This window comes from Pseudoalteromonas sp. G5_S1_14_S5 (assembly GCF_054968605.1).
The window spans coordinates 57,672-101,633 of the sequence record NZ_JBQKUM010000006.1; the positions used below are offsets into that span (position 1 = coordinate 57,672).

A 43,962-nucleotide genomic window follows, 5' to 3' on the forward strand; every position below is an offset into this window, starting at 1 on the left:
TTCAATGTTACCTATGGTAACGGCACCAAAATCGTCGTTGAGGGTACAAGAGCCTTCACACAAGCGGTCTTGAGGGCAAACACGGCCACATACTTCTGGCAGGCTGTTGGTCTGGTGAGACAATTCAGCGGCTTCGATAATGCGCCCCTCATTGGCAAGCTTTAGCCACTGAGGGATGTAGTTGTGAACCGGACACTTCCACTCACAATAAGGGTTACCACAATCTAAACAGCGGTCTGCTTGGGCTTTGGCTTGCTGTTTAGTGAAAGGTTCGTAGATCTCTACAAACTCAATTTTACGTACCTTGATTGGTTTCTTCGCTGGATCTACGCGATTCACATCAATAAATTGGTATACATTTTGGCTCATTATTGGCTCCTTCCAATTATTGCGCTTGAACACGAAGTTCAGCTGAGCTGCGGCTTTGGTGGCCGAGCAAGGTGTTTAGAGCCGCCGTCTTTGGTTTCACTAGATAGAACTTCGGAATCCATTCATCAAAGTTCGCCAGAATAGCTTCAGCGTGTACTGAGCCAGTCTCCTCTAAGTGCTCAGCAATTAAGCCACGTAGGTGCTCTTGGTGGATATATAAGTCAGACAAAGAAAGCGCCTCAACTGACTCGTTGTTCACTCGGCCTTGGAAGTCTTCGTTCTCATCCATGACATAAGCGAGGCCACCTGTCATACCCGCACCGAAGTTAACGCCAGTTGCGCCAAGAATGGCAACAATGCCGCCGGTCATATACTCACAGGCGTTGTCACCCGCACCTTCAATCACAGCGACGGTACCTGAGTTACGTACGCCAAATCGTTCGCCCGCGGTACCTGCTGCAAATAATTTACCTCCTGTAGCACCATACAGACAGGTGTTACCTATGATGGTCGCTTCGTTACAAGTAAATGTGGTGCCTTGGTGGGGCTTGATGACTACCTTACCGCCAGCCATGCCTTTGCCAACATAGTCATTAGCATCGCCTGTTAGGTACAGCTCAACTCCGCCTGCGTTCCAAACAGCGAAAGATTGGCCTGCGGTACCATCTAGGTACAATTTGATTGGCGAACCTGCCATGCCTTGGTTGCCATATCGCTTAGCAATTTCGCCAGAGATACGAGCGCCTATCGAACGGTCTGTATTAATAACGTTGTAGTAAAGGCTGGTGGATTGTCTTTTCTCAATCGCATCGATTGCATCGCCTAGGATCTGCTGGTTGAGCTGAGCCTTATCAAATGGCGCGTTTGGTTCGGTCCAATACAGAGGGTGACCCTCTAGTGATACTGGAGCTTCCAGTATTGATGAGAGATCCAATTTACTCTGTTTTGCAGTCAGGCCTTCAACAACCTCCAGTAAATCTGTGCGTCCAATGAGGTCAGTGAGTTTTTCTACACCAAGGTCAGCAAGGTGTTGGCGAACTTCATCGGCTAAGCCTGTAAAGTAGTTCACCACCATGTCTGGTAGCCCTTTGAAATATTCGTGGCGCAATGTTTCATCTTGAGTCGCAACACCCGTCGCACAGTTATTGAGGTGGCAGATTCGTAAGAATTTACAACCCATTGCCACCATCGGTGCAGTACCAAAGCCAAAGCTTTCTGCACCGAGAATCGCGCCTTTAATGACATCGAGACCGGTTTTCAGACCACCATCAACTTGCAGACGGATCTTATGACGAAGGCCGTTAGCAACCAGTGCTTGCTGAGTTTCGGCTAAACCAAGTTCCCAAGGGCAACCTGCGTATTTTACCGAGGTCAGTGGGCTCGCTGCGGTACCGCCATCGTAACCAGATATGGTGATCAGATCGGCGTAGGCTTTTGCTACACCAGTCGCGATAGTACCGACACCCGGTTCCGATACTAACTTCACTGAAACCAATGCGTTAGGGTTTACTTGTTTAAGATCGAAAATCAGCTGAGCCAAATCTTCGATCGAGTAAATATCGTGATGTGGAGGAGGGGAAATCAGAGTGACACCCTGAACCGAATATCTCAGTTTAGCGATCTCTGCCGTGACCTTATGACCTGGTAGCTGACCACCTTCGCCTGGCTTCGCACCTTGCGCTACCTTGATTTGTAGAACATCCGCATTGGTTAGGTAATGTGGTGTTACCCCAAAACGACCAGACGCGATCTGTTTGATGCGTGAGTTACGGTCGGTACCAAAACGTCTTGGATCTTCACCGCCTTCACCTGAATTTGAATAACCGCCCAAACGGTTCATCGCCATTGCCAGTGCTTCATGTGCTTCTGGGCTAAGGGCACCAATCGACATCGCCGCGGAGTCAAAGCGCTTAAATAGATCGCTGCTAGGCTCGACTTGCTCAAGGGCTAATGGTTTATCGGCTTTCTTCAGGCTCATTAAGTCACGTAACATAGCTGCAGGGCGAGCGTTTACTTGCTTTGCAAAAGAGAGGTAATCCGATGCTTCGCCAGTTTTTACTGCGGTTTGCAGGGTGCCGACCACGTCTGGGTTATAAGCGTGGTATTCACCACCATGGACGTATTTCAGTAAACCTCCGTGATCGATTGGTTTACGCTTGGTCCATGCTTTACGCGATAAGTTGTAAATATCTTGCTGGAAATCGCTAAAGCTTGCGCCTTGGATTCGAGTGGTAACTCCGTGGAAACAGAGCTCAACAACATCAGAATGTAGGCCAACGGCTTCGAAAAGCTGCGAACAGCGGTAAGAAGCAATGGTTGAAATACCCATCTTCGACATGATTTTATACAGACCTTTGTTGATGCCGTTTTGGTAGTTCTGCATCGCTGCGCGATAGTCTTTGTCTAAAGAGCCATCATCGAGCATCTTGCCTAATGTTTCATAAGCAAGGTACGGATAAACCGCAGTCGCACCAAAGCCAAGTAGCACCGCGAATTGGTGTGGATCGCGAGCGGTTGCTGTTTCTACAACGATGTTGGCATCACAACGTAGGTTGGTATCAGCAAGGCGAGTCTGAACTGCACCAACCGCCATTGCTGCTGGAATTGGCAGTTTACCTTTCTCTAAACCTTTATCTGATAACACAACTAAAACCGCACCGTCACGTACTTCTTGCTCTGCACGATCACATACGGCATTGATGGCTTGTTCGAGATTTTGCTTAGCTGGATCATAGTGCATGCTTAGGATCGCATGGCGATAGTGCTTTTGATTCAGTTGCAGAAGCTGCTGCATGTCTGAGTAAAGCAGAACAGGAGAGTCAAATGTAACACGATAGGCATGACCGTCTGTTTCACAGAACACGTTCATCTCTTGGCCAATACTGGTGGCGAGCGACATTACGTGCTTTTCACGCAGAGGATCAATTGGCGGGTTGGTGACTTGGGCAAACTTTTGACGGAAGTAATCAGTGACTAGACGCTCTTTCGAAGAGAGTACTGCCATTGGCGTGTCGTCGCCCATTGAGCCGACCGCTTCCTGTCCCATGTCACCAAGCACGCGTAATACTTGATCGGACTCTTCGTTGCTCATCGCAAACTGTTTTTGATAGGTTTTGAGCGTGTCATCGTCGAAGCTACGCTTACCCACTTGATCATCATCGAGCTCAGAAAATGGTGTTAGCTTGTGAACGTTCTTTTCCATCCACTCTTTATAAGGGTGGCGACCTTTGAGGTCATTATCGATTTCGTTAGATTGCCATAGCTTGCCACGGCGAGTATCGATAACCAGCAGCTCACCCGGCCCAACACGACCTTTTTCTGCTACTTCATCTGGCGCGTAGTTCCAGATACCAACCTCTGATGCCAGCGTGATTAGGTTGTCTTTGGTAATCACATAGCGCGCAGGACGCAGGCCATTTCTATCGAGGTTACATGCAGCGTAACGACCGTCAGACAGAACGATGCCAGCAGGGCCGTCCCATGGTTCCATGTGCTTGGAGTTAAAGTCGTAAAATGCGCGCAGATCTGTATCCATATCTGGGTGGTTCTGCCAAGCGGGCGGAACCAGCATACGCATAGCTCGGAACACATCCATACCACCGGCTAGGAAAAGGTCGAGCATGTTATCTAGGCTTGAGGAGTCAGAGCCCGTTTCATTCACGAAAGGTGCTGCGGTTTGCAAATCTGGCAGCAGTGGTGAAGCAAATTTATAGGCACGAGCCTTAGCCCACTGACGGTTACCCTCGATGGTATTGATCTCACCATTGTGCGCTAAATAACGGAATGGCTGCGCGAGCGGCCAACGTGGTTGTGTGTTAGTCGAGAAACGCTGGTGGAAAAGACATATCGCTGATTCCATACGTAAGTCTGCAAGATCGAGGTAAAATCGCGGAAGATCGGCAGGCATACACAAGCCTTTGTAGACCATCACTTGTGTTGAAAGGCTACAGATATAGAAATCTTTGTCTTCGGTGATCTGTTTTTCAATTCTGCGACGCGCGATGTATAAGCGGCGTTCGATATCACGTTCACGCCAACCGGCTGGCGCAGAGATAAATACTTGCTGAATGTTTGGAACAGAATCTTTTGCGATAGGACCTAATACTTCGGTATTGGTCGGAACTTCACGCCAACCAGCAACGGTGAATGTCTCTTGGGCGAGCTCTTTATTGACGATCTCTTGTGCTGATTGAGCTTTGATTGGATCTTGGCTGAAGAAAATCATGCCAATAGCGTATTGCTTGCCGAGATTAAAATTATTCTCTTCTGCAATAATTCTTAGATAGGAATCTGGCTTCTGTAGTAGTAAGCCACAGCCATCTCCAGTTTTACCATCTGCGGCGATACCACCACGGTGTGTCATGCGATCTAGGGCTGAAATAGCAGTTCTCACCAACTTATGACTAGGTTGGCCTTCCATTTGCGCTATTAAACCAAATCCACAGTTGTCTTTTTCAAGACTAGGATCATATAGAGCCATTGCAATTCTCCCTTTTGCTTCTCTGTCATCCAGACAGTAAATGACTAACTATTCATGTACTTGTTCTTTTTTATAAACTTACCGTTTTTAGCTAGTTCAACGTTATCCTTTGTGTTAGTAAAACCCAATGGCTTTATTTTCACCAGTTTTACAACGTATAGCTAATTGTGTTTAAGGTCAAGTTCATGGTTAATTATCATGCATAAACGCGATTAACCACGTAATAATCTAAAATACTCGATTTATATCAATTAGATATGAACAGGAAGTGTTAGTGATATTTAACATTTATAGTAAGGGCGCATCTGTAGTAACAAAATGCTAGATAGAAAAAAGGCTAGCATCGAGTGCTAGCCAAATATGAAAGTTAGGAAGGGTGTTGCTTTTCCTCTAGGCTAACTTCATTGACGTTAGCCCGAGAAATATTATGCGGAAAGCATGAGTGAATCGGCTTTCGCTTCTAAGTTTGAGTTGCCCATTAGGAAGTCATCAATCGCAATTGCACATTCACGACCTTCGTTAATGCAGCGAACGACTAGAGACTGACCTGTACGCATATCGCCAGCGGCAAAAACGCCTTTCTGGTTTGTTGCATAACCTTCAGAAGCAACGTTACCGCGCTCGTCCAGTTTGATATCAAGTTGAGCAAGTACACCGGTTGGCTCTGGGTGTAGGAAACCCATCGCTAGGAATGCTTGGTCACATGGAATCACACGCTCTGAGTTTGCTACTTCGTCAAAAGTAGGGCGCTCACCTGGCGCTGCGTCTTTCCACACGATATCGGCGATACGTAGACCGGTCACTTCGCCTTGATCGTTACCGATGAACTCTTTAGTCAAGATGTTCCAGTGACGTTCACAGCCTTCTTCGTGAGAAGTCGTGGTCTTCATGATCATTGGGTATTGAGGCCAAGGCATATTTGCAGGGCGCTTCTCTGGTGGGATCGGCATGATCTCAACCTGAGTGATGCTCGCTGCTTTGTGACGGTTTGATGTACCCACACAGTCAGAGCCAGTATCACCGCCACCGATAACCACAACGTGCTTATCTTTAGCGTAAATTTCTTCACCTTTTAGGTCCATGTCGTTTGCACGGCGGTTGTTTTGGCCAAGGAATTCCATCGCAAAATGAACGCCTTTTAATTCACGACCTGGGATTGGTAGGTCACGAGGAACCGTAGAACCACCGGTTAGCAATACCGCATCAAACTCTTGGCGTAGCTGTTGAGCGTTAACATCAATACCAATGTGCTGATTCACTTGAAACTCAACGCCAGCTTCAGCCATTAGGTTGATCTTGCGATCAATCACGTCCATACCCAGTTTGAAATCTGGGATACCGAAACGCAGTAGGCCGCCAACTTTCTCGTCACGTTCAAATACCGTCACCGAGTGGCCAGCGCTGTTTAGCTGCTCAGCTGCGGCTAGACCGGCAGGGCCAGAGCCAACAATCGCTACGGTTTTTCCTGTACGAGAGCGAGGTGTTTTTGGTTTTGCGTACCCTTCACGGTACGCAGTTTCTACAATCGTTTTCTCGATATTACAGATGGTGATTGGGTCTTGGTTAATACCTAGTACACAAGCACTCTCACAAGGAGAAGGGCACACACGACCTGTAAACTCAGGGAAGTTATTGGTCGAGCTTAGGATGTTCCAAGCTTCCTCCCAGCTGTCACGGTAAACCGCGTCATTAAATTCTGGGATGATGTTACCAATTGGACAACCGCTGTGACAGAAAGGTACGCCACAGTCCATACAACGAGATGCTTGAGTATTGATCTTGTCGCCAAACTCTTCGTTAAGTACGAACTCTTTGTTGTCTTCAATACGAACCGATGGATCGAGCTTCTTTGGAAGCTCGCGACCGTGTTCTAAAAATCCAGTAGGCTTACCCATTATACTGCCTCCACTTCTTCCGTTTGTGTCTGTTGTGCTTCAGCTTTACGCTTCTCAAGAACTGCTTTGTAGTCGCGTGGCATTACTTTAATTAGTGATGCAACACTTGCTTCAAAGTTGTCTAGGAAAGACTGAGCAACCTCACTTCCTGTGAATTCAACGTGCTTGGTTAGCATATCTAGTAAAAGATCTTTATCTTCTTGTTCAATTGGATCTAGGTCTACAAGTTCAGGGTTAAGCTTGGTTTCGAAGTCACCGCCTTTATCCCAAACATAAGCGACACCGCCACTCATACCCGCAGCAAAGTTACGACCTGTTGAGCCAAGGATAACGGCTACACCGCCAGTCATGTATTCACAACCGTGGTCACCAACGCCCTCAACAACAACCTTCGCACCTGAGTTACGAACACAGAAACGTTCACCAGCCATACCGCGAATGAAAGATTCACCTGAGGTCGCACCGTAGAAACATACGTTACCAACCACGATGTTATCTTCAGCAACGATAGAAGATTTCGCATCTGGGTACAGTACCAAAGTACCGCCAGACAGACCTTTACCCCAGTAATCGTTCGCGTCGCCTTCTACTTCGAACTTAACGCCTTTCGCAAGGAACGCACCGAAAGATTGGCCGGCACTACCGTGGAACTTAACGTTCATTGGTTGTGGTAAACCTTGGTCTTTGTAAACCTTCGAGATTTCGTTCGACAGCATGGTACCCGCAGAGCGGTCCGTGTTGATGATTGGGAAGGTCGCATTTACAGCTTCACCTTTCTCAAGTGCAGGAATCGCAGCTTGGATCAACTTGCGGTCTAGAACATCTTCTAGGTTGTGGTTTTGTTGTGTCTGGTTGTAGATACCATCTTCTTCACGAGCCTGCTCAATGTGCAGTACAGGTGTTAGATCTAGGTTCTTGTACTTCCAGTGGCCGATATCGTCACGAACTTTAAGTTTGTGCGATTGACCCACCATCTCATCGATAGAGCGGAAGCCAAGTTCAGCCATGACTTCACGCAGACCTTCAGCCATGTATTGGAAGAAAGTCACTACGTCTTCTACGCGGCCGTCAAAACGCTCACGCAGAGTTTTGTTTTGTGTTGCGATACCAACAGGACAGGTGTTCTTGTGACACTTACGCATCATGATACAGCCTTCAACAACCAATGCTGCTGTTGCTACGCCCCATTCTTCAGCACCAAGTAGTGTTGCTACTGCAAGGTCACGTGGTGTTTTCATCTGACCATCAGATTGAACAACGATACGGTTACGTAGGCCGTTTTTCAGTAGTGTTTGGTGCGTTTCTGCTAGACCTAGTTCCCAAGGCAGACCTGTGTGACGGATAGAAGACATCGGAGATGCACCCGTACCACCATCGAAACCTGCGATAAGTACTACGTCAGCTTTCGCTTTTGCTACACCCGAGGCAATCGTACCTACGCCAGCTTCTGATACTAGCTTCACGTTGACACGGCCGTTACGGTTCGCGTTTTTCAGATCGTAGATAAGCTGAGCCAAATCTTCGATTGAGTAGATATCGTGGTGTGGCGGTGGTGAGATTAGACCTACGCCTGGAGTCGAGTGACGCGTCGCGCCGATCCAGTCATCAACCTTATCACCAGGTAGTTGACCACCTTCACCAGGTTTCGCACCTTGAGCCATCTTGATTTGCAGCTCATCAGCGTTCGATAGGTAGTAAGATGTTACACCAAAGCGACCAGAAGCCACTTGTTTGATTGCTGAACGCTCCCAGTCACCGTTTTCTTTACGTTCGAAACGTGCTGGATCTTCACCACCTTCACCTGAGTTTGATTTCGCGCCGATACGGTTCATTGCAACAGCCAGTGTTGAGTGAGCCTCATGCGAGATAGAACCAAAGCTCATTGCGCCGGTAGCGAAACGCTTAAGGATGTTCTCGATTGGTTCTACTTCCGCTAGAGGAATAGAGCCAGCTGGGTTTTTGATGAAATCAAGTTGGCTACGTAGCGTTGCTGCGTTGTCGCCTTGGTCATCAACGGCTTTCGCATACTTCTTGAACTGAGCGTAATTTTTATTACGTGTTGATTCTTGAAGTAGAGAGATGGTTTCTGGATTGAATAGGTGCTTCTCACCACGCTGTTTCCACTGGTAAACACCACCAACATCAAGGATTTGAGCTGGGATTTCACGAGCTGGGTAGCCAACACGGTGACGAACAAGTACTTCACGAGCGATGTCGTCGATCGTTAGACCTTGAATACGCGAAACCGTGCCTGTGAAGTATTTTTCAACCACTGACTTGCTGATACCAAGTGCTTCAAAGATTTGTGCACCGTGGTAAGACTGCAGTGTTGAGATCCCCATCTTTGAGAAGATTTTCAGTAGGCCGCCGTTAACACCTTTACGGTAGTTATCGAAGAACTCACGTGGGTGAACGTTCGGGTCTAGTTTCTTAGTACGTTGTAGTTCAACAATCGTTTCAATCACTAGATATGGATTAACTGCGTTTGCACCATAGCCAAGAAGCGTTGCGAAGTGGTGTGTTTCACGAGCATCACCTGTTTCAACCACTATGTCACATTTAGCACGTAGGCCTTTACGGATTAGGTGGTGGTGTACCGCACCAACAGCCAGCATAGCTGGAATTGCAGCGTGGTTAGAGTTAACCGCACGGTCAGTCAGTAGGATGATAGAGTAACCATCAATCACGGCATCTTCTGCGTATTGGCAAATACGTTTTAGTGCACGCTCTAACTTACCTTGGTCTCCGTTTGCTTGGAATACGATATCCAGCGTCTTCGCTTGAAGGTGCTCGTTATCAATAGCACGCAGCTTTTCTAACTCAGAGTTAGACAGTACTGGAGACTCAAGCTCTACCTTTTGACAGTGTTCAGGTGTTTCTGAAAGTAGGTTCTGATCCTTACCTAGATAAGTGTTCAGAGACATAACCATACGCTCACGGATCGGGTCGATCGGTGGGTTAGTTACTTGAGCAAACAGCTGCTTGAAGTAGTTTGAAAGGTGCTGCGATTGGTGAGAAAGAATCGCTAGCGGCCAGTCAGCTCCCATTGCAGAAAGCGGCTCATAGCCTGTCTTCGCAAGAGGTAGAATGATTTCGTTCACTTCTTCAGAGCTCACACCAAACGATTGTTGTTTGTGGAGAAGTTTCTCTGGAGAAGGTTGACTAAATTCGTTGCTCGCGTCTGGTAGTTTTTTCAGGCTCAGAAGGTTCTCTTCAACCCATTTCTCATAAGGTTGAGATTTCGCGATGCCATCTTTCACTTCTTCATCAGAAATGATGCGGCCTTGCTCAAGGTCAGCAACGAAGATACGACCTGGTTGCAGACGACCACGGTATTCAACGTTTTCTGGTGCGATTTCAACAACGCCAGATTCAGACGCCATCACTAGGAAATCGTCTTTTGTAACTGTGTAGCGAGAAGGACGCAGACCGTTACGGTCAAGGGTTGCACCTACTTGAACACCATCAGTGAAACATACCGAAGCTGGGCCATCCCATGGTTCCATTACGTTCGCGTGGTACTGGTAAAACGCGCGACGAGTTGGGTCCATGTTCTTGTTTTCTTGCCATGCTTCCGGGATCATCATCATCAGTGCGTGTGGCAGAGTACGACCAGACAGAACCAGAAGCTCCAGTGCCATATCGAAGTTTGATGAATCCGAGCTACCTTCCTGACAGATAGGCAGTAGCATGTCGATTTCAGCTTGTGTGAATAGATCCGATTCTAGGATCGCTTCACGCGCTTTCATCCAGTTTAGGTTGCCGCGAACCGTGTTGATTTCGCCATTGTGCGCGATGTAACGGAAAGGCTGAGCTAGACGCCAACGTGGGAATGTATTGGTAGAGAAGCGAGAGTGTACAAGTGCTAGAGCCGTCACCATAGTTGGGTTTTGTAGGTCTAGGAAGTACTGAGGAACTTGTTCTGTTGTTAGCTGGCCTTTGTACACCAATGTCTTGTAAGACATAGAGTTGATGTAGAAGTCATCACCGATATTTGAAACGCTTTCTAGACACACGCGAACGGTGTAGTTACGTAGAACATACAGTTTGCGCTCAAGCTCTTCTGGAGTAATACCTGGGCCGCCAGAGATAAATACGTGTTCAAATTGAGGTTCAGTGCTTAGTGGGTCAGCACCAATCATTGAATTGTCCGTTGGAAGTTCACGGTAGCCGATTACTTCTAACTCTAGGCGTTGTGCGTTGCGCTCTAGAATGTCGCGGCACTGTGCACGTTTGTGTTCATCTTTAGGGAAAAGTACAACACCAACACCATATTTTTCAAAAGACGGCAGTTTAATTCCAAGCTTCACGGCTTCTTCAAGTAAGAATTCGTGCGGCTTCTGTAGCAGGATACCTGCACCATCACCAGAACACGGATCGCAGCCTTGGCCGCCACGGTGCTCCATACGTGCAAGCATATCGAGTGCTTGAGTTACTACATCATGAGATTTGCGATTCTTTAGATGCGCAACAAAACCGATACCACAAGCGTCATGCTCCAGTTCTGGAGTATACAGCCCCTGTGAGTTCTGCTCTTGATCTACCATAGATACATCCTTCCAGTTAAATCTAGGCGCAACTTCTTTGTATAAAGTCAGCCTTGTCCTTTTATATTTATGAGTCTAAACCGGCCTGTGTTGGCGGTTTGAATCCTTTCCGTATCTCGCAGGAAAAGTATTGCGAGAAAAACAATCCTTGGTGATATCCGTTTATTTTTAGCCACAAACTAGTGGTTTATATAGGTGGGAGTTAGATATCACCGACTTATTAGCAAGTTTTCGTTGTAAGAAATTACACAAAAGCAGCTAATATGTGTAAGTATCCTACAATTTTGTGTGGGCGAATTGCAATGAAAGTTGAACCGTGTAGAGCGTTTTTTTTATTTTATCTTGAATTTTATGTCAGACAAATGTGCAATATTAGGTAAATAGAGCGACTTTTTTGCATGTTTATTGATATTTGATAGGTTGCTCGCAAAAAGCCTTGAGTAAACTAATTGGTCGAACCTTGCAGGGATGTAATTTTTTTTCAAAAAAGACTGATATGCATTCTTATTTACTTGAGCGCTTTGAAAATATGCAATTACATGAGTTGGTCAATACTATCGGCCAAGATCTTCAACGTCGTTATGTCGAAAAGGTTCACAAGCTAACGCTGCACGGTGGTTTTAGCTGTCCAAATCGAGATGGAACCATTGGTCGTGGAGGCTGCACTTTTTGCAACGTGGCGTCTTTTGCCGATGAGCAAACTCAGGTTCAAAGTATTGCCGACCAGTTAAAAGATCGTGCGGGTGAAATCGCTCGCGCTAAGAAGTATCTGGCTTATTTCCAGGCGTACACCAGCACTTATGCTGAGGTGCAAGTGCTCAAGAATATGTATGAAGAGGCGCTAAAAGCACCGAGCGCTGATATTGTGGGGCTCTGTGTTGGTACAAGACCTGACTGTGTACCTGATTCTGTTTTGGAATTATTGGCTGGTTATGTTGAGAAAGGGTACGAGATCTGGCTAGAACTCGGCTTACAAACGGCTAATAACGATACTCTCAAGCGCATAAATCGCGGCCATGATTTTGCGGTGTATGAAACGATCACCCAGCGTGCACGCGCTCTCGGAATTAAGGTGTGTACTCATCTTATTGTTGGACTACCAAAAGAGACCAAAGCCGATAACCTTGAAACGTTGGATAAGGTATTAGCAGTCGGTACTGATGGCATCAAGCTTCATGGCCTTCATATAGTAGGGGGGAGCACCATGGCTAAAGCATGGAAAGCCGGCAAGCTAGAAGCACCAAGCCTTGAAGAGTATGTCGACATTGCTGCTGATATCATCCAACGCACCCCTGCGAACGTGGTTTACCATCGTGTTTCATCTGCGGCAAGACGCCCTACATTACTCTCTCCGTTATGGTGTGAGAACCGTTGGCTAGCGATGACAGAGATAGGTCGATCATTGGATAGAACCGGTGCTCAAGGCATTAAAACAGGCTATGCATTCGAGTATACATTACCTGTTTTAAACGCAACTGATTGATAGAAATGAGTGAGAGTAGGCAACAGCAGATAAAACCAACAAATAGTGGTAACATTTCCCTCACAGGTTTTATGGTATAGATTGAGAGTAGATGGAACTGGTAATGACTTGGTTGTGGGATAGAGCTTATGGCTACGGTATTTATATCGTTCTCATATTGCTGCTTGCTCTGATCTGCTGGCATCTTTATGCTCGTTATCAGTCGCACATTGAAAGGTTGCTACTCTCGACGCCATCCCCTCTCTTTTTCATTGATTTACGAACTGGCGAGATCTTGTATGCCAACCGCCAAGCTATGCAATTGCTTGGTATCCGCCAGATTGGTATACACTTTCGTTTTCCTACAGTGGAGAGCGAGAAAAGCTTTCGCCATTACCTGACTAACCACATCAACTCTCGATCGTTGGAGCAGAACTCGTTGTGGGCACTGTCTGAGTTTGAATCTCTCAAGATCAATCTTGTGGGGCGTAAGATCCGCTTTAGAAGCAAAAAGTCGTGGATGATTCACGCATCCCCTTATAAGAACACTAATGAAGAGTTGTCCCAAGAGCTGCGTGAACTGAACGTTGCACGAACGGCTTTGGACTCTTTGTCTGAGCTGATCTACGTAAAAGATCAAAAAGGTGAACTGCTCGCGAGTAATCGCTCGTTTAAAAAGTTTTGGCATGGCCGCCCGGAAGAGGGCACCTTGAGCGTTTCTGGTGGTGCGCTGAAAGGGCGCGTTAGTGAGCGTTCATGGACAACTGACCAAGATGGTAAAAGCTGCCTACTTGAAACGTACCAAAGCGTCTTACTTTCTCAAGATGGGGAAAACATAGGGACACTTTCTATTAGCCATGATGTGACCGATTGGCACGACATGCAGCAACAACTGCGTGGCGAAATGGAGAAGCGGAAAGACACCGAGGTGGCACTTGCGCAAAGAGACACTATCTTACAAAATATCTTGGAAGCCAGCCCAGACTTGATCGGTATCTTTAATGAAAACATGGTTTATCAAGCGTGTAATAAACCCTTTGTTACAGCGCTCGGGATCTCTGAAGTCAGTGATTTGATTGGCAAGCGACTACAAGATGTCGTGTCAAACAGCATGTATGTACGGATCTCTGAAACCGACCATCAGGTTCTTCATCAAGGTAAATCGCTGCGCTATATCGATAAAGTGATGTCTAGTGACGGTGAATACACTTGGTATGACGTGGTGAAGTCGCCATTTAGAGACCCAGTATCCAGCACCTACGGGGTGTTGATCATGGCTCGTGATATCACTGAGCGTTACCTTGCAGAGCAGAAGCTCGAAGAGGCGAACTTAGAGCTTGAAAGTCTCAGCTTTATGGACAGTTTGACTCAGGTTTCTAACCGACGCCGCTTTGATGAACAGTTGTCGACATTGTGGCATTACCATGTGCGAGAGAAGCTGCCACTGACCATCATGCTTTGTGACATCGACTTCTTTAAAGGCTACAACGACTTTTACGGTCACCAGCAAGGTGATGATGCTTTGATTCAGGTTTCTCAAGCCTTTAAGCAGGTACTGAATCGTTCGTCTGATTGTGTGGCTCGTTATGGCGGTGAAGAGTTCGGCTTTATCTTGCCAAACACGACCGCCGATGGGGCATTAATAGTGGCACAACGTATTCATGATGAAGTGCTCAAGCTTGGGCTAATTCATGAAAAGTCGACCGTTTCTGAGTTCATTACCGTCAGTATTGGCATTATCTCTTGCGTGCCTACCCCTAATGATGAGATGGAGTCTGCGGTAGCCTTAGCTGACAGTGCGCTTTATCAAGCGAAGTCTGATGGCAGAAATCGATCTAGTGTGCACCCATCATCGATCCGCTAAGCCAATCTATTACTGATTAAGCCATTATTTACTTGGGTTATCTGTTTTAAGCAACATAACCTAGCTCTCTTGCTGCATGTGATGCAGCTAGCTTACCTCTTATCTTCAAACAGGGTAGAATGTTGCTAGTCTTATCGCATGGAGCGCTAAATGAAACCCATGAAAAATCTCGCCCAGTATTACGTGGATCTACTCGTAAAACTGGGGATTGTCCGCTTTTCTATCTTACTCGCCCTAGCGCTTGTTGCCCTCGCCGTTGTTGTACAGGTCGGTATTACTCTCGCACTTAAAGGCAATGTTGACGATATCGATATTGTTCGTTCTGTTTTCTTTGGTTTAGTTATTACACCTTGGGCGGTTTATTTCCTTTCTGTAGTGGTTGATCAGCTTGAAGAGTCTCGTCAGCGTTTAGCTAAGTTAGTCTCTAAGCTTGGTGATATGCGAGAGCGCGACCAAGAGTTGAATAACAAACTGCAGCTCAACATCGAGAAGCTCAATCAAGAAATTGAAGAGCGTGAAAAAGCTGAAGAAGCACGTGCTGAAGCGATGCATGACCTCGAAAATGAGGTGTTTCAGCGTGAGCGAACTCAGCTGGAACTTGCAGAGCGAACAGCGCTGCTACGCTCGTTTATCGATGCCTCGCCTGACCTTATTTACTACCGCAATGAAGATGGCGTGTTCTCGGGTTGTAACCGAGCGGTGGAAAAGCTTACCGGCAAGACAGAAAAAGACTTGGTGGGTTTGACGCCGTGGGATGTCTACAGTAAAGAAATTGCTCAGCAAGTTGTTGAAACCGATAAGAAAGTCTTTGCTGATAACAAGGCTCTGACCTACGATCAATGGCTCGAATACCCAGATGGACGTAAGAGCTACTTCGAACTGCGTAAAGTGCCTTTCTACAGCAAAGATGGTCGCCACCTTGGTTTGGTGGGTTTTGGTCGTGATATTACCGAGCGTAAAGAGCACCAAGAGTCTATCGAGAAAGCCAGTCGCGATAAGACCACCTTTATCTCTACCATTAGCCACGAGTTAAGAACACCGCTTAACGGCATCATTGGTTTAAGCCGTATGTTACTCGATAGTCAATTGACCACAGAGCAGCGTAAGCAGATGCAAACCATCAAGGTCAGTGCGGTAACTCTAGGTAATATCTTCAATGATATTATCGACATGGATAAGTTTGACCGTCGCAAGCTTGAGCTATTCCCAACCCCAATCAACTTTGAAGACTTTGTGGTGGAGATCGAAAGTATTTCCGCACTGATGGCAGAACAGAAAGGATTGAGGTTCGACTTAGAACGATTGTCGGATCTTCCAGTGGCTGTTGAAGTTGATGGCACTCGTCTAAGACAGGTGCTTTGGAATCTAGTTAGTAACGCGATGAAGTTCACTAAAGATGGTGGCGTGGTGATGACGGTTAGCGCTGATATTGATGGTGACTTTGCCAACATCACCATGGAAGTCGAAGATACGGGTATTGGTATACCTGAAAGCGAACTCGAGAAGATTTTCGCAATGTACTACCAGGTGAAATCGGGTACCGATAACTTGCACGCTGTGGGTACCGGTATCGGCCTTGCTGTCTCTAAACAGTTGATCAACATGATGGATGGCGAGATTGAAGTGACCAGTGAAGATGGCTTTGGTAGTACCTTTACGGTTTCGATTCGTGTGCCGGTTAATCATGATACTCAAGCCTTGATCAAGACACCTAGAAAACAGTCGAACCTTAAGATCTTCATGGTTGAAGATATCGAACTCAATATCACGGTTGCGCGCTCTCTGTTGGAGAGCCTAGGTCATGAAGTGACTGTGGTGATGACAGGTAAAGAGGCGCAAATTACCTTTAATCCAGAAGACTATGACTTGGTATTGTTGGATATCCAGCTACCAGATATGACAGGCTTCGATATTGCTCAGTACTACCGTGAGAAATACAGCAAGCTACCGCCATTAGTAGCATTGACTGCAAATGTACTTAGCAATAAGCAAGAGTACTTCCAGAAAGGTATGGATGAGGCGATCAGTAAACCGCTATCCGTGAGAGCGATTCAAGATGTGATCAGCGAACTCATTGAGGATGCACCAGAGGTTGTTGAAGAAGCCGAAGTGACCGAAAAGGTTGATGAGAATAAGCCGACGATTTCTTCTATTGATACCAGTTTGCTTGATATTGATATGCTAGAGTCTTATGTTGACATTGTTGGACCGAAGCCGGTTTTGGATAGCATCGTGATGTTTGAAGATATGATGCCGGAGTATATGGAAATATTGAACTCTAATATGGCCGCGAAAGACCAAGCCTGTATTGTCTCTGAGGCGCACAAGATTAAAGGTGCTGCTGGCTCAATTGGTTTGAGTCGCATCCAGCAAGTGGCTCAGAAAGCTCAATCTCCAGACCTACCGGATTGGTGGGAAAACATTTCAGATTGGGTCGATGAGATTAATAACGAATACCAGAATGACATTGAAGTCTTAAAGAGTTGGTTAAACCAAAGGTAGAAGAATAATGAAAAAATTAGCATTCGCCGCATGTGTAGTGGCATTGGCGGGCTGTGCTGCACCACAAGTTGAGTGGCAGCAGGACAACCAAGTTGAAGTATCTGCAGCGACAGTCACAATGAAAAGCAACCTTTGGCACAACAAGATGCCAGCGATCGGAGAGACTCAAGACAAGACTCTGCATGGCGCTATTTACCTAGAGTCAGATTCACAACTGCCAGCAACACTGGCGGTGGAGAGTGTGACCGTTAAGCAAGGTGCAGATACCTTGTTAGTTACGGCTGACGATCTTGATCTAAGAACGCACAGCGAGACTCAGTGGGAAGTCGCTTTTGTATGGCAGCTAGAGATCGACAGCGAAAAGCCGGTTGATGTTGCGGTTGAACTGAAAGACGGTGAAACGGTGAAGTGGTTGGTGGAGAAAGACGTTAAGGTCGATACGGTTTACTAAACCTTATTGAATCCAGAACAAAAAAAAAGGGAGAATGCGTTGGCATTCTCCCTTTTTAATAACTATTGATTGCGCTTCTACTGTAATAAAACACTCAGTGTTTAACGATGAGAAACGCCAATCTAATTAGTCTTCTAGGTCACCACAGAAGCGGTAGCCTTCACCGTGAATCGTTGCGATGATTTCTGGTGTGCCAGAAACAGATTCAAAGTGCTTACGAATACGACGGATTGTTACGTCTACAGTACGATCGTGTGGCTTAAGCTCACGTCCTGTCATCTTCTTAAGGAGGTCTGCACGTGTTTGGATCTTACCTGGGTTCTCACAGAAGTGAAGTAGAGCACGGAACTCTGAACGAGGTAGCTTGTAGCCTTCGCCGTCTGGGCTAACCAGGGAACGGCTGTTGATATCTAGTACCCAACCGTTGAACTCGTACTTCTCAACGCTGCGCTTCTCTTCTTGAACAGAGCTTGTGCTCATTGAACGGTTAAGAAGATTGCGTGCACGGATAGTCAGTTCACGAGGGTTGAAAGGCTTAGTGATGTAATCATCAGCGCCGATCTCTAGGCCTAGGATCTTATCAACTTCATTATCACGACCAGTTAAGAACATAAGCGCTACATTTGCTTGCTCACGTAGTTCACGCGCAAGTAGTAGGCCATTCTTACCTGGAAGGTTGATGTCCATAATTACAAGGTTAACTTGGTTGTCAGATAGCACTTGGTGCATCTCTTCACCGTCGCTAGCCTCAAAAACAGCATATCCCTCTGCTTCAAAAATACTCTTTAGAGTGTTACGAGTTACTTGCTCATCTTCAACGATAAGAATCTGCGGGGTTTGCATTTGGCGGTACCTAAATTTGTGACGAAACTGTGCTAATAGAATAAATTCTAGGCAAAAACATAACATACAGGTAATGTATTTTGATGATAACTTAAAGTTTTCAAAAAAACACTTACTTCCAGCTATCTGCCTTCCTTGAAGTATTGCCCAATAACGTAGATCCAGTACGCCTTTCAATCATTCTTTTAGTGATTGCACCGGATTCTATAATGTTAACAGCATGCTAACAACGCGAGAATGTTAATTCAATTCACTTTGTTGATTTGCATCAATTACCGTATCGCAACAAACTTTAATAGTATGGCTACAACTTAACCAGTGGTATGGTGACTATTTAGCAGGTAATCCAGAATGATTATTCGAGATAGTGGCCACATCTCGCCTGCTAACGAACTGATTATGAACCAAGGAAGCCGAAAGCTGTCTTTAGATTCTAGTAGATATATATGTTCAATCAAGCCTAATTCAGTATTAGATTGAGCATAGAGTAATGAAAACAAAGGAATAATTTTTAATAACAATATAAAAGCATAGGGGCTCGCTTGATTTACAGGTTTGCCTTACTCATGGAGGATATATGCACGATATAACACCTGACTTGTGTGACGAGTTTGAAAGCAAAGTCACCCTACTTAACCTACCTTTGCAGAACTTCGGGCAACGTGGTGCGTTCTGGGGAAAAATTGTAACAGTTCGTTGTTATCACGATAATTCCAAGGTTCGTGAGGTATTAGAGACCGACGGCAATGGTAAAGTGTTGGTTGTCGACGGAAATGGTTCGTGTCAAAAAGCGCTTCTTGGCGATCAACTCGCTATTCTTGCTATAGAAAATGGTTGGGAGGGCGTGATTGTTAACGGCGCTGTGCGTGATGTTGGCATGATGTCGCAAATGGACTTGGGTGTTCAGGCGCTAGGTGCATCACCATTCAAAACAGAGAAGCGAGGTGTGGGCCAAGTGAATGTAACATTGACAGTGCACAACCAATTGATTCAGCCTGGTGATTACATTTATGCAGATTGGAATGGTGTATTAATTTCATCTGAGCTGCTGCTCGAATCTTAGATTATTTAGCTATATGAAGCTTATTGGATTAGAAGCGAAATCCTAATCCTACTTCGACACCTTGCTGCCACTCTTCGTAATCAAGGGTGGCATGCAAATCCAAGTTATCTGTCAGTTGTACTCGGCTCGATACTTCAGCTGCGACCGACTTCTCATTCTCTTCGGTTTCATTTTTATAGGTATGAAGAGAACTGTTGAAAGAGATCCTTTCTGAGAATTGGTAACTGACACCGCTCAAGAATCCATTTTCGTGTTTCAATGATGCACTGTTGATCCGCGTACCGACATAAAGATCCACATCGTCAAATAAGCTATAGGCGTAGCCGCTGTCGACTTTCCATGTATCGAAACTCTCGTTGGATGCATTTTGGGATGAGATAAAGAATTTGTGTGCTGAACGATCAATCTGACCAGGTAATAAGGGCAAGCTATTCGCTGAACAAACAACAGGCATAGCAAAGGCTAGAAGAATAAGTAATCTCTTCACTTCCCACTCCTGATGTGATTTATTGTTGTTCTTTGAACGTTATCGTTCAATTAAAGCACAGTTCTTGTGTGTTTGCTTAACAATCGATATGGCTTAATATGATGCTGGTTGCTTTTATGTTCGTTTGTCAAACTGCATCTTCGAATTGTCGGTGCGCACTGGATGTTTTATCACTGAAATGACGGTTTGCTCTGAAAAATGCTTCGAATGTAAAAAAACGCAACTTTTTATTGACGTCTAGTGGTAAAAATTGATACACGTAGAGTAAAGCACAAGCAGAGAATTTGATATGCAGCACGTAAGCCACCTAGTAATGACCACAACCATTATTATTACCGACATTAACATTGTTGGGGCAGGCTGCTAAGTAACGGATTTTAAAAAAAAGGCCTGTATCCAACAAGATACAGGCCTTTTTTTGTACCATTTTTATGACTTATGGAGAAAGGGATGCGCGTTTTAAAGTTTGGAGGTTCATCATTAGCTGATGCAGATCGTTTTTTACGAGCGGCTGATATCATCGCTAATAATGCCCAGCAAGAAGAGCTAGCCGTTGTACTATCGGCTCCAGGAAAAACAACCAATAAGTTGGTCGCTGTTATCGAAGCTGCACTGAAAAATGGTGAAGCTGAAGCACAAATTACAGAGATCGAATCTTCATTTAATGCTCTGTTTGCAGAGATCAAAACGGTTGTGCCTTCTATTGATGGTTCAGCGTTTCAAGATCAGGTCGATACTTCTCTTACTCAGTTAAAGCAGTTCGTGAATGGCATCAACCTACTTGGTATGTGTCCGAATCACGTCAATGCTCGCATCATCAGTAAAGGTGAGCGAATCTCTATCCAGTTAATGAAAGCGGTACTGAAAGCGAAAGGCCAACCTGCTAGCCTGATTGACCCTGTTCAATACCTATATGCTAAAGGTGATCACCTAGAAGCTATGGTCGATGTGGATGTCTCTACTCAGAACTTCCAACAGTCTCCACTTCCGAAAGGCCACGTTAACATCATGCCTGGCTTTACTGCTGGCAATGAGAAAGGTGAGCTAGTCACGCTTGGTCGTAATGGCTCTGACTACTCCGCAGCTGTGTTAGCGGCGTGTCTACGTGCTGATTGCTGTGAAATCTGGACTGATGTCGATGGTGTTTACAACTGTGACCCGCGCTTAGTTGATGATGCTCGTCTGCTTAAGTCATTGAGCTACCAAGAAGCGATGGAGCTTTCTTATTTCGGTGCTTCAGTTCTACACCCTAAAACCATCGCGCCTATCGCACAATTCCATATTCCTTGCCTGATCAAAAACAGCTTTAACCCTCAGGGGGCGGGCACACTTATTGGTCAAGACACTGGTGAAGATAACCTAGCGATCAAAGGTATTACGACGCTAAGTGACCTAACAATGGTTAACGTATCTGGCCCAGGCATGAAAGGCATGGTTGGTATGGCGAGCCGTGTATTCGGCGCGATGTCTTCAGCTGGCGTGTCTATTGTCCTTATTACTCAATCGTCTTCTGAGTACAGCATCAGCTTCTGTATCGAATCGGCTGACAAGTTAAAAGCTAAGCAAGTGCTATCAGAGGCGTTTGAACTTGAATTGAAAGATGGCCTTTTAGAGCCAGTTGAGTTCATGGACGACGTTGCTATCGTGACGCTGGTGGGCGATGGCATGCGTACTTCACGTGGCGTTGCTTCTCAGTTCTTCTCTTCTTTAGCTGAAGTGAACGTTAACATTGTAGCGATTGCACAAGGTTCATCTGAGCGCGCTATCTCGGCGGTTATCCCTGAAGACAAAATTTCAGAAGCAATCAAAGCGTGTCACGAGAACCTATTTAACTCTAAGCACTTCCTTGATGTATTCGTTGTTGGTGTTGGCGGTGTTGGTGGTGAACTTGTTGACCAGATCCAACGTCAGCAGGGCAAACTAGCTGAAAAAGGCATCGTGATCCGCGTATGTGGTTTAGCCAACAGCAAAGGCTTATTGCTAGATAGTGAAGGCCTACCATTAGAACAGTGGCGTAATCGCATGTCGAGCGCGACTGAAGAGTTCAGTCTAGCTCGTTTAGCGGCTCTTGTTCAACGTAACCACATCATCAATCCAGTATTGGTTGATTGTACGTCTAGCGAAGATATTGCCGCGCAGTATGCTGACTTCCTAGCAGCAGGCTTCCACGTAGTCACACCGAACAAGAAAGCAAACACAGCAAGCATGTCTTACTACCATCAGCTGCGTGAAGTTGCACGTAACTCACGTCGCAAGCTGATGTACGAGACAACCGTAGGCGCAGGTCTACCAGTAATCGAAAACCTACAGAATCTAATCTCTGCAGGTGATGAGCTTGAGAAATTCAATGGCATTCTGTCTGGTTCTCTTTCTTACATCTTCGGTAAGCTTGATGAAGGCATGACGCTAAGCCAAGCAACTAATATCGCTAAAGACAACGGCTTCACAGAGCCTGACCCACGTGATGATCTATCTGGTATGGATGTGGCGCGTAAGCTGCTTATCCTTGCTCGTGAAGCTGGCATGGCACTTGAGCTTGAAGATGTAGAAGTGGACCAAGCTCTACCACCAGGTTTTGATGATTCAGGTACGGTTGAAGAGTTTATGGCTCGCTTACCTGAAGCGGACGCTTACTTCCAAGAGCAATCAGCTATCGCAGCAGAAGAAGGTAAAGTACTTCGTTATGTTGGTGAGATCGCGGAAGGTAAGTGTAAGGTTCGTATCGCAGCTGTTGATGGCGACGACCCAATGTTCAAGATTAAAGATGGCGAGAACGCGCTAGCATTCTACAGCCGTTACTACCAACCAATCCCACTTGTTCTTCGCGGCTACGGTGCCGGCACTGAAGTAACAGCAGCAGGCGTATTCTCTGATGTGATGCGTACTCTTGGTTGGAAATTAGGAGTTTAGGAATGAGTTCAAGTGATATGGATGTTGTCGTTTATGCTCCTGCATCAATCGGTAATGTCAGTGTAGGCTTTGACGTACTGGGCGCCGCCGTGTCTCCTGTGGATGGCACACTACTGGGTGACCGAGTTTTGGTTAAAGCAGGTGATGAGCCATTCTCACTTAAAACAGCAGGCAGCTTTGTTTCTAAGCTGCCAACTGAAGCGAAGGAAAACATCGTCTACGACTGTTGGGTGGTATTCTCTAGAGAGCTAGATAAAAAAGGCGTTGCGCTTAAGACACTAGAAATGACGCTAGAAAAGAACATGCCTATCGGTTCCGGTTTAGGTTCAAGTGCATGTTCAATCGTAGCGGCGCTTGATGCGCTAAATCGTTTTCATGACCAGCCACTGAATGAAACTGAACTGCTTGCCCTAATGGGTGAAATGGAAGGTAAAATTTCAGGCGGCGTGCACTACGATAACGTAGCACCTTGCTACCTAGGCGGTGTGCAATTGATGCTTGAAGAGCTAGGCATCATTAGCCAAGAAGTGCCATGTTTTGATGACTGGTATTGGGTAATGGCGTATCCGGGCATTAAGGTTTCAACGGCAGAAGCCAGAGAGATCTTACCGTCACAGTACCGTCGCCAAGATATCATTGCGCATGGTCGTCACTTAGCAGGCTTTATCCATGCGTGTCACTCAGGTCAACCTGAACTGGCAGCGAAGATGATCAAAGACGTGATCGCTGAACCATATCGTGAGAAACTGCTTCCAGGGTTTGCAGACGCACGTAAATATGCGTTGTCGGCTGGTGCATTGGCTACTGGTATTTCCGGTAGTGGCCCAACTTTATTTAGCATTTGCAAAGAACAAGATGTCGCCGAACGTGTTGCACGCTGGTTAGAACAAAATTACGTACAAAATGAAGAAGGATTCGTTCACGTTTGTCGCCTAGATAAGCAAGGTTCGATCGTTACAGGAAGTGAGTTATGAAACTGTACAACATCAAAGAAAATGATGAACAGGTCTCTTTTGGCCAAGCCGTTCGTCAAGGCTTAGGTCGTAATCAAGGTCTATTTTTCCCATCTGAACTGCCAAAGTTTGATGATATCGATGCGCTGCTAGCAGAGGGTTTTGTCCCTCGTAGCTCAAAGATTTTGTCGGCACTTATCGGTGATGAACTACCGAAAGAGCAGATCGATCAAATGGTGGATGCAGCGTTCCAATTCCCTGCGCCAATCAAACAAGTAAAAGATGGTGTTTGCGCACTTGAACTTTTCCATGGCCCAACACTGGCGTTTAAAGATTTTGGTGGCCGCTTCATGGCGCAATCTCTAGCGGCAGTTTCAAATGGTGGTCAAATCACAATTTTGACAGCAACATCAGGTGATACTGGTGCAGCAGTTGCACATGCTTTCTACGGCATGGAAGACATCAACGTTGTAATTCTTTACCCGAAAGGCAAGATCAGCCCGCTACAAGAGAAGCTATTCTGTACGCTGGGCAAGAACATCCACACGGTAGCGATTGATGGCGACTTTGACGCTTGTCAGGCGCTAGTAAAAGATGCATTTGATGATGCAGCTCTGCGTGAAGAGATTGGTCTTAACTCAGCAAACTCTATCAACATCAGCCGCCTGATGGCTCAGATCTGTTACTACTTTGAAGCAGCTTCTCAGCTAACCAAAGAGCAGCGTGAAAACCTGGTTGTTTCTGTACCAAGTGGTAACTTCGGTAACCTAACTGCGGGTCTATTAGCGAAAGCGCTTGGCCTGCCAGTGAAGCGTTTCATTGCCGCTACCAATGAAAATGACACAGTTCCACGCTACCTAGAAACCGGTGAATGGGCTCCAAAGCCGACGGTTGCGACAACATCGAACGCGATGGACGTGAGCCAACCAAACAACTGGCCTCGTATCGAAGAGCTTTGCCAATTGAAAGGTTGGGGCTTAGATACTCTGGGTAAAGGAAAAGTATCTGATGAGCAGAGCGCAGAATCAGTACGTGACCTAAAAGCGCAAGGCTACCTGTGTGAACCACATGGTGCTATCGCTTACCGTCTATTGGATGAACAGTTGCAAGAGGGTGAAACAGGCTTGTTCCTATGTACAGCTCACCCTGCTAAGTTCAAAGAAGTGGTCGACGATATCCTAGGTTCAGATATTGAATTACCAGGCCCGTTAGCGAAACATGCTACGATGGAGCTATTGTCTGAAGATTTAGATAACGATTTTGAAGCGCTAAAAGCAGTACTTCGTCGTGTTCAACCTGCGTAACCTGTTATAGATAAAAGCAGTAGATTCTTGGCCATAACAAGAAAGGTGAATGAGCAATCATTCACCTTTTTTATTGCCCGATAGTTTATCAAGTTAACTTTATTTAGGTCATCTCTTAAGGTTAAATGGTTTATCTGGTTAATAGATTTAACCCAAGCTCATCGGAAAGGGATAGTATGAATTTTTTGATTTTCCTTGGCTCTGTACGTGAGAGTACACCGCCAAGACCTGCTCGATTAGGAATGAGAGTCAGTAAGGCGTGTGCAAAACTACTAACGGATAAACACTCTGAGCATACGGTTGAGATTATCGACCCACTGGATTACGACTTTGGCGAGGTGTTTAAACCTGAATTTTCTTACCATCGATCCAAAGTACCTGCACATCTTGCTGAGTTAGCGGAGAAGATTGCCAAAGCTGATGGCTACGTGATGGTAAGCCCAGAGTACAATCATTCAATGAGCCCGGCATTGGCCAATATTCTTAATCATTTTGGTAGCTCGCTATTTTCGTATAAGCCGAGTGCGATTGTGACGTATTCTGCGGGGCAGTGGGGCGGGGCAAGAGCGTCGGTTTCGATGCGTACCTTCTTATCTGAACTCGGTTGTTTGCCGGTTTCTGCGATGATTCATCTACCTAAAGCACAAGAGGTCTTTGATGAAGAGGGGTGTATTGCCCAAGAGTCAGAGCAAGCTCAATGGGATGAATATATGAACCGAACTTTCCATCAGTTGATGTGGTGGGCGCAAGGTGCAGCGTTACAGAGAGATAAGGTGGATCCAACGACGTTAGCAAAAGCCTTCACTAAAGATCCTTCTCAACGAAATGCGCCATAATCAGTGTATAGATAAATGTGAGCAGCATAAAAACGAAAAAAGCTTGGCCATTTCTGAGCAAGCTTTTTAAATCTTTAACACTCTAGTTCTGAGATTATAGGGACTCAGTGAACGTACGTGCGATAACGTCACGTTGCTGTTCAGTTGTTAGAGAGTTGAAACGTACAGCATAACCCGATACACGGATAGTTAGCTGTGGGTAGTTCTCTGGGTGAGCAACTGCGTCTTCTAGTGTTTCACGCTTAAGAACGTTAACGTTCAGGTGTTGACCACCTTCGATACGTGGTGCTTTTTCGATAGCAACTTCACGGCTCTCGTATTCACCTAGGTCTGCAGCTGGGATAACTTGGTCAGCTTCGAAACCAGCAGTAGCTGCAACACAACGAGCTTCATTCTTTTCGCTGTCTAGTAGCCAGATTGAGTTTAGTAGGTCGTCGTTTGCTGCTTTAGTAATTTGAATACCTTGGATCATAACTATCTCCTAGTCCACTGAATGTGGTTTGATTATGGTGTTAACTTTCGATTTTTATTGAGCTGGGTTAATATATACCTAATACCTGTGAGGTTAATGTTGACTTAAGTCAAAAAACAACCAAAAACCATGTTTTTAAAAGGTAACTATTTTGAGGTAAATCAATAAAACCTTTTAAAACAATCTGATTACAAAATATTGTAAAGCATAAAAAATATTTAACGGTTAAATTTGTTGTAAATTTACCACATTTGTTGCGCTTTTATTGAGCGGTAATCGATAGGGCCCTTTATTTATGATGCATTCTGAAAGTGTGAAGTGATTTAATGACAAACAAAATTTCATCGTCAAAACCTGAAACAAATATTAAGTTTATTGGTGCTCATGTGTCGGCCGCTGGTGGTGTTGATCAGGCTCCAATGAGAGCTCGAGAGATAGGTGCTAATGCGTTCGCACTGTTTATTAAAAACCAAAGACAATGGGCAGCAAAGCCGTTAGAAGCCAAAACCATTAGCGCCTTCAAAGCCAACTGTAAGATGTTAGGCTTTTCAGCGGAGCACATTCTTCCTCACGACTCCTACTTGATTAACCTCGGCGCACCAGAAGAAGAAAAGCTAGAGAAATCGCGCGCTGCCTTTATTGACGAAATGGAGCGTTGTAATCAGCTTGGTCTAACGCTACTAAATTTTCATCCTGGGAGTCATTTAAAGAAAATCTCAGAAAGTGAATGCTTGGCTAAGATCGCTGAGTCGATCAACCTCGCTCATCAAGCGGTTCCTGATGTGATTGCGGTGATTGAGAACACTTCAGGTCAAGGCACTAACTTAGGCTGGAAGTTCGAGCATCTCGCTGAGATCATTGATCAGGTGGAAGATAAATCGCGTGTTGGTGTATGTTTGGATACTTGTCATACCTTTACAGCGGGCTATGACCTAAGAACAAAAGAGGCTTGCGAGCACACTTTTGCTGAGTTCGACCGCATCGTAGGTATGCACTATCTCAGAGCAATGCACATCAATGATTCAAAGGCTGAGTTCGCGAGCCGAGTTGATAGACACCATTCTTTAGGAAAAGGTGAAATTGGCTGGGATTGTTTCGAGTATATTGCCTCAGATTCTCGCTTAAATGGTATCCCTCTTATCTTAGAAACGATTGATTCAACGATTTGGAAAGAGGAAATTCAAAAACTTAGAATGTTTCACCGCGCAGCAAAGGTTGAGAATAGCGAAGCGTAATAATAGAGAGGAAAATTAATTTTCTCCGTTTTGTTGAAACTGGCATCTTTTTTTATAGCCATTAAGTGAATATGTAGATCACTGTTTTATAGAGGAGGGTGCCATTATGTATTCTAAAACTCATACCCCAAGAACGTCTTCAACTATCCATGCAGCGCTCCCTTACCTGCGCCAAATCGCCACGTGCATAGCCATGGGCATCATCGTACTCAACAGAAAAGCGGTTAATCGAGATCAACACAACTTGAACTGATTATTATGATTTATCAACGAATGAACCCTACACATCATGTTTATTGATAGCTGTATGAGGTATAACTAGATCCTTATTTAGGACCATTAGCTTATACAGCTATTTTTTGTCCGGCGAAGCCTAGAAACCTTGATGATTGGGAAGTAAAACGATGAGCGTACCAAAGACCTGGGACTCCATTATTAATGACGAACGTGAAAAAGAGTACTTTCAAAGTGTTCTCGCTTATGTCGAACAGCAACGTAATAGTGGGAAAACCATCTACCCACCTCAGGAGCAGGTATTCAGCGCTTTTGATATGACGCCCTTTGAGTCTGTGCGAGTCGTGATCCTAGGGCAAGATCCTTATCACGGAGCTAATCAAGCACACGGTTTAGCTTTCTCTGTATTGCCCGGCGTTAAAATCCCGCCTTCTTTACGCAACATGTACAAAGAACTGGCACAAGATATCGAAGATTTTGAAGCGCCTAACCATGGCTACCTTGAAGCTTGGGCATCACAAGGGGTGTTGATGTTGAATACTGTTTTGACAGTAGAAGAGGCACAAGCACACTCACATGCCAAATGTGGCTGGGAAACCTTTACTGATGCGATCATTGCTGAACTAAACCAGCGCTCTGAGCCGATCATTTTCTTATTATGGGGTGCGCATGCCCAGAAGAAAGGCCAAGCAATTGATACCCAGAAGCACCATGTGTTAGCCGCGCCTCATCCTTCGCCGCTATCAGCACGTCGCGGTTTCTTTGGCTGTCAGCATTTTTCAACGGCCAATAAACTGCTTTCTTCTATGGATCTGCAACCTATCGACTGGCGCCTACCGGCAGAAGTTTAGGTTGGTTATTTTCCGAGCAAGTTCAGGTTATAACTCGGCATCTCTTTATACACTTATAAATAGTAGGTTTAATGGGGTGCAATACTCAACAATAAGTTAGAGCTGCTAAAGCAGGAGCGAGAGATAAACTATAGCCTGATCGCTGAGGTGGTTCATCACCTTAAAGAGACGTCATTTATCGCTATTACCTGAAGCAATATGGTAGTGTTCAAGCGGTTGAAGACCTAGAGCTAGAACATCAGTTGTTATCTGAGAAAACGGCTAACTTTCTCGGCGTTGTCGATATGATTCTCCAAGATGCGGTGGTACCGCAACAGGTGTTTATCGACCAGCTTGAATCCTTTGTGAAAGCGCAACGAAAGCACATGGAGTATGAAGAGAAGCAGCTACTACCAATGATCATCGCAGCATTTACGGTGAAGGATTGGCAAAAAGTTGAATCGCAATGGCTTCAGCCAGAAGATGCTCCTGTGTTTGGAGATACGATTGCTGATCAGTATCGTCAACTTGCTGCTCGCGTGCGACAAAATGAACAAGAGTGTGTTTAGTACCTCGATATTGCTTTCTTCATAGAAGAGGGCCCTCTTTATTAAAGGTATATAAAGTGGTTTTTAGGTTGAAATGTCACTTGATTAAATAAAAAAGGCACCTTCATAGGTGCCTTTTGCTATCTGTTTTCTTATCGTGCTGATTAAAGCTTTATATCGTCAAAGCTGAAATCAAGTCCTAGGTTCATCTCTCGCAGCTCTTTCTCAAGCTGTCTACGGTCATTGATTGCCTCAATTTCACGCCACTTACGCTTGAGTGGTTTAGAGCGTGTTTTCTGAGTTGAGCGTGGCACTTCTAGTTCTGATATTTCATCGAATTGAAAGTTATCCATAAGCCATATCTCCTTCCGTGGGACTCGTTCTTACGAACTATTTAATATCATAATTAGGCTCACAATAACCTTGATTTGTTTCTCATTTGTTTCAAATCCATGAAGGTTTTGTTCTCATTTTTTATGCATGCTCACACATTGTGGTGATTTTTGTGTTCAAAAAGCGAGCAAACAAACCGAAGTAAACGATTAAATTACAGGTTGTTGAATGTTAATTCATTGTGCGAAAGGAATAGCACTTTATCGACAACACATTTAACTGCGTATCACGCTTTATTGGAGAGTCATCTTATCGTCCTAGAAAAAAACGCAGAACTTCACTATACCTTGTAAAACCTAGGCTGGAGTCATTTTTATGGGATGCTGTTCTTGTCGAGGTAGGGCGACTGTGGATGTTGATAGGATGTCCCGATAATGTGACTTTTATTGGGCTGGATTGTTGAAAATTGTGTTAACAAAAGGTGTGATATTAGTGAAATGTCATTTTGATATAAATGAATTTGCATATTGATTTTTAGATCATCTCGCTGCATTATCCGCCCGTCAAAAAATACACCGATATGTAAAATGGATGCATGAAGCGACATTTACAATCTAGATCGCAACAAATAAATATAAAACGAATGCCGATACAACTATTGACACTGGCATTGGTGATCTAGAGGAAAGCTTGGAAGCATGATCGGTGCTTAAACTCAATTACGAGGTTCACGTGACAGACTTAATCAATTTGATGAACGATCTCCTTTGGGGATCTATCTTAGTTTATTTACTGGTTGGTGTGGGTATCTACTTCACCGTACGACTAGGCTTCATTCAATTCCGCCATTTCGGCCACATGTTCTCTGTTCTAAAGAACAGCCGCAAAGCAGACAGTGCTGGTATCTCTTCTTTCCAAGCTCTTTGTACTAGTCTTGCTGCTCGTGTTGGTACGGGTAACATGGCAGGTGTTGCTGTAGCACTTACCGCTGGTGGCCCTGGTGCTATCTTCTGGATGTGGCTAATTGCAATGCTAGGTATGGCAACATCTTTTGCAGAAAGTACGCTAGCACAGCTATACAAAACACGCGATAACGACGGTAACTACCGTGGTGGCCCTGCATACTACATGGAGAAAGGCCTAGGCATGCGTTGGATGGGGGTTCTATTCTCTATCTTCCTAATTATCGCATTCGGTCTTGTATTCAACGCGGTTCAAGCGAATGCAATCGCAAGTGCAATGAATACAGCGTTTGACTTTGAACGCAGCTACACTGGTGTTGGTATCGTAATTATCTCTGCATTCGTTATCTTCGGTGGTATCCGGAAGATCGCACGTACAGCAGAAATCATTGTTCCAATCATGGCATTGGCTTACCTTGCTATTGCGCTGTTCATCATGTTTGCGAACATTGAGAGAGTGCCTGAAGTGATCGCTCTTATCTTCAAGAGCGCATTCGGCCTGCAAGAAGCGGCTGCGGGTGGGCTAGGTTACGCAATTGCACAAGCGATGATTAACGGTATCAAACGTGGTCTATTCTCGAACGAAGCGGGTATGGGTTCTGCGCCAAACGCAGCAGCTTCTGCTACGCCTTACCCACCGCACCCTGCATCACAAGGTTATGTACAAATGCTAGGTGTATTCATGGATACGATCGTTATCTGTTCTGCAACAGTAGCAATCATCCTGATGTCTGGTGAGTATGTACCACACGGTGAAGTAACAGGTATCGAGCTGACTCAACGTGCACTAACAGCACAAGTGGGCTCTTGGGGCGGCATCTTTGTAGCGGTAGCGATTTTCTTCTTCGCTTTCACTTCAATCATTGCAAACTACTCGTACGCTGAAACGAACCTGATTTTCCTAGAGCACAACAACAAGAAAGGCCTAGTGCTATTCCGTATTATTGTTCTGGGTATGGTTATGTTTGGTTCTCTAGCAACGCTACCTACGGTATGGGCACTGGCTGACGTATCGATGGGTCTAATGGCGATTGTTAACTTGGTGGCGATTATCTTGCTGTCAGGTATCGTTATTAAGCTAGCGAAGGACTACAACCGCCAACTTGACGCGGGTAAAGTACCGACATTTGATGCAAATGACTTTCCTGAGCTTAAGTCTCAACTGGAAGATGGTATTTGGGACAACAACAAGAAGTAATCTTGTTGGAGCGATAAAGCGCTCATCCTAAAACGATTGCAAAGGCTAAGGTTTCGACCTTAGCCTTTTTCTTTGCCTGCGTTTTCATTCTCAGCGGCTTTTGGTGATTGAAAGTGGGTGGTTAGAATCATCTATCAAAGTAATAGGAAGAGTCATAAAGACAAGTTGATGTTTTTTCTATACTCTAGCAGCATCCAGTTAGATAACCGATTAGGGTAAAGTTATGTTAGTTGTTGTGTCTCCAGCCAAAACACTTGATTACGAATCACCATTAGCGACAGAACGCTTTAGTCAGCCTGAGTTTGTTGAACACTCTGCTGAACTGATTGAAGAGTGCCGCAAGCTGACACCAGCAGATGTCTCTGCATTGATGAAAGTGAGCGATAAGATCGCAGGGTTGAACGTAGCGCGCTTTGAGCAGTGGAGCGAAACTTTTACCCAAGAGAATGCACGTCAAGCTATCCTGGCCTTCAAAGGTGATGTATACACAGGCCTAGACGCTGAAACTCTGTCGAATGAAGATTTTGACTATGCACAAAATCACTTGCGTATGCTTTCTGGTCTTTACGGCTTACTAAAGCCACTTGATTTGATGCAACCTTACCGTCTAGAGATGGGCACGCGTTTAGCGAATGCTCGTGGTACTAACTTATACCAGTTCTGGGGCAACATCATCACAGATAAGTTGAATGAAGCTTTGAACGCTCAAGGTGACAATGTGTTGATCAATCTAGCATCTAACGAGTACTTCAAAGCGGTAAAACCAAAGAACTTGGATGGCCAAGTGATTACGCCGGTATTCAAAGACTGTAAGAATGGTCAATACAAGGTGATCAGTTTCTACGCGAAAAAGGCGCGTGGCATGATGGCCCGCTACATCATTGAGAACAAAGTAGACTCAATTGAAGCTCTGACTAAATTTGATACTGCGGGTTACTACTTCGTAAAAGAAGAGTCGAACGCGAAAGAGCTAGTCTTCAAGCGTGAAGAGCAAAACTAGACGTTGTTTATTCAAGGTACAAGTTTACGCTAGATACCAACTAGATATAGAAAAGCCCCATGCAGTTCGCTGCATGGGGCTTTTTGTTGAATCATTCAGAAGTTAGCAAGTTAGCAGATTACTTTTTCTTTGCAGCTTTCTTTTTCTTCGCGATTTTTTTCTTCTTCGCGAGCTTCTGCTTCTCTACTGCTTTCTTATCTTCTTTCTTTGGTTTCTTTTTCTTCGTTACAGCGGCTTTCTTGTGCGTTGGGCGCATGCCTTCAACGAAGCGCTCTTTGATTGCTTCTTTGGTGTAACGAGCAACGCGTTCAATCATTAATTGATCGTGCGCTTCGATTAGAGAAACCGCATTACCTTTTTTACCTGCACGAGCGGTACGGCCAATTCGGTGTAGGTAAACATCAGCCGTGCGTGGCATGTCGTAGTTAATTACGTGGCTTACATCTGGAAGGTCGATACCACGAGCCGCTACGTCAGTTGCTAGCAGTACGTTTACAGTGCCATCACGGAAACGAGCAATCGCATTGTTACGACGGTCTTGAGGCATCTCGCCTTGAATCCAAGCACATGGAATCTGAGCGCTCTCTAGTAGTGCGCGCAGGTCACCTAAGCGCTCACGAGTCTTTAAGAAGACGATACTACGCTCAGCTTCTTTAGTAATGATGTGTTTTAGCAGCTCGAGTTTATGCTCTGCTGTGTCTGCACGATGGTACCACTGAGTAATCTTTTTACGTTCACGTAGTGATGATTTTGCATCGATCTCTGCTGGGTTGTTCAGTAGGTCTTCAGTGAAACCTTCAACACCTTTACCTTCTAGCGTTGCTGAGAAAAGTAAAGTTTGCTTACGCCAGCGACACTCTGCAGATAGGCGATCAACAACAGGACCAAAGCCCATGTCTAGCATGCGGTCTGCTTCATCTAGGATCAGCCATTCAATTGCACGACAATCAAAGCGCTCAGCTTCGATGTATTCCATTAGGCGGCCTGGAGTCGCAACAACGATGTCTTGGGTAGTGCCAAGAATGTCTGCGTGCTCTTGGTACATCACACCACCTGTGATGGTGAAGATGTTCAGTGCAGTGTATTTCGCAAGTTCACGAGCTTGGTCAGTGATCTGCATTGCTAGCTCACGCGTTGGCGTCAGGATAAGCATACGAGCAGGGCCCGCTTTCTTACGAGGGAAATCCTGAAGGTACTGCAGTGCTGGCAGTACGAATGATGCTGTTTTACCTGTACCTGTTGGCGCAGATGCCAAAACGTCTCTTCCATCTAACGCTTGTGGGATTGCTTCAGCTTGTATCTGTGTTGGGCGTTCGTAGCCCATTTCGTCAATTGCTTTAAGCAGCTCTTGGTTTAGATCGAGTTCTGCAAAGGTTCTGATCACTGTTGTTTCTCCACAAGCAATAAATGTTTCTGCCTCAAAAAGCAGACGATAAAAAGAGTAGTCGGACATTATAGAAGCATTAGTGATTAGGATCACATGGTATTTGCTACATCTTGAGATAAAAATCTTTGGTAAGTGCGATAAATGCCTCGCTATAACCACCTTGATGATGAATGGTGAGCGATTCACACTGCAAATCTTGCTCGCATTCAGGATCTTTCGATAACTCAAAAAGAATTCGACTTGCGGGTTTCTTGTCTGTGGTTTTGACATCAAGACGCTTGGCTAAGTACCAACCGCACTGTTTAGCAAGCTTGATGAAACCTTCTCCCTCAGGCGTTGGCAATATAAAACTGGCCGTTGCAGTTTCGGTTGTGATCTCGAAACATCGCTTAGCAAGTTGCAGGTGATCCAAGCTATCGGTATGTCTGGCTGTTGCCCTTTGGCTCTGCTGTGACTGCTCTCCTGAGTTGAAGTAGGGTGGGTTGCAGATTATTGAGTCAAACTTTTTCGGAAAGTCGGTGGTGAGTACACTGCTATCATGCAGAGTGATGCGATCTTGCCATGGCGACTGCTCAATATTAATGGTCGCAGCCTCAATCGCGTGTGGTTCAATATCGATCGCGGAGATCGATATGTCAGCAAAGCGCTGCGCGACCATCAAAGCCAAAAGTCCAGTGCCTGTCCCAATATCGAGTACTGATGACTTAGGTGCAAGGCTCACCCACGCGCCAAGTAGTACACCATCGGTACTGACTGGCATACCGCTTTGCCCACCATAAATTGAGAATTGCTTAAAATTGAAGCTTTTAGTCTGCACGATTTTGCCTTTCATGAATGTTCTGAGTGTCGAGATATTTTAAGTGAATAGCACTATTGTTAATAAAATGTGTGAATTGATGTTCTGATTGATGATTTATTGTTGTGGATTGTGGTTAGTTGATAATTATGGCTATTTTTCCATATCCAGTGTAATCGACTGCTTTTGGTCGATATATGCAAATTTATATGGTGTTTTTGTGTGGTGACTTGCAGCTAGCCAAGTGTTTCGTCATTATGCGCGACTATTTTATAGATTGAGTAGCAGCTTTTCGCTGTAATATTCACGTAAGCACAACACAAATTCATAAATATAATTAAGGATTATCTGTGAAACAGAGTCTAAAACTAACAGATATAATGGCATTGGGCTTTATGCTTTTTGCGTTTTTCTTGGGGGCGGGTAACATCATCTTCCCACCTCTAGCTGGCCAATTGGCTGGTGATCATTTTCTTCCAGCGATGTCTGGTTTCCTGCTGACTGCCGTTGGTCTGCCGTTAATCACTATCGTAGCCGTTGCACTGGCGGGTGGTTCTTGGGATCATCTCACTAAAGATCTTCCTAAGAAAGCAGCGATTATCATGGCTGTGTTGATCTTTATTATCATTGGTCCGGCATTTGCTGCACCACGTACCGGCCTTGTTGCTTATGAGATGGCGGTGAAACCGTTCTTCATCGATGCCTCTCAAGCTCACCTAACATTCTTTTCTATCGCATTTTTTGTGGTTGCCATGTTCTTCTCATGGTCTCAAGGTAAGCTAATTGACGTTATCGGCAAGGTTCTAACACCAGCACTTTTCATCGGTTTAGTGGTACTGGCGGTTGCTGTATTTGTTAACCCTCAGGGCGATATTCTTAGTGCTCACGGTGAATACATCACTCAGCCATTAACGAAAGGTTTCCTTGAAGGTTACAACACCATGGATACTTTTGCTTCACTGATGTTTGGTATGCTGATTGTGGACTCTATCCGCAGCAAAGGCATCACTGACCGTGCAGCGACGACTAAGTATCTAATTAGCGCAGGTTGCATTGCAGCGGCGGGTCTAGCATTCGTTTACATTTCTCTGTTCTACCTGGGCGCAACAAGCGCAACAGTAGCAGCGGGTGCTGACAATGGCGGTGTGATACTTAGCCTATACGTTCAATCACTTTTTGGTCCTTCAGGTCAGCTAGTACTTTCTGTTATCGTACTGCTAGCGTGTCTAACAACAGCGATTGGCCTTGTGTCTGCGTGTTCTGAGTACTTCAGTTCACTAACGCCGCTGTCTTACAAGACTTGGGTAATCATCAACGGTGTTGCTTGTGCAACGGTAGCGAACGTTGGTCTTTCTCAGCTTATTTCTCTGTCTGTTCCTGTGTTGTTTACGCTGTACCCAGTAGCAATTGCATTGGTAGCTCTGACCTTCTTGCGTAGCCGTTTCCCTAATCCAAAAGTAGCGTATCGCGTTGTGGTATTAGTGTCACTACTGTTCGCTCTTATCGATGGTGCGAAAGTAGCGGGTGTTGATGTATCAGCACTGAAGATGCTTCCTCTGTTCGAGATCGGCATGGGTTGGTTACTGCCAACTGCTGCAGCAATCATCTGTATGTTCTTTGTTGGTAAGTCAGCAGAGCAAGAGATGGCAGAAGAGACGGTTTAATCTCTGATTGAGATTAGGTAGTTATTCTGGATGACATAGAAAGGCCTCATTACTTCGCAGTAGTGAGGCCTTTTTGTATTCTGTCTGTTTTGAACTGAACAGCTTGTGGAGAGCTTATCTACTTACAGCTTCTCGCTGTACTCAACCAGAACTTGTTCAACCCAGCTCGTGATACGCTCGTCGCTCAGCTCATATTGTGAGTCTTCATCAAGCGCCAAGCCGACGAACTGTGATTGGTCTTCGGTGAGCGCTTTAGACGCTTCGAATTCGTAGCTGTCGTCGTTTGGCCAGAAGCCAACAAATTGAGCTCCGGCAGTTTTTAATTCGTCATGCAGTAGACCCATTGCATCCAAGAACCACTCGCCGTAACCCTCTTGGTCACCTAAGCCAAACAGTGCCACAACCTTACCTTTTACTGGTGTCGTCGCGATATCGTCCCAAAGCTCATTCCAATCTTCTTGGATTTCGCCAAAGTCCCACGTAGAAATACCCAGAAGTAATAGGTCGTAGTCTGCCATTAATGAAAGCGGAGTTTCTTTCACGTTATGGATATCAACTAGGTCTTCACCAATAATGCCGCGAATTTTTTCTGCTGCCATTTCTGTGTAGCAGGTGGTTGAGCCGTAAAATAATCCAATTTTCATAGCAAACGTTCGATTTTAATTTCAGATGGCGAATTCTAACCATAAATCGACTTCGATTGCAGCGATTATCCACTAAAGGTGTAATTTTTATGGTATTCATATTTGCTCTGGCATACTCTCAAAACAGTTTCCAATATTGTGAGTTACACTATGCAGTCGCCTCAAGGGCAGAGCGCAGACCACGGTCTAGTTGAGCAGTTTTTAGATGCTATGTGGATGGAGCGAGGGTTATCAGAGAATACTCTTGTCTCGTACCGTACTGATTTATCCAAGCTACTAACGTGGATGGAACAGAATAATTATCGCCTCGACTTTATTAGTCTCTCTGGGTTACAGGACTACCAAAGCTGGTTGGTTGATGCGGATTTTAAGCAGACTTCCCGTGCACGTATGTTGTCGGCGATTCGTCGTTTGTTCCAATACCTGCATCGTGAGAAAGTCAGAGCCGATGATCCGAGTGCGTTGTTGATCAGCCCTAAGCTGCCACAACGTCTACCAAAAGACCTAAGTGAAGAGCAAGTGGATGCTTTGCTCGATGCTCCCGACCCGAATGACCCGATTGAACTTCGCGATAAGGCGATGCTTGAGTTACTATATGCAACCGGTTTGCGCGTTACGGAGCTGGTTAGTCTAACGATGGAAAACATCAGTCTAAGACAGGGCGTGGTGCGTGTTATTGGTAAAGGCGGTAAAGAGCGCTTGGTGCCAATGGGCGAAAACGCTGTGGATTGGATTGAGAGTTTTATCGATCAAGGACGTCCGCAACTGCTTGGTGAAAACAGCTCAGATGTGGTTTTTCCAAGTAAGCGAGCTAAGCAAATGACCCGTCAGACGTTCTGGTATCGTATTAAGCATTACGCCGTTGTCGCGGGAATTGACACAGAATTGCTGTCCCCGCACGTTTTAAGACACGCTTTTGCTACCCATTTACTGAACTATGGTGCCGATCTTAGGGTCGTACAGATGTTGCTTGGGCATAGTGACTTATCGACAACCCAAATTTATACTCACGTGGCGACCGAAAGGCTGAAACAAATTCATACTCAGCATCACCCACGTGCTTAAATCCATTTATTTTTAAGGTGAACTTAATGAGCGTATTACGCCGTCTTCCTCTATTAGCGCTACCGCTGATGATCACTGCATGTAATGCATCAGAAGCGAAAGTCGAACAAACCACAACAGCTGCAGAGGTTGCTTCAGCTCAAGATATTGATGCCGCAGCGCTAACCAAGCGTTTTGAAAAAATCGGCATCAAGGTCAACAAGATTGTTCCTTCGGATATTGATGGTCTTCTAGAGATTCAAACCAACAGTGGCATTATCTTCTCATCTCCAGCGGGCGATCATTTTCTAGCGGGTACACTTTACTCTCTGGATGAGAACGGCAAATTCAGCGATGTATTGGCAGAGCGTCAAGCGCCTATCAATGCTGAGAAAGTAGCGGCACTGTCTGATACAGTTATCGAATACAAAGCAGACAACGAAAAGTATGTTGTGACTGTGTTTACTGACATCACTTGTGGTTATTGTGTTCGTCTACACAGCCAGATGCAGGGCTACAATGACCTAGGTATCACGGTGCGTTACATGGCATACCCACGTCAAGGTGGTACTGGCCAAGTAGCAGACCAAATGGCAGCTATCTGGGCTTCTGACGATCCAAAAGCCGCAATGCACAATGCTAAGGTAGAGCGTAAGATGCCAGCATCAAGTAAAGTCCTTGAAGAGAAGAAACAGATCATCGCTAAGCAGTACCAACTAGGCCGTGAGCTTGGTATTAATGGTACCCCTGCTATCGTATTGGCAAGCGGTGAGTTGGTGAGTGGTTACTTACCGCCAGCACAGCTGCTTCAGCGTCTAGAGCAGTAGTCTCTAGCAGAGCTGTCACCGTCGTCATCAGTCAATATGGCGACTATATTACTTATTTATTCCCATGTTTTTGATTTAAGGAGTGGCCTGATTGATATCAGGCCCATTTTTATATGATAGAGATTCAACGCCGTCCTGAGGTCGACATTTCCGTTTTGCCTGCTCATTTACCAGATCTGTTAAAACGCATCTATGTGAGCCGCGGAGTCAACAGTGCAGACCAACTTGAGACTGCAGCGAAAGGCTTACACTCCTATCAGAAACTGGACGGCATTGATGCTGCCGTTGAATTGTTGTTTAACGCGATTCAGCACCAAAAGCGCATTATTGTTGTTGGCGACTTTGATGCCGATGGTGCAACCAGCTCTGCGTTGTCGGTACTTGCACTGCGAATGCTTGGCAGTTCAAATGTTGATTACCTCGTACCAAACCGTTTTGAAGATGGCTACGGCCTCAGCCCTGAAGTGGTAGAGCAAGCAATCGAGATTGGGGCGGAAGTGATCATGACGGTTGATAACGGTGTCTCTTCGATTGAAGGGGTACGTTTTGCCAAAGAGAAAGGACTAGAAGTTCTGGTCACAGATCATCACTTACCGGGCAGTGAATTGCCTATGGTTGATGCGATGGTGAACCCGAATCTAGAGAGCTGTGCATTTCCGTCTAAAGCGCTCGCTGGTGTTGGCGTGGCTTTCTACCTGATGATGGCACTTTGTGTTCACATGCGAAAACTAAATTGGTTTGCTGAACGTGGCATGACAGAGCCTAAGTTGATGGAGCTGATTGACCTTGTCGCTTTAGGTACGGTTGCGGACGTGGTGCCACTTGATGAAAACAATCGAATTTTGGTGCATCAAGGCTTGCAACGTATTCGAGCGGGTAAAGCTCGTCCGGGTATTCAAGCCTTGATTGAGATTGCCAATCGAGATGCGAAACGCTTGGTCGCTTCTGATTTTGGTTTTGCATTGGGCCCTCGTATCAATGCCGCAGGTCGACTTGATGACATGTCGTTTGGTGTTGAGCTGCTAATGAGCAACAACATCCACGCTGCACGTCGTATGGCGAGTGAGCTTGATGGTTTGAACCAGACTCGTAAAGAGATCGAAGAGGGCATGAAACAAGAAGCGATGGCTTTCTGTGAGCGCCTTGAGTTTAGTAAAGACGACCTGCCTTCTGGTTTGGCACTATTCCAGCGTGATTGGCACCAAGGTGTGATTGGTATTTTGGCTTCGCGTATCAAAGACAAATACCATCGTCCTGTGATTGCGTTCGCCGATGGTGGAGAAGGGAGCATTAAAGGCTCTTGCCGCTCGATTCCGGGTTTGCACATGCGCGATGCGCTAGACCGTATCGACACTCAAAACCCTGGTTTGATTCTTAAGTTTGGTGGTCACGCAATGGCGGCAGGCTTAACGATCATGGAAAAAGACTTTGAACGCTTTAGTAAACTGTTCAACGATGTAGTGAAACAAGAACTCGGAGAAACGGCACTTAAGGGCATCATCTTGTCTGACGGTGAGTTGTTACCTGAAGAGTTCTCTATGCACACAGCTGAAACGCTGCGCGCGGGTGGTCCTTGGGGACAAGCATTCCCTGAGCCTATCTTTGATGGTGAGTTTAAAGTGTTGCACCAAAAGCTGGTGGGTGAAAAACACCTCAAGTTGATGTTAGAGCCATTATACAAAGGCCACCCAACTAATGTGATGATCGACGGCATCGCTTTCAATGTTGATTTACGTCGCTGGCCAGATGCTTCAGTAAAAACCGTGAATCTTGCCTACAAGCTGGATATTAACGAATTTCGTGGTAACCAGTCATTGCAGTTAATGGTTGACCACATCGAAGCAAAATAGCCGCTTTTCACCGAGATTACGGCTTTTATCGTACTATTCAAATAACAAGCTCGGCGCCGAATTCCGAGCTTGTTTTGCCTCTACCTTATGCCTAAATTGTAATAATTTCTGAGCTTAAAACTTTATATTGTTGTAAGTGACTGAATATTGGTTTGCCCTCTAAAAATTTCTGTATCTCCGTCACACTTTTGAGTACAATTCTCCGGTTAAATTCTACTCATAAATGATGAGCTAAAATGTTTGAAATCAATCCCATAAAAAACCGTCTACAGGATGTGTCTGAGCGCACAAATATCCTGAGGGGGTACCTTTGACTATGACGCAAAGAAAGAGCGTCTAGAAGAAGTAAACGCAGAATTAGAACAACCGGATGTATGGAACGAACCTGAGCGTGCTCAAGCGCTAGGTAAAGAGCGTTCTGCACTGGAAGCGGTAGTAGAAACGATTGACCAACTTGATCAAGGGGTTGAGGATGTTGATGGCCTACTAGAGCTAGCGGTTGAAGAAGAAGATCAAGAAACGTTCGACGAAATTGAACCAGAACTAGCGGATCTTGAAGCTAAGCTAGGTAAACTTGAGTTCCGTCGTATGTTCTCTGGTGAGCATGACGCTTCAGATTGTTATATCGATCTACAGTCGGGTTCTGGTGGTACTGAAGCACAAGACTGGACTTCAATGATGCTACGCATGTACTTGCGTTGGGCGGAAGCGAAGGGCTTCAAAACGGAAGTTATCGAAGTATCTGAAGGTGAAGTTGCTGGTTTGAAAGGTGCAACAGTACGTATCTCTGGTGAGTACGCGTACGGTTGGTTACGAACAGAGACAGGTGTTCATCGTCTAGTTCGTAAATCACCATTTGATTCAAGTGGCCGCCGTCATACATCATTTGCTTCTGCGTTTATCTACCCAGAGATTGATGACAACATTACGATTGATATTAACCCTTCTGACTTACGTATCGACGTATACCGTGCTTCTGGCGCTGGTGGTCAGCACGTAAACACCACTGAGTCTGCGGTACGTATTACTCACGTTCCTACCAACACAGTGGTTCAATGTCAGAATGACCGTTCGCAGCATAAGAACAAAGATCAAGCGATGAAGCAGCTTCGTGCTAAGCTTTTTGAGCTTGAGATTCAAAAACAAAATGCTGAAAAACAAGCGAACGAAGATACCAAATCAGACATCGGTTGGGGCAGCCAAATCCGCTCTTACGTACTGGATGATTCTCGTATCAAAGATTTACGCACTGGCATTGAAAACCGCAATACTCAAGCGGTTCTTGATGGCGACCTAGATAAATTTATCGAAGCTAGCCTGAAATCAGGTTTATAAGCTTTTCACCGACAAAACTATTTTCATAAAGAAAGACAGGATACATCGAAAATGACTGATGCTGTTCAAAACGAAAACGCACAAGAAGGCTCTTTACCTGAAGAGAATAAGCTAATTGCTGAGCGTCGTGCCAAGCTGGATCATATCCGCAAGAGCTGCAAAGCAAACGGCCACCCAAATGACTTCCGTCGTGAGCATCTAGCTGGCGACCTTCAAGCGGAATTCGGTGAAAAGACTAAAGAAGAACTAGAAGAGCTAAACCACGTTGTTGCTATTGCCGGTCGTGTAATGGCTAAGCGTGGTCCATTCCTAGCGATTCAAGAAACGTCTGGCCGTATCCAAGCATACGCAGCAAAAGACGTACAAAAAGTACTTAAAGAGCAGTACCAAGGCCTTGATATCGGTGACATCATCGGTGTTAAAGGTGCACTTCACAAGTCAGGTAAAGGCGACCTTTACGTGAACATGGAAGAGTTTGAACTGCTGACTAAAGCACTTCGCCCTCTACCAGAAAAGTTCCACGGTCTAACTGACCAAGAAATGCGTTACCGTCAGCGTTACGTTGACCTAATCGTGAACGAAGACTCTCGCAACGCATTCATCGTACGTTCTAAGCTAGTTTCTTCAATCCGTAACTTCATGAGCTCAAAAGGCTACCTAGAAGTTGAAACGCCAATGATGCACGTGATCCCTGGTGGTGCAACAGCACGTCCATTCATCACACACCACAATGCACTAGACATCGACATGTACCTACGTGTTGCTCCTGAGCTTTACCTGAAGCGTCTAGTAGTGGGTGGTTTTGACCGTGTATTCGAGATCAACCGTAACTTCCGTAACGAAGGTCTATCGCCACGTCACAACCCAGAATTTACAATGATGGAATTCTACCAAGCGTACTCTGACTACAAAGACCTGATGGATCTAACAGAAGAGATGCTAAGCACTGCGGCTATGGACGTTCTTGGTTCAACTTCGATGCCTTACGGTGACGAGACAGTAGAGTTTGGTGGTAAGTACGCTCGCATGAGCATGTTTGAAGCAATCAAACACTACAACCCTGAGCACGCTGAGATCCAAGCGCTAACAGAAGAAGACCTACAAGACCGTGAGAAGATGGTAGCAATCGCGAAATCTGTACACGTTGAAGTAGAGACATTCTGGACATGTGGTCAGCTTCTAGAAGAGATCTTTGGTGAAACGGCTGAGCCTCAGCTAATTCAACCAACGTTCATCACTGGTTACCCAGCGGACATCTCTCCTCTAGCTCGTCGTAGCGATGACAACCCGTTCTTCACAGACCGTTTTGAGTTCTTCATCGGTGGCCGTGAAGTAGCAAACGGCTTCTCTGAGCTTAACGATGCAGAAGACCAAGACGAGCGGTTCAAAGCGCAAGTTAACGCGAAAGACGCAGGCGATGATGAAGCAATGTACTACGACGCAGACTACATCACAGCACTTGAGCACGGCTTACCGCCAACAGCAGGTCAAGGTATCGGTATCGACCGTCTAGCAATGCTATTTACAAACACGCACACAATCCGTGACGTGATCTTGTTCCCGGCAATGCGCCCACAAGCGTAATTATCGCTTAAGGGTTACCGCAACCCAATCCAATAAAAAGCCACCTTCGGGTG

At 45.4% G+C, this 43,962-nt stretch carries 32 protein-coding genes and 1 other annotated feature (1 of these 33 cut by a window edge); of the genes, 21 read left to right on the forward strand and 11 right to left on the reverse strand.

Going from position 1 to position 43,962, the window contains the following annotated elements; all coding sequences use genetic code 11:
• From ACTRWI_RS03275 to gltB (ACTRWI_RS03290), 4 genes are all read right to left on the reverse strand, one after another.
• Positions 1-369, reverse strand: the 5' end (the start) of a protein-coding gene (locus ACTRWI_RS03275) for an FAD-dependent oxidoreductase (protein ID WP_499129338.1). 1,044 nt of this gene lie to the left of the window's left edge; 369 of the gene's 1,413 nt are visible here — the first part of the coding sequence; it begins with the start codon at positions 367-369; its stop codon lies beyond the left edge, outside the window.
• Between the two features lie 16 nt (positions 370-385).
• The gene (gltB, locus tag ACTRWI_RS03280; RefSeq protein ID WP_499129340.1) at positions 386-4,849 is read right to left on the reverse strand and encodes a glutamate synthase large subunit; all 4,464 of its coding nucleotides are present in this window, start codon (positions 4,847-4,849) and stop codon (positions 386-388) included.
• 425 nt (positions 4,850-5,274) lie between these two features.
• Positions 5,275-6,744 carry a glutamate synthase subunit beta gene (locus tag ACTRWI_RS03285; protein WP_499129342.1) on the reverse strand — a complete coding sequence of 490 codons (1,470 nt, stop codon included), beginning with the start codon at positions 6,742-6,744 and terminating at the stop codon, positions 5,275-5,277.
• Positions 6,744-11,291 carry a glutamate synthase large subunit gene (gene gltB / locus ACTRWI_RS03290; RefSeq protein WP_499129343.1) on the reverse strand — a complete coding sequence of 1,516 codons (4,548 nt, stop codon included), beginning with the start codon at positions 11,289-11,291 and terminating at the stop codon, positions 6,744-6,746. Before gltB (ACTRWI_RS03290) ends, ACTRWI_RS03285 begins: the two co-directional genes overlap by 1 nt.
• A gap of 529 nt (positions 11,292-11,820) precedes the next feature.
• On the opposite strand from gltB (ACTRWI_RS03290), the gene mnmL reads away from it, so the two are divergent.
• From mnmL to ACTRWI_RS03310, 4 genes are all read left to right on the forward strand, one after another.
• The gene (gene mnmL / locus ACTRWI_RS03295; protein ID WP_499129378.1) at positions 11,821-12,774 is read left to right on the forward strand and encodes a tRNA modification radical SAM protein MnmL/YtqA; all 954 of its coding nucleotides are present in this window, start codon (positions 11,821-11,823) and stop codon (positions 12,772-12,774) included.
• A gap of 91 nt (positions 12,775-12,865) precedes the next feature.
• The gene (locus ACTRWI_RS03300; RefSeq protein WP_499129345.1) at positions 12,866-14,617 is read left to right on the forward strand and encodes a sensor domain-containing diguanylate cyclase; all 1,752 of its coding nucleotides are present in this window, start codon (positions 12,866-12,868) and stop codon (positions 14,615-14,617) included.
• A gap of 150 nt (positions 14,618-14,767) precedes the next feature.
• A complete protein-coding gene (arcB, locus tag ACTRWI_RS03305) occupies positions 14,768-17,119 on the forward strand; it encodes an aerobic respiration two-component sensor histidine kinase ArcB (protein WP_499129346.1) in 2,352 nt (783 codons plus the stop codon).
• A 7-nt stretch (positions 17,120-17,126) separates the two neighbouring features.
• Positions 17,127-17,570, forward strand: coding sequence for a hypothetical protein (locus tag ACTRWI_RS03310; protein ID WP_499129348.1), 444 nt, complete (start codon positions 17,127-17,129; stop codon positions 17,568-17,570).
• 126 nt (positions 17,571-17,696) lie between these two features.
• Here the strand turns inward: ACTRWI_RS03310 and arcA are convergent, their stop codons facing one another.
• Positions 17,697-18,413: a two-component system response regulator ArcA gene (gene arcA, locus ACTRWI_RS03315; protein ID WP_004741534.1), complete on the reverse strand. Its 717-nt coding sequence runs from the start codon at positions 18,411-18,413 to the stop codon at positions 17,697-17,699.
• A gap of 577 nt (positions 18,414-18,990) precedes the next feature.
• Here arcA and ACTRWI_RS03320 point away from each other — a divergent pair.
• The gene (locus ACTRWI_RS03320) at positions 18,991-19,476 is read left to right on the forward strand and encodes a putative 4-hydroxy-4-methyl-2-oxoglutarate aldolase (protein ID WP_008224339.1); all 486 of its coding nucleotides are present in this window, start codon (positions 18,991-18,993) and stop codon (positions 19,474-19,476) included.
• A gap of 28 nt (positions 19,477-19,504) precedes the next feature.
• Here ACTRWI_RS03320 and ACTRWI_RS03325 read toward each other — a convergent pair whose 3' ends face one another.
• Entirely contained in the window at positions 19,505-19,963 is a 459-nt protein-coding gene (locus ACTRWI_RS03325) for a hypothetical protein (RefSeq protein ID WP_499129355.1), read from the reverse strand.
• A gap of 302 nt (positions 19,964-20,265) precedes the next feature.
• Positions 20,266-20,384: a sequence feature (Thr leader region), on the forward strand.
• Positions 20,385-20,413: 29 nt separating this feature from the next.
• Between ACTRWI_RS03325 and thrA the strand changes: the two genes are divergently transcribed.
• The 4 genes from thrA (at position 20,414) to ACTRWI_RS03345 (ending at position 25,966) form a co-directional block, all read left to right on the forward strand.
• On the forward strand, positions 20,414-22,873 hold the full coding sequence (thrA, locus tag ACTRWI_RS03330; protein ID WP_499129357.1) for a bifunctional aspartate kinase/homoserine dehydrogenase I: 2,460 nt from the start codon (positions 20,414-20,416) through the stop codon (positions 22,871-22,873).
• 17 nt (positions 22,874-22,890) lie between these two features.
• A complete protein-coding gene (thrB, locus tag ACTRWI_RS03335) occupies positions 22,891-23,847 on the forward strand; it encodes a homoserine kinase (protein WP_499129380.1) in 957 nt (318 codons plus the stop codon).
• Positions 23,844-25,130, forward strand: a complete 1,287-nt coding sequence (gene thrC, locus ACTRWI_RS03340) for a threonine synthase (RefSeq protein WP_499129358.1) — start codon at positions 23,844-23,846, stop codon at positions 25,128-25,130. The genes thrB and thrC overlap by 4 nt, the downstream gene beginning before the upstream one ends.
• A gap of 176 nt (positions 25,131-25,306) precedes the next feature.
• On the forward strand, positions 25,307-25,966 hold the full coding sequence (locus ACTRWI_RS03345; RefSeq protein ID WP_499129359.1) for an NADPH-dependent FMN reductase: 660 nt from the start codon (positions 25,307-25,309) through the stop codon (positions 25,964-25,966).
• 94 nt (positions 25,967-26,060) lie between these two features.
• On the opposite strand, the gene grcA is transcribed toward ACTRWI_RS03345, so the two are convergent.
• Positions 26,061-26,438 (reverse strand): autonomous glycyl radical cofactor GrcA, encoded by a 378-nt coding sequence (grcA, locus tag ACTRWI_RS03350; RefSeq protein WP_499129360.1) that lies wholly within the window; start codon positions 26,436-26,438, stop codon positions 26,061-26,063.
• Positions 26,439-26,764: 326 nt separating this feature from the next.
• On the opposite strand from grcA, the gene nfo reads away from it, so the two are divergent.
• The 4 genes from nfo to ACTRWI_RS03370 all read left to right on the forward strand — a co-directional run bounded on the left by nfo (position 26,765) and on the right by ACTRWI_RS03370 (position 29,306).
• Positions 26,765-27,673, forward strand: a complete 909-nt coding sequence (nfo, locus tag ACTRWI_RS03355) for a deoxyribonuclease IV (protein WP_499129361.1) — start codon at positions 26,765-26,767, stop codon at positions 27,671-27,673.
• A 106-nt stretch (positions 27,674-27,779) separates the two neighbouring features.
• Positions 27,780-27,926: a hypothetical protein gene (locus ACTRWI_RS03360; RefSeq protein WP_499129362.1), complete on the forward strand. Its 147-nt coding sequence runs from the start codon at positions 27,780-27,782 to the stop codon at positions 27,924-27,926.
• A gap of 151 nt (positions 27,927-28,077) precedes the next feature.
• Positions 28,078-28,758 (forward strand): uracil-DNA glycosylase, encoded by a 681-nt coding sequence (gene ung, locus ACTRWI_RS03365; RefSeq protein WP_499129363.1) that lies wholly within the window; start codon positions 28,078-28,080, stop codon positions 28,756-28,758.
• Positions 28,759-29,042: 284 nt separating this feature from the next.
• Positions 29,043-29,306 (forward strand): hemerythrin domain-containing protein, encoded by a 264-nt coding sequence (locus ACTRWI_RS03370; protein WP_499129364.1) that lies wholly within the window; start codon positions 29,043-29,045, stop codon positions 29,304-29,306.
• Positions 29,307-29,449: 143 nt separating this feature from the next.
• Here ACTRWI_RS03370 and ACTRWI_RS03375 read toward each other — a convergent pair whose 3' ends face one another.
• The gene (locus ACTRWI_RS03375) at positions 29,450-29,638 is read right to left on the reverse strand and encodes a DUF3545 family protein (protein WP_499129365.1); all 189 of its coding nucleotides are present in this window, start codon (positions 29,636-29,638) and stop codon (positions 29,450-29,452) included.
• Between the two features lie 712 nt (positions 29,639-30,350).
• Here ACTRWI_RS03375 and ACTRWI_RS03380 point away from each other — a divergent pair.
• Both ACTRWI_RS03380 and yaaA read left to right on the forward strand, forming a co-directional pair.
• Positions 30,351-31,778, forward strand: coding sequence for an alanine/glycine:cation symporter family protein (locus ACTRWI_RS03380; protein WP_063523518.1), 1,428 nt, complete (start codon positions 30,351-30,353; stop codon positions 31,776-31,778).
• Between the two features lie 223 nt (positions 31,779-32,001).
• Positions 32,002-32,778, forward strand: a complete 777-nt coding sequence (yaaA, locus tag ACTRWI_RS03385) for a peroxide stress protein YaaA (protein WP_499129366.1) — start codon at positions 32,002-32,004, stop codon at positions 32,776-32,778.
• 118 nt (positions 32,779-32,896) lie between these two features.
• Here the strand turns inward: yaaA and srmB are convergent, their stop codons facing one another.
• Both srmB and ACTRWI_RS03395 read right to left on the reverse strand, forming a co-directional pair.
• On the reverse strand, positions 32,897-34,162 hold the full coding sequence (gene srmB / locus ACTRWI_RS03390; protein ID WP_128161970.1) for an ATP-dependent RNA helicase SrmB: 1,266 nt from the start codon (positions 34,160-34,162) through the stop codon (positions 32,897-32,899).
• A gap of 106 nt (positions 34,163-34,268) precedes the next feature.
• On the reverse strand, positions 34,269-34,997 hold the full coding sequence (locus ACTRWI_RS03395; protein WP_499129367.1) for a tRNA1(Val) (adenine(37)-N6)-methyltransferase: 729 nt from the start codon (positions 34,995-34,997) through the stop codon (positions 34,269-34,271).
• A gap of 314 nt (positions 34,998-35,311) precedes the next feature.
• Here ACTRWI_RS03395 and brnQ point away from each other — a divergent pair, with 314 nt between their 5' ends.
• The gene (brnQ, locus tag ACTRWI_RS03400) at positions 35,312-36,625 is read left to right on the forward strand and encodes a branched-chain amino acid transport system II carrier protein (RefSeq protein ID WP_499129368.1); all 1,314 of its coding nucleotides are present in this window, start codon (positions 35,312-35,314) and stop codon (positions 36,623-36,625) included.
• A 122-nt stretch (positions 36,626-36,747) separates the two neighbouring features.
• Here the strand turns inward: brnQ and fldB are convergent, their stop codons facing one another.
• Positions 36,748-37,269 (reverse strand): flavodoxin FldB, encoded by a 522-nt coding sequence (gene fldB, locus ACTRWI_RS03405; RefSeq protein WP_499129369.1) that lies wholly within the window; start codon positions 37,267-37,269, stop codon positions 36,748-36,750.
• A 150-nt stretch (positions 37,270-37,419) separates the two neighbouring features.
• Between fldB and xerD the strand changes: the two genes are divergently transcribed.
• The 5 genes from xerD to lysS all read left to right on the forward strand — a co-directional run bounded on the left by xerD (position 37,420) and on the right by lysS (position 43,909).
• Positions 37,420-38,334: a site-specific tyrosine recombinase XerD gene (gene xerD / locus ACTRWI_RS03410; RefSeq protein WP_499129370.1), complete on the forward strand. Its 915-nt coding sequence runs from the start codon at positions 37,420-37,422 to the stop codon at positions 38,332-38,334.
• A 26-nt stretch (positions 38,335-38,360) separates the two neighbouring features.
• Complete coding sequence (locus tag ACTRWI_RS03415; protein ID WP_499129371.1) at positions 38,361-39,140, forward strand: thioredoxin fold domain-containing protein; 780 nt, start codon at positions 38,361-38,363, stop codon at positions 39,138-39,140.
• Between the two features lie 113 nt (positions 39,141-39,253).
• The gene (gene recJ, locus ACTRWI_RS03420) at positions 39,254-40,990 is read left to right on the forward strand and encodes a single-stranded-DNA-specific exonuclease RecJ (RefSeq protein WP_499129372.1); all 1,737 of its coding nucleotides are present in this window, start codon (positions 39,254-39,256) and stop codon (positions 40,988-40,990) included.
• A gap of 236 nt (positions 40,991-41,226) precedes the next feature.
• Positions 41,227-42,325 (forward strand): peptide chain release factor 2 gene (prfB, locus tag ACTRWI_RS03425; RefSeq protein ID WP_499129373.1). Its coding sequence is split into 2 segments (ribosomal slippage): positions 41,227-41,301 and positions 41,303-42,325, totalling 1,098 coding nucleotides; the frame shifts between segments, so codons are not numbered across the junction.
• A gap of 51 nt (positions 42,326-42,376) precedes the next feature.
• Complete coding sequence (lysS, locus tag ACTRWI_RS03430; protein ID WP_063523367.1) at positions 42,377-43,909, forward strand: lysine--tRNA ligase; 1,533 nt, start codon at positions 42,377-42,379, stop codon at positions 43,907-43,909.
• Positions 43,910-43,962: the final 53 nt, after the last annotated feature.

What these genes read in the sequence shown, in the direction of transcription:
- gltB (WP_499129340.1), bottom strand. Translation starts at nt 4,849, where the DNA reads ATGGCTCTATATGATCCTAGTCTTGAAAAAGACAACTGTGGATTTGGT.
- ACTRWI_RS03285 (WP_499129342.1), bottom strand. Translation starts at nt 6,744, where the DNA reads ATGGGTAAGCCTACTGGATTTTTAGAACACGGTCGCGAGCTTCCAAAG.
- gltB (WP_499129343.1), bottom strand. Translation starts at nt 11,291, where the DNA reads ATGGTAGATCAAGAGCAGAACTCACAGGGGCTGTATACTCCAGAACTG.
- mnmL (WP_499129378.1), top strand. Translation starts at nt 11,821, where the DNA reads ATGCAATTACATGAGTTGGTCAATACTATCGGCCAAGATCTTCAACGT.
- ACTRWI_RS03300 (WP_499129345.1), top strand. Translation starts at nt 12,866, where the DNA reads ATGGAACTGGTAATGACTTGGTTGTGGGATAGAGCTTATGGCTACGGT.
- arcB (WP_499129346.1), top strand. Translation starts at nt 14,768, where the DNA reads ATGAAACCCATGAAAAATCTCGCCCAGTATTACGTGGATCTACTCGTA.
- ACTRWI_RS03310 (WP_499129348.1), top strand. Translation starts at nt 17,127, where the DNA reads ATGAAAAAATTAGCATTCGCCGCATGTGTAGTGGCATTGGCGGGCTGT.
- arcA (WP_004741534.1), bottom strand. Translation starts at nt 18,413, where the DNA reads ATGCAAACCCCGCAGATTCTTATCGTTGAAGATGAGCAAGTAACTCGT.
- ACTRWI_RS03320 (WP_008224339.1), top strand. Translation starts at nt 18,991, where the DNA reads ATGCACGATATAACACCTGACTTGTGTGACGAGTTTGAAAGCAAAGTC.
- thrA (WP_499129357.1), top strand. Translation starts at nt 20,414, where the DNA reads ATGCGCGTTTTAAAGTTTGGAGGTTCATCATTAGCTGATGCAGATCGT.
- thrB (WP_499129380.1), top strand. Translation starts at nt 22,891, where the DNA reads ATGGATGTTGTCGTTTATGCTCCTGCATCAATCGGTAATGTCAGTGTA.
- thrC (WP_499129358.1), top strand. Translation starts at nt 23,844, where the DNA reads ATGAAACTGTACAACATCAAAGAAAATGATGAACAGGTCTCTTTTGGC.
- ACTRWI_RS03345 (WP_499129359.1), top strand. Translation starts at nt 25,307, where the DNA reads ATGAATTTTTTGATTTTCCTTGGCTCTGTACGTGAGAGTACACCGCCA.
- grcA (WP_499129360.1), bottom strand. Translation starts at nt 26,438, where the DNA reads ATGATCCAAGGTATTCAAATTACTAAAGCAGCAAACGACGACCTACTA.
- nfo (WP_499129361.1), top strand. Translation starts at nt 26,765, where the DNA reads ATGACAAACAAAATTTCATCGTCAAAACCTGAAACAAATATTAAGTTT.
- ACTRWI_RS03360 (WP_499129362.1), top strand. Translation starts at nt 27,780, where the DNA reads ATGTATTCTAAAACTCATACCCCAAGAACGTCTTCAACTATCCATGCA.
- ung (WP_499129363.1), top strand. Translation starts at nt 28,078, where the DNA reads ATGAGCGTACCAAAGACCTGGGACTCCATTATTAATGACGAACGTGAA.
- ACTRWI_RS03370 (WP_499129364.1), top strand. Translation starts at nt 29,043, where the DNA reads ATGATTCTCCAAGATGCGGTGGTACCGCAACAGGTGTTTATCGACCAG.
- ACTRWI_RS03375 (WP_499129365.1), bottom strand. Translation starts at nt 29,638, where the DNA reads ATGGATAACTTTCAATTCGATGAAATATCAGAACTAGAAGTGCCACGC.
- yaaA (WP_499129366.1), top strand. Translation starts at nt 32,002, where the DNA reads ATGTTAGTTGTTGTGTCTCCAGCCAAAACACTTGATTACGAATCACCA.
- ACTRWI_RS03395 (WP_499129367.1), bottom strand. Translation starts at nt 34,997, where the DNA reads ATGAAAGGCAAAATCGTGCAGACTAAAAGCTTCAATTTTAAGCAATTC.
- fldB (WP_499129369.1), bottom strand. Translation starts at nt 37,269, where the DNA reads ATGAAAATTGGATTATTTTACGGCTCAACCACCTGCTACACAGAAATG.
- xerD (WP_499129370.1), top strand. Translation starts at nt 37,420, where the DNA reads ATGCAGTCGCCTCAAGGGCAGAGCGCAGACCACGGTCTAGTTGAGCAG.
- ACTRWI_RS03415 (WP_499129371.1), top strand. Translation starts at nt 38,361, where the DNA reads ATGAGCGTATTACGCCGTCTTCCTCTATTAGCGCTACCGCTGATGATC.
- recJ (WP_499129372.1), top strand. Translation starts at nt 39,254, where the DNA reads ATGATAGAGATTCAACGCCGTCCTGAGGTCGACATTTCCGTTTTGCCT.
- lysS (WP_063523367.1), top strand. Translation starts at nt 42,377, where the DNA reads ATGACTGATGCTGTTCAAAACGAAAACGCACAAGAAGGCTCTTTACCT.